54 protein-coding genes and 2 tRNA genes (2 of these 56 only partly in view) are annotated in these 57671 nt (G+C 33.3%); 38 read left to right on the top strand and 18 right to left on the bottom strand.

The window, feature by feature from the left end; genetic code table 11:
* The 4 genes in view from ACVC43_RS16205 to ACVC43_RS16190 are tightly spaced (at most 2 nt apart) and all read left to right on the top strand, a layout consistent with a single transcriptional unit that may run on beyond the window.
* Positions 1 to 135 carry the final stretch of a sensor histidine kinase gene (locus ACVC43_RS16205; protein WP_452225587.1) on the top strand. It extends 2202 nt beyond the left edge of the window, so 135 of the gene's 2337 nt are visible here — the last part of the coding sequence; its start codon lies off the left edge, out of view; its stop codon occupies positions 133 to 135.
* A 2-nt stretch (positions 136 to 137) separates the two neighbouring features.
* A complete protein-coding gene (locus tag ACVC43_RS16200) occupies positions 138 to 1253 on the top strand; it encodes a hypothetical protein (RefSeq protein WP_452225586.1) in 1116 nt (371 codons plus the stop codon).
* A complete protein-coding gene (locus ACVC43_RS16195) occupies positions 1246 to 2028 on the top strand; it encodes a hypothetical protein (protein WP_452225585.1) in 783 nt (260 codons plus the stop codon). Before ACVC43_RS16200 ends, ACVC43_RS16195 begins: the two co-directional genes overlap by 8 nt.
* Positions 2028 to 3929, top strand: a complete 1902-nt coding sequence (locus ACVC43_RS16190; RefSeq protein ID WP_452225584.1) for an HsdM family class I SAM-dependent methyltransferase — start codon at positions 2028 to 2030, stop codon at positions 3927 to 3929. Before ACVC43_RS16195 ends, ACVC43_RS16190 begins: the two co-directional genes overlap by 1 nt.
* 28 nt (positions 3930 to 3957) lie before the next feature.
* Here ACVC43_RS16190 and ACVC43_RS16185 read toward each other — a convergent pair whose 3' ends face one another.
* Positions 3958 to 4353, bottom strand: a complete 396-nt coding sequence (locus ACVC43_RS16185; RefSeq protein WP_452225583.1) for a helix-turn-helix domain-containing protein — start codon at positions 4351 to 4353, stop codon at positions 3958 to 3960.
* Positions 4354 to 4583: 230 nt separating this feature from the next.
* Here ACVC43_RS16185 and ACVC43_RS16180 point away from each other — a divergent pair, with 230 nt between their 5' ends.
* Positions 4584 to 5639: a recombinase family protein gene (locus ACVC43_RS16180; RefSeq protein WP_452225582.1), complete on the top strand. Its 1056-nt coding sequence runs from the start codon at positions 4584 to 4586 to the stop codon at positions 5637 to 5639.
* 82 nt (positions 5640 to 5721) lie between these two features.
* Entirely contained in the window at positions 5722 to 6138 is a 417-nt protein-coding gene (locus ACVC43_RS16175) for a hypothetical protein (RefSeq protein WP_452225581.1), read from the top strand.
* On the opposite strand, the gene ACVC43_RS16170 is transcribed toward ACVC43_RS16175, so the two are convergent.
* Positions 6104 to 6177, bottom strand: a tRNA-Asn gene (locus ACVC43_RS16170). The two genes, ACVC43_RS16175 and ACVC43_RS16170, sit on opposite strands and share 35 nt — an antisense overlap.
* 68 nt (positions 6178 to 6245) lie before the next feature.
* On the bottom strand, positions 6246 to 7589 hold the full coding sequence (gene rseP / locus ACVC43_RS16165) for an RIP metalloprotease RseP (RefSeq protein ID WP_452225580.1): 1344 nt from the start codon (positions 7587 to 7589) through the stop codon (positions 6246 to 6248).
* Positions 7590 to 7757: 168 nt separating this feature from the next.
* Here rseP and ACVC43_RS16160 point away from each other — a divergent pair, with 168 nt between their 5' ends.
* From ACVC43_RS16160 to ACVC43_RS16145, 4 genes are all read left to right on the top strand, one after another.
* The gene (locus ACVC43_RS16160) at positions 7758 to 8429 is read left to right on the top strand and encodes an SCO family protein (RefSeq protein WP_452225579.1); all 672 of its coding nucleotides are present in this window, start codon (positions 7758 to 7760) and stop codon (positions 8427 to 8429) included.
* Between the two features lie 76 nt (positions 8430 to 8505).
* On the top strand, positions 8506 to 8739 hold the full coding sequence (locus ACVC43_RS16155) for a FeoA family protein (RefSeq protein ID WP_452225578.1): 234 nt from the start codon (positions 8506 to 8508) through the stop codon (positions 8737 to 8739).
* Positions 8732 to 10834 (top strand): ferrous iron transport protein B, encoded by a 2103-nt coding sequence (gene feoB / locus ACVC43_RS16150; RefSeq protein WP_452225577.1) that lies wholly within the window; start codon positions 8732 to 8734, stop codon positions 10832 to 10834. Before ACVC43_RS16155 ends, feoB begins: the two co-directional genes overlap by 8 nt.
* Entirely contained in the window at positions 10756 to 10965 is a 210-nt protein-coding gene (locus tag ACVC43_RS16145) for a FeoB-associated Cys-rich membrane protein (protein ID WP_452225576.1), read from the top strand. Before feoB ends, ACVC43_RS16145 begins: the two co-directional genes overlap by 79 nt.
* A 3-nt stretch (positions 10966 to 10968) precedes the next feature.
* Here the strand turns inward: ACVC43_RS16145 and ACVC43_RS16140 are convergent, their stop codons facing one another.
* Positions 10969 to 11391, bottom strand: a complete 423-nt coding sequence (locus ACVC43_RS16140) for a hypothetical protein (RefSeq protein ID WP_452225575.1) — start codon at positions 11389 to 11391, stop codon at positions 10969 to 10971.
* Between the two features lie 128 nt (positions 11392 to 11519).
* Here ACVC43_RS16140 and ACVC43_RS16135 point away from each other — a divergent pair, with 128 nt between their 5' ends.
* From ACVC43_RS16135 to ACVC43_RS16110, 6 genes are all read left to right on the top strand, one after another.
* Positions 11520 to 12179, top strand: coding sequence for a metal-dependent transcriptional regulator (locus ACVC43_RS16135; protein WP_452225574.1), 660 nt, complete (start codon positions 11520 to 11522; stop codon positions 12177 to 12179).
* Positions 12166 to 12963: a transporter gene (locus tag ACVC43_RS16130; RefSeq protein WP_452225573.1), complete on the top strand. Its 798-nt coding sequence runs from the start codon at positions 12166 to 12168 to the stop codon at positions 12961 to 12963. The genes ACVC43_RS16135 and ACVC43_RS16130 overlap by 14 nt, the downstream gene beginning before the upstream one ends.
* Before the next feature lie 87 nt (positions 12964 to 13050).
* A complete protein-coding gene (locus tag ACVC43_RS16125; protein WP_452225572.1) occupies positions 13051 to 13965 on the top strand; it encodes a metal ABC transporter solute-binding protein, Zn/Mn family in 915 nt (304 codons plus the stop codon).
* A gap of 47 nt (positions 13966 to 14012) precedes the next feature.
* Positions 14013 to 14810 carry a metal ABC transporter ATP-binding protein gene (locus tag ACVC43_RS16120; RefSeq protein ID WP_452225571.1) on the top strand — a complete coding sequence of 266 codons (798 nt, stop codon included), beginning with the start codon at positions 14013 to 14015 and terminating at the stop codon, positions 14808 to 14810.
* A 92-nt stretch (positions 14811 to 14902) separates the two neighbouring features.
* Complete coding sequence (locus ACVC43_RS16115) at positions 14903 to 16030, top strand: metal ABC transporter permease (RefSeq protein WP_452225692.1); 1128 nt, start codon at positions 14903 to 14905, stop codon at positions 16028 to 16030.
* Complete coding sequence (locus ACVC43_RS16110; RefSeq protein WP_452225570.1) at positions 16023 to 17183, top strand: metal ABC transporter permease; 1161 nt, start codon at positions 16023 to 16025, stop codon at positions 17181 to 17183. Before ACVC43_RS16115 ends, ACVC43_RS16110 begins: the two co-directional genes overlap by 8 nt.
* Here ACVC43_RS16110 and ACVC43_RS16105 read toward each other — a convergent pair.
* Positions 17180 to 17977, bottom strand: coding sequence for a hypothetical protein (locus ACVC43_RS16105; RefSeq protein WP_452225569.1), 798 nt, complete (start codon positions 17975 to 17977; stop codon positions 17180 to 17182). The genes ACVC43_RS16110 and ACVC43_RS16105 overlap by 4 nt on opposite strands.
* Before the next feature lie 146 nt (positions 17978 to 18123).
* The gene (locus tag ACVC43_RS16100; RefSeq protein ID WP_452225568.1) at positions 18124 to 18927 is read right to left on the bottom strand and encodes a TerB family tellurite resistance protein; all 804 of its coding nucleotides are present in this window, start codon (positions 18925 to 18927) and stop codon (positions 18124 to 18126) included.
* A gap of 248 nt (positions 18928 to 19175) precedes the next feature.
* Between ACVC43_RS16100 and ACVC43_RS16095 the strand changes: the two genes are divergently transcribed.
* The 4 genes from ACVC43_RS16095 to ACVC43_RS16080 all read left to right on the top strand — a co-directional run bounded on the left by ACVC43_RS16095 (position 19176) and on the right by ACVC43_RS16080 (position 22088).
* The gene (locus tag ACVC43_RS16095; RefSeq protein WP_452225567.1) at positions 19176 to 19586 is read left to right on the top strand and encodes a BrxA/BrxB family bacilliredoxin; all 411 of its coding nucleotides are present in this window, start codon (positions 19176 to 19178) and stop codon (positions 19584 to 19586) included.
* A 115-nt stretch (positions 19587 to 19701) separates the two neighbouring features.
* On the top strand, positions 19702 to 20439 hold the full coding sequence (locus ACVC43_RS16090) for a lysophospholipid acyltransferase family protein (RefSeq protein ID WP_452225566.1): 738 nt from the start codon (positions 19702 to 19704) through the stop codon (positions 20437 to 20439).
* Positions 20440 to 20443: 4 nt separating this feature from the next.
* Positions 20444 to 21430, top strand: a complete 987-nt coding sequence (locus tag ACVC43_RS16085; protein ID WP_452225565.1) for an acyl-ACP desaturase — start codon at positions 20444 to 20446, stop codon at positions 21428 to 21430.
* 1 nt (position 21431) lies between these two features.
* Positions 21432 to 22088: an HD domain-containing protein gene (locus ACVC43_RS16080; protein WP_452225564.1), complete on the top strand. Its 657-nt coding sequence runs from the start codon at positions 21432 to 21434 to the stop codon at positions 22086 to 22088.
* A gap of 2 nt (positions 22089 to 22090) precedes the next feature.
* Here the strand turns inward: ACVC43_RS16080 and ACVC43_RS16075 are convergent, their stop codons facing one another.
* Entirely contained in the window at positions 22091 to 22960 is an 870-nt protein-coding gene (locus ACVC43_RS16075) for an AraC family transcriptional regulator (protein ID WP_452225563.1), read from the bottom strand.
* Positions 22961 to 23159: 199 nt separating this feature from the next.
* On the opposite strand from ACVC43_RS16075, the gene ACVC43_RS16070 reads away from it, so the two are divergent.
* The gene (locus tag ACVC43_RS16070; RefSeq protein ID WP_452225562.1) at positions 23160 to 23756 is read left to right on the top strand and encodes a hypothetical protein; all 597 of its coding nucleotides are present in this window, start codon (positions 23160 to 23162) and stop codon (positions 23754 to 23756) included.
* Between the two features lie 91 nt (positions 23757 to 23847).
* Here the strand turns inward: ACVC43_RS16070 and ACVC43_RS16065 are convergent, their stop codons facing one another.
* The 6 genes from ACVC43_RS16065 to hemH all read right to left on the bottom strand — a co-directional run bounded on the left by ACVC43_RS16065 (position 23848) and on the right by hemH (position 30338).
* Entirely contained in the window at positions 23848 to 24921 is a 1074-nt protein-coding gene (locus ACVC43_RS16065) for a PA0069 family radical SAM protein (RefSeq protein WP_452225561.1), read from the bottom strand.
* Positions 24922 to 25004: 83 nt separating this feature from the next.
* On the bottom strand, positions 25005 to 25787 hold the full coding sequence (locus tag ACVC43_RS16060) for an enoyl-CoA hydratase/isomerase family protein (protein ID WP_452225560.1): 783 nt from the start codon (positions 25785 to 25787) through the stop codon (positions 25005 to 25007).
* A 14-nt stretch (positions 25788 to 25801) separates the two neighbouring features.
* Entirely contained in the window at positions 25802 to 27253 is a 1452-nt protein-coding gene (locus ACVC43_RS16055; protein WP_452225559.1) for an ATP-binding protein, read from the bottom strand.
* A 109-nt stretch (positions 27254 to 27362) separates the two neighbouring features.
* Positions 27363 to 27911 carry a CopD family protein gene (locus tag ACVC43_RS16050; protein ID WP_452225558.1) on the bottom strand — a complete coding sequence of 183 codons (549 nt, stop codon included), beginning with the start codon at positions 27909 to 27911 and terminating at the stop codon, positions 27363 to 27365.
* A complete protein-coding gene (locus ACVC43_RS16045) occupies positions 27912 to 29267 on the bottom strand; it encodes an MATE family efflux transporter (RefSeq protein WP_452225557.1) in 1356 nt (451 codons plus the stop codon).
* Between the two features lie 42 nt (positions 29268 to 29309).
* Positions 29310 to 30338 (bottom strand): ferrochelatase, encoded by a 1029-nt coding sequence (gene hemH / locus ACVC43_RS16040; RefSeq protein WP_452225556.1) that lies wholly within the window; start codon positions 30336 to 30338, stop codon positions 29310 to 29312.
* A gap of 187 nt (positions 30339 to 30525) precedes the next feature.
* Here hemH and ACVC43_RS16035 point away from each other — a divergent pair, with 187 nt between their 5' ends.
* Positions 30526 to 34002, top strand: coding sequence for a TraB/GumN family protein (locus ACVC43_RS16035; protein WP_452225555.1), 3477 nt, complete (start codon positions 30526 to 30528; stop codon positions 34000 to 34002).
* Positions 34003 to 34005: 3 nt separating this feature from the next.
* Here the strand turns inward: ACVC43_RS16035 and ACVC43_RS16030 are convergent, their stop codons facing one another.
* Positions 34006 to 34905 carry a helix-turn-helix transcriptional regulator gene (locus ACVC43_RS16030; RefSeq protein ID WP_452225554.1) on the bottom strand — a complete coding sequence of 300 codons (900 nt, stop codon included), beginning with the start codon at positions 34903 to 34905 and terminating at the stop codon, positions 34006 to 34008.
* Positions 34906 to 35087: 182 nt separating this feature from the next.
* Here ACVC43_RS16030 and hemA point away from each other — a divergent pair, with 182 nt between their 5' ends.
* The 15 genes from hemA to ACVC43_RS15955 all read left to right on the top strand — a co-directional run bounded on the left by hemA (position 35088) and on the right by ACVC43_RS15955 (position 48623).
* Entirely contained in the window at positions 35088 to 36347 is a 1260-nt protein-coding gene (gene hemA / locus ACVC43_RS16025) for a glutamyl-tRNA reductase (protein WP_452225553.1), read from the top strand.
* Positions 36340 to 37929 carry a hydroxymethylbilane synthase gene (hemC, locus tag ACVC43_RS16020; RefSeq protein ID WP_452225552.1) on the top strand — a complete coding sequence of 530 codons (1590 nt, stop codon included), beginning with the start codon at positions 36340 to 36342 and terminating at the stop codon, positions 37927 to 37929. The genes hemA and hemC overlap by 8 nt, the downstream gene beginning before the upstream one ends.
* A gap of 71 nt (positions 37930 to 38000) precedes the next feature.
* Positions 38001 to 38087: transfer RNA gene (locus ACVC43_RS16015), tRNA-Ser, on the top strand.
* A 31-nt stretch (positions 38088 to 38118) separates the two neighbouring features.
* Positions 38119 to 38391, top strand: coding sequence for a four helix bundle protein (locus ACVC43_RS16010; protein WP_452225691.1), 273 nt, complete (start codon positions 38119 to 38121; stop codon positions 38389 to 38391).
* Between the two features lie 28 nt (positions 38392 to 38419).
* Complete coding sequence (hemE, locus tag ACVC43_RS16005; RefSeq protein ID WP_452225551.1) at positions 38420 to 39442, top strand: uroporphyrinogen decarboxylase; 1023 nt, start codon at positions 38420 to 38422, stop codon at positions 39440 to 39442.
* 94 nt (positions 39443 to 39536) lie between these two features.
* Entirely contained in the window at positions 39537 to 40301 is a 765-nt protein-coding gene (locus ACVC43_RS16000) for an EI24 domain-containing protein (RefSeq protein ID WP_452225550.1), read from the top strand.
* Between the two features lie 691 nt (positions 40302 to 40992).
* Positions 40993 to 41895, top strand: a complete 903-nt coding sequence (hemF, locus tag ACVC43_RS15995) for an oxygen-dependent coproporphyrinogen oxidase (protein ID WP_452225690.1) — start codon at positions 40993 to 40995, stop codon at positions 41893 to 41895.
* Between the two features lie 23 nt (positions 41896 to 41918).
* Positions 41919 to 43046, top strand: a complete 1128-nt coding sequence (locus tag ACVC43_RS15990; RefSeq protein ID WP_452225549.1) for an ImmA/IrrE family metallo-endopeptidase — start codon at positions 41919 to 41921, stop codon at positions 43044 to 43046.
* A 4-nt stretch (positions 43047 to 43050) separates the two neighbouring features.
* Positions 43051 to 43554 (top strand): DUF4411 family protein, encoded by a 504-nt coding sequence (locus ACVC43_RS15985; RefSeq protein ID WP_452225548.1) that lies wholly within the window; start codon positions 43051 to 43053, stop codon positions 43552 to 43554.
* A 9-nt stretch (positions 43555 to 43563) separates the two neighbouring features.
* Positions 43564 to 44553 carry a porphobilinogen synthase gene (gene hemB, locus ACVC43_RS15980; RefSeq protein ID WP_452225547.1) on the top strand — a complete coding sequence of 330 codons (990 nt, stop codon included), beginning with the start codon at positions 43564 to 43566 and terminating at the stop codon, positions 44551 to 44553.
* A 24-nt stretch (positions 44554 to 44577) separates the two neighbouring features.
* The gene (locus ACVC43_RS15975) at positions 44578 to 45654 is read left to right on the top strand and encodes a CNNM domain-containing protein (protein ID WP_452225546.1); all 1077 of its coding nucleotides are present in this window, start codon (positions 44578 to 44580) and stop codon (positions 45652 to 45654) included.
* On the top strand, positions 45654 to 46133 hold the full coding sequence (locus ACVC43_RS15970) for a methylated-DNA--[protein]-cysteine S-methyltransferase (protein WP_452225545.1): 480 nt from the start codon (positions 45654 to 45656) through the stop codon (positions 46131 to 46133). The genes ACVC43_RS15975 and ACVC43_RS15970 overlap by 1 nt, the downstream gene beginning before the upstream one ends.
* Positions 46134 to 46256: 123 nt before the next feature.
* Positions 46257 to 47411 (top strand): serine hydrolase domain-containing protein, encoded by a 1155-nt coding sequence (locus ACVC43_RS15965; RefSeq protein ID WP_452225544.1) that lies wholly within the window; start codon positions 46257 to 46259, stop codon positions 47409 to 47411.
* Between the two features lie 36 nt (positions 47412 to 47447).
* The gene (locus ACVC43_RS15960; protein ID WP_452225543.1) at positions 47448 to 48161 is read left to right on the top strand and encodes a 3'-5' exonuclease; all 714 of its coding nucleotides are present in this window, start codon (positions 47448 to 47450) and stop codon (positions 48159 to 48161) included.
* Positions 48162 to 48215: 54 nt separating this feature from the next.
* The gene (locus ACVC43_RS15955; protein ID WP_452225542.1) at positions 48216 to 48623 is read left to right on the top strand and encodes a DoxX family protein; all 408 of its coding nucleotides are present in this window, start codon (positions 48216 to 48218) and stop codon (positions 48621 to 48623) included.
* Positions 48624 to 48734: 111 nt separating this feature from the next.
* Here ACVC43_RS15955 and ACVC43_RS15950 read toward each other — a convergent pair whose 3' ends face one another.
* From ACVC43_RS15950 to ACVC43_RS15940, 3 genes are all read right to left on the bottom strand, one after another.
* Positions 48735 to 49178 carry a hypothetical protein gene (locus ACVC43_RS15950; RefSeq protein ID WP_452225541.1) on the bottom strand — a complete coding sequence of 148 codons (444 nt, stop codon included), beginning with the start codon at positions 49176 to 49178 and terminating at the stop codon, positions 48735 to 48737.
* Positions 49179 to 49259: 81 nt separating this feature from the next.
* Entirely contained in the window at positions 49260 to 52721 is a 3462-nt protein-coding gene (locus ACVC43_RS15945) for a M4 family metallopeptidase (protein ID WP_452225540.1), read from the bottom strand.
* A gap of 244 nt (positions 52722 to 52965) precedes the next feature.
* A complete protein-coding gene (locus ACVC43_RS15940) occupies positions 52966 to 55374 on the bottom strand; it encodes a GEVED domain-containing protein (protein ID WP_452225539.1) in 2409 nt (802 codons plus the stop codon).
* 182 nt (positions 55375 to 55556) lie between these two features.
* Between ACVC43_RS15940 and ACVC43_RS15935 the strand changes: the two genes are divergently transcribed.
* The gene (locus ACVC43_RS15935; RefSeq protein WP_452225538.1) at positions 55557 to 57242 is read left to right on the top strand and encodes an ABC transporter ATP-binding protein; all 1686 of its coding nucleotides are present in this window, start codon (positions 55557 to 55559) and stop codon (positions 57240 to 57242) included.
* Positions 57243 to 57546: 304 nt separating this feature from the next.
* Here ACVC43_RS15935 and ACVC43_RS15930 read toward each other — a convergent pair whose 3' ends face one another.
* Positions 57547 to 57671 carry the end of a hypothetical protein gene (locus tag ACVC43_RS15930; protein ID WP_452225537.1) on the bottom strand. Its footprint extends 502 nt past the window's final position, so 125 of the gene's 627 nt are visible here — the last part of the coding sequence; its start codon lies beyond the right edge, outside the window; the stop codon is at positions 57547 to 57549.

The following is a 57671-nucleotide window of genomic DNA, read 5'->3' as shown; positions in this document are numbered from 1 at the left end:
GGATTGAAAATTGTAAAAGATATAATTGATGCTTATGGAGGTAATATTGAAGTAATTGACCCACAAAAAGGTTTTATGACTTGTATTAGAATTGAAATTCCACAAGCATCAGACGAAGATATTGAAAACTTATAAAGATGAAGTATTTATACCTAGATGATGAAGAAATCAAAATTACTCAAGACATAGTTGAATTACTAATGTCAGAAGATGAAAATTTAGAAATAGTATGGGATAAGCCAAAGTCTTTTGGTGAAGAGATTAGGAGGTTAAAAGCAGAAGAGTATGACGGATTGATTTTTGATTTACGTTTAGACCAAAAATCTGAAGCAGAATATAGAGCTCTTACATTAGCTCAAGAAGTAAGAACTAGAGCAACAGAAGGTTCTATGAAGAACATCCCTATAGTAGTTTGTTCTACCGATAGAAGACTTAAAGCATCATATAATAAAGACAGTTCTGGACATGATCTTTTCGACAGGAAGTATTTAAAAACAGATGATTTAGTAAATGATTCCGAAAGAGTTGCTAAAGAATTAATGTCATTAGCAAAAGGCTACCAAGTGGTATCAGAGATAAGATCAACACTTAAGGGTAATAATGTTCAACTTGATAAGTTTGTATTGTTAAAAGAGCAAGAGATTGTGTTTATTGATAAAAGGTTCTTTGAATATTTTGGAAATTTAAAAGGACGATTACCTGTTCATGAATATGCTATATTTATCTTTAAAGAACTAGTTTTAAAACCAGGATTACTTGTAGATAAAAATATTTTATCGGCTCGTTTAGGTGTAGCTCAAGATTCAACAGAATTTAATGCGTTAATTGACAAATTAAGTCCATTTAAATATAAAGGTCCTTTTAATGACAATTGGGAAAGATGGTGGTGGCCATTAATCAATAATTGGTTTAAGGAAAAAGGAAAAGAAAGCATTGCATTCCTTAATGCAAGTGAAAGAGTTGATCTAATAAAAAAAATAACAAAAATAGCTGGTTTAAATCCTGCATCACCTATAGAAACTTCTTATAGTTCAAAATTTTGGTGTATATGTGAATTCTACAATGCACCTTTAGACCCGTATTCTGAAGGAGTAATGTTAGAGCATAATGAAGAACTTCTTCCATGGCAAGAAAATAAATATATTTCATTAAAAGCTGCATTTAATATTGAAAGTAAAGCTGAAGGCTTAATTCCTCACTCTTCGGAAAAAGACAGATTAAAACTACTCTCTAAACTTCTAAAAAATGAATAAAACACAGAGAGAAAAAATGCGCTTGGATATCTCAAGAAAACTAAAAAGTTTTGGTAAAACTCTTTTAGATGGTGGTTTAATTAGAGATGTTAAAAAGTTTGATGAAGCAGCAAATAATTGCTTATCCACACTTCCAATAGTAAAAGGTATCGATGTAAATTATGCCAATTCTTGGGGTTATGAAATTTCTGATTTACAAATTCTATTTTCACCAGAAGATATTGAAGCTCAAATATTTCCATTAAAATCTAGTTTAACTTCAATAAGTATTACTTCAAAAGTTATAGGTAAGTTTTTAAGAGAAGATTATGCGGAAGATCCTTTAATACATGTTGAGTTCAATCTAGTGGTTAAAGGGGTAAGTAATGAAAGAGTTCCTTTGATTGCAAGTTGGCATCTAGATAGACATCCTGATAATAGCAAATCAAAGTCTGCTCATCCAGTTTATCATTTTCAGTATGGAGGTCATAAGTTAGTTGTACCTAACGATAATTTTGGAAGTCAATTTGTTTTAGACATGCCACGGATTATGCATCCGCCATTAGAAATAATTTTAGGTGTAGATTTTGTACTCTCTAATTTTTTTGGAGAAAAAAGGGAACTGTTATGTTGTGATAATAGACCTTATGTTTTATCTGTCTCAAAGTTACAAGATTTAATTTGGCGGCCATATGTTTATTCAGTAGCAAGACATTGGCAACCCTATCAAAACGAGGATTCAAGATTTAGTTGGAATTGTAATGAAATTTATCCTCAATTATTGAAATCTAATTAATGTCTAATATACATATTTTTAATTTTTTGAAAAGCTATTCGTCTATCCCTTTTGAGATAGACAGGCTTATTGTTTCTAGTTTTTTAAGAATTAATGAGATACATATTGAAAATAATTTGCTCTTAAAGAAGTATAATATTGAAAATGATGATTTAGATTTTAAAAGACTAAATGCATTTATTAATTTAATTAAAAAAGAAAAGAAAACAGTTTCCTTTGAAGATTTAATTCTCTTGTTTGAGTTTGTCGTTTCACCTGCCGATAAAGAAGTAAATGGAGCTGTGTATACACCGAAAAATATTAGAGAATTTATTATTAATGACAGCACTAAAAATAATAATTTAGATAATACTGTATGTGATGTAGCATGCGGTTGTGGGGGATTTTTATATGAATATGCAATATATTTAAATAAAAAGGGAAAAAAAATAAAAGACATTATTGAACAAAATTTGTTTGGGATTGATATAGCAGATTATAGCATAGAAAGAACTAAATTATTATTATCTCTTTTAGCTATTACTAATAATGAAGATGAAATAGAATTTAAATTCAATTTGTTTCTTGGCAACTCATTAGATTTTGATTGGTTCGACAAATCTAGTATAATAAAAAATAATGGAGGTTTTGATTATATATATAGTAATCCACCATATGTAGGCTCTACAAATCTAGATTTGGAAACGAAAGAACTTATAAAAAATTGGTACGTGTCGTCGTCTGGTAAATTGGACTTATACATTCCTTTTTTTGAAATAGGTCTAAAATGGTTGAAAACAGGTGGAGTATTGGGTTATATTACAGTAAATAATTTTTATAGAAGTTTAAATGGTAGAGCATTAAGACGGTATTTTTCTAAAAATAAATTCAAATTCAAGTTTATTGATTTTGGAGGTGAGCAAATTTTTAAAGGACGAAACACCTATACTTGTATATGCGAAATAACTAAAGAGTCTGGTAATATACATTATACCAATTCTACTAGTAAAAATTTAAATAATATAGTAGAATCAGATTTTGTTAATATAGACTATAGTTCTTTAGATGATTTTAATGGCTGGCAACTCGATGATGTTAGTAGTCAATTAAATATTCTGCGTTTAGAAAATAGTGGTTCAAAATTGATAGATCTATTTGAAATTAGAAATGGCTTTGCTACTTTAAGGAATAAGATATATTTATTCAATCCTACTGATGAAGATGATGAGTTCTATTATTTTATTAGTAATTCAAAAACTATACAGATTGAAAGGGATATTTGTAGAGATGCTATTAAACCGAACATAATTAAAATAGAATCAGATGTGATAGATTTTAATGAAAAACTTATTTTTCCTTACAAAGTAATTAATGAAAATCAAGATGATTTATTTCAAAATAATCATAGACGACTAGTTAGACTTATTCCTGAAAAAGAGTTTAGGGCTAATTACCCATTTGCATATTCTTATCTTGAATCACAAAAGACTGAACTTTCAAAACGGGACAAAGGAAATAGAACTTATGAAAAATGGTATGCTTTTGGTCGCAGTCAAGCTTTAAGTATTAGAGGCAAAAAGTTACTTTTTCCTTACATTTCTAATAACCCATATTTTGTTTATACTTCTAATGAGGATTTATTATTTTATAATGGCTATGCTTTAGTTTCTGATTCTGAAGATGATTTAAAATTTATTCAGAAAATATTAAAAACTGATGTTTTTTGGTATTACATTAAACACACTAGTAAACCATATTCGGGTAATTACTTTGCATTAGCAAAAAATTACGTAAAAAATTTTAGTATACCTCCATTTTCTAATTCTGAAAGGAGATCCTTTATGAATCTAAAAAGAAAAAGCTCTATAAACAAGATGTTACTTAATAAATATAATATTACTGATATTGAGTTAAATGACTAGCTCAATTATTAAAATAAAGTTTATAAAATTAGCTCTTTTCTTTTCTTATTGAATCTAATTCTTCTAGTCGAATCTTCATTTTAACTTCTTGCTTTTTTTCAAGCTTATCCTTATCAATAATTGAATCTAAGACTATTTCAACTACACTCCTATTATATTCAGATAACCCATTTATCATTTCTAACTTCTGGGCTATTGATTTATCTGATACTTCTCTTGACTGAAACAGATCGACAAAATCAACTCCAATTGCGGAGGCTATTCTCTCTACTGTATCAATAGATGGAGTCACTTTCATATTCTCTATTCTATTGTAAGTAGAAGCCATCATACCGCTCCCATCTGCAACTGCTTGCTGACTAAGACTCTTTTCTTTTCGCAAAGACTTGAGGTTTTTCGAAAATTGTTTTTGTATTTCGCTCATCTTCTATAGATTTAATTCAAATCTAATCAATTTATACATTATTTAGCAATAAACACACTAATAAATTTGTTTTATTGTGTTATTTAGCATATTTTTAAATATAATTATGCTTAATAAATCAAATAACATACAATCGGAGCTTATAAGGTCTTCAGAACTAAAAAAAGTTCTAAAGTCAAAACTACTCTTTTTTGCATTAATTGAATATGAACGCTACCTAATATCTTCAAATGTTAAACGCAGTAATATATACTAGAGTATCTACAGATGAGCAAGCCAACAAAGGCTTTAGTTTGCCTCATCAAAAAAGTGTATTGGAATTATATTGCCAACATAAAGAAATCAATATATTACGTCATTTTAAAGAAGACTTCTCTGCAAAGAATTTTGACCGTCCAGCTTTTAATGAATTAACTTCTTATATTAAAGCCAATAGAAAAACTGTCGATTGTCTTCTATTCACTCGTTGGGATCGATTTAGTAGAAATCAAGAAGAAGCCTACCGTGTTATTCGTGAATTTAAAAACTTAGGTATTGACGTCAACGCTATTGAACAGCCTTTAGATTTATCTCAACCTGATTCTAAGGTCATGCTTGCTGTATATTTGGTTATACCTGAAGTTGAAAATGACAAGAATAGTATTAGAACAAAGGAAGGCTTGCGTAGAGCGATGAAAGAAGGTTGCTTTGTAGGATATGCACCATTTGGATACATAAACCATAGAAATGCAGAAGGGAAGGCTACGTTAGCTTTTAATGACGATGTTGCTCCAATTATTAGAAAGGCGATTTTAGATTACTCGAAAGGAGTACTTTCCGCCGAAGAAGTAAGGAGGAAATATTACAACAGAGGTTTAAAAATCACGAAACAGACGATGCTTAATCTTTTAAAAAATCCTGTATACTGCGGAAAAATATTAATCAAAGAATGGAAAAAGGAAGACGCTATTATCGTTAACGGACTCCATCCACCTATTATTGATGAAGATACTTTTAATAAAGTACAGCATATTATAACAGGAAAGCATAAATCTAAGATTCATAAATTTTCTGAAATTGATGAAAGATTACCTCTTAGAGGGTATTTAAAATGTAAAAAATGTGGAAGAGCAATGACAGGCAGTGCTTCAAGAGGTGGAAGCGGTACTCGTCACTTCTATTACCATTGCCACCCAAAATGTAAGGAACGCTTTAGGGCTGATGATGCAAATATTCTTTTTGAAAAAGTTTTAGCAGAATTTGTTATCAAGCAAGATGTCTTAGAACTATATAATAAAGATACTTGATGAGACTTTTAGTGGAGAACAAAAATCCAGAAATCTACGTATTAGACAAATAAAGATAGATCTAAACAAGTTGAACACTCGAATGGAATCTATTGAAGATAAATTTTTCGACGATGTGATAGATGCTTCTACTTATAATAATATGAAAGGGAAGACTCAGAAAAAAATCAATAACCTCAACCTTGAATTACAGAACATCAAAAGCTTAAAAAAAGATATTGAGGAATATTTGAAGCTCGGTATATCATTCCTTCATGGCATTGATAAACTCTATAAAACTTCGCCAGCCAACATCAAAAAAAAGATTATTGGTTCGATATTCCCTGAAAAACTCGTTTTTTTTAAAAACAGTTATCGAACGGAATATTTGGATTCCTTCATAGCTCTAATCCTTAGTAAACATAAGCCTTTCAAGAGATTGAAAATAAAAACTCCCCATCAAAATGATGGGGAGTCAAAGAAAGCTCCTCCTCTTAGGCTCGAACTAAGGACCCTCTGATTAACAGTCAGATGCTCTAACCAACTGAGCTAAGGAGGAGTGTTTTTCGCTGTTGCGAGCGCAAATATAATTTGTTTTTTATATTCTGCAAAACAATTTTTAATTTTTTAATTAAAAATCGCTTTAAAAATATCGTTTCCGTTGGCGAACAGCACTAATGCAATTAAAATAAAGAATCCTACAGTTTGTGCATACTCCATAAATTTATCGCTTGGCTTACGTCCAGAAACCATTTCGTATAGTAAAAACATAACGTGTCCTCCATCTAAAGCAGGAATTGGTAATAAGTTTAATACGCCTAACATAATAGATAAAAATGCTGTAATGCCCCAAAAAGCTTGCCAGCTCCAGGTATCTGGAAAGATATCGAAAATAGCTTTAAATCCTCCAACTCCTTTATATGCACCTGTACTTGGACTAAAAATTAATTTTAACTGCCCAAAATAAGAGCCTATTTGGGTTGTAAATTTGTTGTACCCAACACCAAAACTTTCTCCAAAAGTGTATTCTTTCCTAACAATATCAAAATAGCCCATTGCAGCGATATCATTCATAGACACACCACCCTGATAAATGCCTAAACTTCCGTCTTTACTTATTTTTAAACTTCTAACAATTGTATCATTGTCTCTAATAAATTTAGCGGTAGCGGTTTCTCCTTTTAATGTGCTTGCTATAGTTGTAACTTGATCTATATACTTTACATCCTGTCCGTTTATTGAAGTTAAAAAATCGCCTCTCTTTAAATCTACAGATTTGTTTAGCGAGGTGTCTGTAACTTGAGCGACAATAAAAGGTCTTCTTAACTCGAATAAGCTTCTGTTTTTACTAGAAGACAATTGCCCTAAAAAATCTTCTGGCAGCTCAATCGTTTTCTCTACACCATCTCTGGAAATTGTTACCGTTTCTGCACCAATTATGTTCGCTCTTATATCAGATTCGTTTATAATTTTAGCATCACCAACTTTTACAATATCATCTCCCGTTCTAAAACCTAAATCGGTTAATAATGGGTTTTCAATAAGGTATCCATCTTTAATGCTTTTTGCAGAAATATCAGCATCTCCATATGCAAAAGAAGCCAGAATGTAAATGACTAAAGCCAACACGAAATTAACAAAAACACCACCAAGCATAATAATTAAACGCTGCCATGCTGGTTTCGACCTAAATTCCCATGGCTTAGGCTCTTCGGCCATGGCTTCGGTATCCATGCTTTCATCAATCATTCCAGCAATTTTTACGTAACCACCAAGTGGTAACCAACCAATACCGTAAACTGTTTCGCCTATTTTCTTTTTAAAGAGCGAAAATTTTACATCAAAGAATAAGTAAAACTTCTCTACTCTCGTTTTAAATAGTTTTGCCGGAATAAAATGTCCAAGCTCGTGAAGTATAATTAATAGTGAAAGACTCAGTAAAAACTGAGATATTTTTATAATAAATTCCATTTATTTTATCTGTTCAATTTTATAACGCCCAAAAGTAAGTATTTAGACTTAGTTTAAAAAGCTAATATTACATTGCTTTGGCTTTTAACAGCAATTTATGAGCCAAAAAAATGGTTTAGCAACCGTTTGCATTGTATTTTTGCAAAATTAAATCTCAAATCCTCTATTATGCTTTCGTTTTTTAAAGATTATAAAAAATTTGCCATAGGGTTTTTTATCCTCTCAGCAGTTATAATTGTAATAATCTATAATATTTTAAACGTCGAAAAACCCTTACCAATCTGGAATCCGGAAAGTATCGATACAAGCTTGGTAGACAGTACGATTCAGCATGTAAGGAAATACCATAAAATTGCAGATTTTAGCTTAACCAACCAAAACGGAAAAACCATTACCCAAAACGATTATAAGAACAAAATCTATGTGGCAGATTTCTTTTTTACAACGTGCCAGACTATATGTCCGATTATGACGGACCATATGCGCGAGATACAAAAAGAAATTATTAATGATGACGACATTATGTTACTGTCTCACTCGGTAACACCTGAAATAGATAGTGTGGCACAGCTAAAAAAATATGCCAGATTAAAAGGTGTAAATGATACAAAATGGAACTTAGTTACAGGTGATAAAAAACAAATTTACGAGTTGGCAAGAAAAAGCTATTTAGCTGTTAAAACCACTGGGAATGGTGACCAATACGACATGATTCACACAGAAAATTTTATGCTCATAGATAAGAAACGGCAAATTCGCGGTTATTACGATGGTACAGATCCTGAAGCTATTTCTCAGCTTCTTGACGACATAAAAAAATTAAAAAGAATGGAAAAATAAACCTTTATTGGACTACAATTTTTTAGGCTTATATTTTTCTCTTACTTTTGCTTCTTTAAAATCAATCTAAATAAGCTTGCAACATACAATAGCACATTTAAAACGCGGTGAAAAAGCTGTAATTACTGATGTTTCTTCAGAATTAATCCCATTAAAACTTTTAGAAATGGGTTGCCTTCCTGGTAATTTTGTAGAATTACTTCAAGTTGCACCATTTTCAGATCCTATGTATTTAAATATTAATGGCTCCCATTTAGCCATTAGAAAAGAAACAGCTATTCATATTTTAATTAATAAAATAGATGAGTAAGCAAATTAACGTTGCATTAATAGGAAATCCCAACACAGGAAAAACCTCTGTCTTTAATGCCCTAACAGGTTTAAATCAGCAGGTTGGTAATTACCCAGGAATTACGGTTGAGAAAAAAGAAGGCATCTGTAAATTACCCAGAGGCGTTAAAGCCCATATTATAGATTTGCCTGGTACGTATAGCTTAAACGCATCATCGTTAGATGAAAACGTGGTTATAGAACTCCTGCTAAACCGAAATGATAAAGATTTCCCAGATGTTGCTGTTGTTGTTAGTGATGTCGAAAACCTAAAACGCAACCTTTTACTTTTTACACAAATTAAAGACCTTGAAATCCCGTGTTTGTTAGTTATTAATATGGCAGACAGAATGCGTAGAAAAGGGATTTCGTTAGATATTGAATATTTAGAACAGCAATTAGAAACTAAAATCGCTGTTATTAGTACGCGTAAAAATGAAGGTATAGACAATCTAAAACACCAAATTACTAATTACAAAGAGCTGTCTGTTAAACCGTGTTTAAATGCATCAGAAATTGATGTTGAATATTTTAACCGCCTTCGCAAGGCATTTCCAAATCAGTTATTATATAAGCTGTGGCTTGTAATTACGCAAGATGTTAACTTTGGTAAAACAGACAGAAAGGAACTTGATGCCATTACCAGTTTTAAAACAAAATCTAAAAGCGACCTTAAAAGACTTCAGCAAAAAGAAACCATAAAGCGCTATCAGTTTATTAATAATGTCCTTAAAATAGGGCAAACTATAGATGTGTCTCAAGCTAAAGATTTACGCACAAAACTCGACCGTATATTAACGCACAAGGTTTGGGGATATCTTATCTTTTTTCTTATCCTTTTAACCATTTTCCAGGCTATTTACGATTGGTCAAGTGTACCCATGGACTGGATAGACTCTGCTTTTGCATCGCTAAGCAATTGGGTTAAAGCAACATTTCCAGGAGGAGGGAAAGTAACCGATTTAATTGCTGAAGGAATTATTTCCGGGTTGGGTGGTATTGTTATTTTTATTCCACAAATTGCCTTCTTATTCCTATTTATAGCAGTGCTTGAGGAAAGTGGTTACATGAGTCGTGTTGTATTTTTAATGGACAGAGTGATGCGTCGTTTTGGCTTGAGTGGTAAAAGTATTGTGCCTTTAATTTCTGGAACCGCTTGTGCTATTCCGGCAATAATGGCGACACGAAACATTGAAAGTTGGAAAGAGCGGTTAATCACGATTTTAGTGACACCTTTTACCACCTGCTCTGCACGATTACCTGTGTATTTAATTATTATTTCCCTGGTTATTCCAGAAGGTCGAATATTTGGTTTAAGCTATCAGGCACTAACATTAATGTTGCTTTACTTAATTGGTTTTGGCGCCGCAGTTGGCTCTGCCTGGTTATTAAATAAAATTCTAAACATTAAAAGCAGAACCTTTTTTGTAGTAGAAATGCCTAACTATAAAGTGCCTCTTCTTAAAAATGTTGCTTTAACTGTTTTAGAAAAAACGAAAGCCTTTGTTTTTGGTGCAGGTAAGATTATTTTAGCTATTTCGATTGTACTTTGGGTATTGGCATCGTATGGTCCTGGTGAACAGTTTAACAATGCCGAAAGTATTGTTACAGAACAATTTGCCAACGATAATTTAAATAGCGATGAATTAGAACAAAAAATAGCATCACATAAATTAGAACATTCCTTTATTGGTATAACAGGAAGAGCTATAGAACCTGCTATTAGACCTTTGGGTTACGACTGGAAAATTGGCATCGCCATTGTAAGTTCTTTCGCTGCTCGAGAGGTCTTTGTGGGCACGCTTGCAACAATTTATAGTGTTGGTAGTGATGACGAAGAAACCATTAAAAACCGAATGGCTGGTGAGGTTAACCCAATTCTTGGTGGTCCATTATTTAATTTTGCTTCGGGTATATCGTTGTTATTGTTTTATGCTTTTGCAATGCAGTGTATGAGTACTTTAGCCATTGTAAAAAAGGAAACTAATAGCTGGAAATGGCCCGTATATCAATTCGTTATTATGACGGCAATTGCGTATATTGTAGCATTATTAGCCTATCAATTTTTAAAGTAATGAATAGCATATTTCAAAATATAATTGTCTTTACAATCTTAGGGTTTGCTCTGTTTTATTTGGCTAAAAAATTCTTTTGGAAAAAGAAATCGGATAAAGCATGTGGTACAGACGATTGTGGTTGTCATTAAATATCACTCTCTAACATCTAACATGATGTAATAATCTTCGGCTTTAATTTTATTTCTATACTCTGGATATGGTGCTATATTAATACCTGAAATTTTAAGTGATTCTGAAGTAAATAAATTTCCTATTAAATTTTGAAGCTTACTTGTAGGCGAAAAAGTAATGCGTTTCTGTTCTAACTTTGTACCATTTTTAAATACATCTACTAAAACAACGGCTTCACCAGCCCAAACACATTGTACGCCTTTTGGACAACGAGAATCAGACTCTACGGCTACAAATTTAAATTCTAAATCCTCTACTTGTATTGCCTTACCATACATTAATTTTGAAATAATCTTTGGAGTTTCAGCTTTAACGTTAGTAGAATCTTGGGCTAAGCCACTTATTGCAAATAATAAAGTAACTGCTATTAATACGTGTTTCATTTTTTAAATAAATTAAATCTTAGACTTTAAATATAACTTAAATCGTACCAAAATCAATTTTTTTAAAAATTTTAGTTACATTTGATTGTATTTTAAGCATACTTAAATATTAATTAAAGTAATTCTAAATGTCTGTAGCTATAGAGAATTTTGTAAAAGCCATTTACAAAAATGATAATAACAGTGCGAATGATACCAAACCTGGTAACATTGCAAAAAAATTAGGTATTTCTAATGCGGCAGCAACAGATATGGCTAAAAAACTGGCTGCAAAAGATTTGCTCAATTACGAAAAATACCAAGCCTTACAACTCACAGAAAAAGGAGAGAAAATGGCTTTAAATGTTATTAGAAAACATAGGCTTTGGGAAGCATTTTTGTACAAAACGTTTAACATGTCATTACATGAAATTCATCGTGAGGCAGAGTTTTTAGAACATGAAACTTCAGATTTTTTAGCCGAAAAAATAAGTGAGTATTTGGGAAACCCAAAGTTCGATCCTCATGGTGATCCTATTCCAAATATGAATGGAGAAATTACAACTGTAGACACTTCAATTTCATTATTTAATGCTGTTGAAGGCAAAAAATATGTTATTTCAAGACTTATGAGTGATGAAGAAGAATTCTTCGATTTTTGTGCGCAAAACGGCTTAAAATATGGAAATACGGTCTTGATAACCAAGCAATTTAGTAAAAACGAAATGACTCAAATTTTAATTAATAACAACACCATTCTTTTGAATAAAGATTTTACAAACATCATTTATGTTAATGACCTCAACTAAACATTTTAAAGCGATTACCGCTCCATTTTTATTTTTCGCTGCCTTTTTGTGCGGTGCTCAAGAGAACACTACTTTGGATGCCTTAGTTACAGACAGACCAGATGCAACCGAATCGCCAACAGCTATGCCAAATGGATTTTTGCAAGTAGAAACTGGTGCTTTTTACGAAAGTTTTGAAGACAACAATTTTAAAACTGAAGATTTTACCTATAACACAATGCTTGTTCGATATGGATTATTAAACAACTTAGAATTACGTCTTGGATATAATTATACAAATAGTAAAACAAAATTTAATGGCAACGAAATTACATCTTTTAATAGTTTTTCGCCATTGCTCTTAGGTTTTAAAACAACTATAGCTCAAGAAAATGGCGCTATGCCAGAAATTGGTTTTTTAGGACATTTAAATTTACCATTCTCGGTAAAAAAAGAAATAAGACCCGAAACCACAGGTGTTGATTTTAGGTTCTCATTTGCACATACGCTTAGTGAAAAATCAAGTTTATCCTATAATTTAGGGGCTATTTGGGAAAACGACAATCCGGAAGCTGCCTACCTCTACACTATTGCATATGGGTATAGTATAAACCAGAAGTTTGGAGCATATTTAGAATTGTATGGTGATTTTCCAGAAAACAACAAAGCAAACCATCTTTGGGATGCTGGCCTTACTTATTTACTAACTAATAATTTTCAACTAGATGCTACTGTAGGTTCGAGCATAACAGATGGTCAGGACATTTTAATAAGTGCGGGATTTAGTTTTAGAATCCCTAAATAGAAAAGCATTTGTATAACTCATTAAACGAAAGTTGAAAGATTTTGAGAAATAAATAATTAAAAAACACCCTATTGCGGATTAAATAAAATGAAAAAAACACTACTCCTATTAGCCATTATAACCTCATCATTAAGTTGTAAAGACGACGCAAAACCGGATAATAATAAATTAAATATTGTCACCACTACTACCATGATAACCGACTTGGTAGAAAACATTGGTGGTGGTTTAGTCAATGTGCAAGGTTTAATGGGAAGCGGTGTCGATCCGCATTTATATAAAGCCAGCGAAGGTGATGTAACCAAGTTGGTAAATGCAGATGTTATTTTTTATAACGGACTCCATTTAGAAGGAAAACTTGTAGAAGTTTTTGAAAAAATGGGTAGTAAAACAAAGACACCAATAGAGCTTGGTGCGAGTTTAGATAAATCACAATTAATAGGCTCAGATTATTTTGCTTCTAATTACGATCCGCACGTGTGGTTTAACATCGCATTTTTTAAGGCATTTGCCAATAAAGTAACCAAAGTATTATCTGAAAAAAATCCAGAAAACGCAATGGCATTTCGTGAAAACGAAAAACTATACCTTAAAAAATTAAGCGATTTACAAACTAAAATAGAAGAAACTATAGAGACACTTCCAAAGGAGAAAAGAATACTCGTTACTGCTCACGATGCCTTTAACTACTTTGGCAAAAATTACGGTTTTAATGTTGTTGGGTTACAAGGCTTAAGTACTGCTACAGAAGCTGGTGTGCAAGATGTACAAAAATTAGCTACTTTTATTATCGATAACAAAGTAAAAGCCATTTTTGTAGAAAGTTCTGTACCAAAACGTACCATTGAAGCATTGCAAGCTGCAGTAAAATCCAAAGGTCATGATGTAATTATTGGTGGTACTTTATATTCCGATGCTTTAGGAAACAAGGGAACTCTTGAAGGCACTTACATTGGAATGTTTGAATATAATGTGAACACTATTGTAAATGCGCTTAAGTAAGTTACATTCCTGCGAGGTCAGGAATCTCATGATTTTTTAGATATGAAATGAAAAATAAAAAAGACGAAAATATAAAAAACAGTAATTCTAATAACGAGACTTCTGCCGTAGAAAGGGTGCTGGCCGTAAAAGTAGACGATTTAACCGTTGCTTACAATTACAAACCTGTGCTATGGGATATCGATTTAGAAATTCCGGAAGGTGTTTTAATGGCTATTGTTGGTCCTAATGGTGCAGGAAAATCGACGCTTATAAAATCTATTTTAGGCATATTAAAACCTATTGCAGGAAGTGTGGCCATCTATGGCAAACCATATACTAAACAGCGTCAATTAGTAGCTTATGTTCCGCAAAAAGGAAGTGTGGATTGGGATTTCCCAACCACAGCTTTAGATGTTGTAATGATGGGAACTTACGGAAGTTTAGGCTGGATTAAAAGACCAAGGCAAAAAGAGAAAAAAGCAGCTTTAGAGGCTTTAGAAAAAGTTGGTATGCTGGCCTTTAAAGGAAGACAAATTAGTCAGCTCTCTGGCGGACAGCAACAACGTATTTTCTTAGCACGCGCGTTAGTACAAAACGCCTCCATATATTTTATGGATGAACCTTTTCAAGGTGTTGATGCTACCACCGAAATTGCCATTATTAACATATTGAAAGAATTACGTAAGGCAGGCAAAACGTTAGTTGTCGTGCATCATGATTTACAAACCGTACCAGAATATTTTGATTGGGTAACCTTTTTAAATGTAAAGAAAATTGCTACAGGTCCAGTTAAAGATATTTTTAATGATGATAATTTAACAAAGACTTACGGTATTAATTACAAAGTAAGTATACAGGAATAATCAATTCCTGCGAAGGCAGGAATCTCATGAATTGAAATTATAAATAACAAATATTGCGAAAACAGGATGAGATTCCTGCCTTCGCAGGAATTATGGACATAACAGAATATTTTCAACTAGTCTTTACAGACTACACACTAAGAACCATAACGTTGGGAACAGCTATTTTAGGAGCTGTAACAGGAATGTTGGGTAGTTTTGCTGTGCTTAGAAAACAAAGCTTGTTAGGTGATGCTATTTCTCACGCAGCCTTACCAGGCATAGCGATTGCCTTTTTAATTACAGGTACAAAAGATACCAACATTTTACTTTTAGGTGCTTTAGTAAGTGGCTTAATTGGTACCTTTTGGATTCGTGGTATTGTGAGAAAAACGCATTTAAAAAGTGACACGGCTTTAGGTTTAATTTTGTCCTTATTTTTTGGTTTTGGTATGCTTTTGTTAACCTTTATACAAAAACAACCTAAAGCTAACCAAGCAGGATTAGACAAGTATTTATTTGGGCAAGCAGCAACATTGGTAGAAAGCGATGTATGGTTGATGGCAACGGTTACAGGTTTATGCTTATTGGTTTTATTATTGTTCTGGAAAGAATTTAAAATTTTATTATTTGATGCCGACTATACCAAAACGTTAGGTTTTAATACTAATATTATTGATATTTTAATTACAAGTTTTATAGTTTTAGCCATTGTTTTAGGACTTCAAACGGTTGGCGTGGTCTTAATGAGTGCCATGCTTTTAGCACCAGCTGCTGCTGCAAGACAATGGACTAACAGTTTAGCTACCATGGTATTTTTGGCTGCTGTTTTTGGAGCGTTTTCGGGCGTTTTTGGCACAGCAATCAGTGCAAGCCAGACCAATTTATCTACAGGACCAGTTATTGTGTTGGTGGCTTCGGTTTTTGTTTTCTTTTCATTTGTGTTTTCTCCAAGTCGAGGTTTGCTGTTTAAACAAATACGGTTTATAAAAAACAGACGCGATTTAGAACTTCACAAGACCTTAGCATTTATGCATCATATTGCTGAAACGCACGACAATATTTCGCATCCTCATTCCATTAAATTATTAAATAATTTTCAAGGTTATACGCGATCAACGCTTCAAAAATTAGTAGAGAAAGATTACGTAAAACTTGAAGGCAACCTATGGAGTTTAACCGAAACTGGGTTTAATACTGCTGCCAATTTATACAACAAACAATCTACAAAAGATGAATAGCGCTCAAATTGAAATACAGCTTATTGCCAGTTTAGTAGCCATTGCTTGTGCTATTCCAGGCACATTTTTAGTACTCAGGAAAATGGCTATGATTAGTGATGCCATTAGCCATTCTATTTTACCAGGAATAGTTATTGGTTTTTTTATAACACAAGACCTCAACTCACCTTTACTTATTCTGTTAGCGGCATTTACAGGTATAATAACTGTGGTTTTAGTAGAATACATACAAAAAACCGGACTTGTAAAGGAGGATACAGCTATTGGTTTAGTGTTCCCTGCACTATTTAGTATTGGAGTTATTTTAATCGCTAAAAATGCTAATGACGTTCATTTAGACGTAGATGCTGTGTTGTTGGGTGAATTAGCCTTTGCTCCTTTCGACAGATTATTAATCTCTGGAATTGATATTGGTCCAAAATCATTATGGATTATTGGTATTATCGTACTAATAACCATCTCGCTGTTAATTGCTTTTTTTAAGGAATTAAAAGTTAGCACCTTTGATGCAGAATTAGCAGCTTCGCTTGGTTTTTCACCGGCAATTATTCATTATGGATTAATGAGTGTGGCTTCAGTAACAACCGTTGGTGCTTTTGATGCTGTAGGAGCAATTTTAGTGGTTGCTTTAATGATTGCACCTGCGGCAACTGCCTATTTATTAACAACCAATTTAAAGAAAATGTTAGCTTTAGCTATTGGTTTTGGTGTGTTAAGCGCTATTTCCGGGTATTGGTTTGCGCACTGGCTCGACGCCTCTATTGCTGGTTCTATTACGACCATGCTTGGTTTATTGTTTTTAATCGTGTATTTATTTGCACCAAGTAAAGGGGTAATTGCAGTATTGTATAGAGAAAAACAACAGCGCACCGAAGTATCATTAATTACGTTTTTACTGCATTTAAAAAATCATACTGAAGAAAATGAACGCCATGTTAACCATTTACGCGAGCACATAAACTGGCAAAAAATAAGAGCTAAAACGGTTTTAGAATTGGCACTGAAAAATAACATGATTGAGGTGAATAATAACATTGTTTCTTTAACCAAAAAAGGTGATACTTTTACCATTAAAGCCATTGATTATATAATTACTAATCGCGATGCACAGATAGAAGACATGAAAGATGATTTCTTTTTGTTTCGTGGTTAATTTTTAACATATTTATTATAGAATTCTGTCAAAACTTTTTCTAAACCTTCACCATAATTAAATCCTATAGACTCTTTTGAAACGACATCTTTTTCTCTTAATTTTCCTTCACAGATAAAATCATCTATATCTTTTTCGTATACTGTTTCACCTCTTTGGTAAATGTGTCTTATTACTACATCTATGCGATAGTCTGTAATTCTATTTTCTCCTTGAATATACAAATAGCCCATTTGCTTTTCATGTGGAAATCCATAGGTTTCTACTATAGTAACAAATTCTTTTGAAATTTCTGAAGCCTCTGCGATAAGTTCTTCTAAAGTAGTTTTAATTCTTGCTTCTCTGTGTGCATGATATCTATTTAAATTAAAATCTTTGTCCTTTAAAATTAATGCAATCCATTTTTCTCTAAGCTCTATATTATAATTTACGTTATGATAAGATGAAAAACTTTTAAAATTAGTTTTAAAATCTTTATACCAACTCATTTTATAAAGTTTTGTAAAATATCTTATTGGCACACCTCCTTTTGCAAGTTTAATAGAAATTTCTTTAGCCCAAATTTCATCATTGGTTTTTTGCGCAACTAACAAGGCATTACCTAAATCTTGACCTAGAGGAAAGTCTACTCCAGAAAAAGCATTCTTGAAAGTCGAATTTGCTAATTTATATTCTTTTTTCTCAGATTGTTTTTTTGCTAATTTTATTAAACCATAATATTCTTCATAATTACATTCTTGTGCAGAAACATTAAAAGTGAATGAAATAAATAAAAAATATAAAATGGTTTTCATGATAAATTTATTTCTGATTTATAGAATTGCCACTTCCGAAATTTCGGAAGAAAAAAAAGCGCCTCGCAATGACGTATTCGAATGTGTAACTGCTTCAGATAACTAATTGGACTGCCAACTGAAGACTGATTACTGCTAACTAAAATTTAAAACCCACGTTCCTTCTGCAACTGCTCGTAAGCTTTTTGTACTTGTTTAAACTTATCTTCTGCTCCTTTTTTATGTTCGTCACCTAAGTGTTCAACTTTATCTGGATGGTATTTTTTAGCCATATTACGATAAGCTTTCTTAATCTCATCTACAGTTGCAGATTTGTTAATTTCTAAAATTTTATAGGCATTATCACGACTGTTATAAAACATAGCTTTTATACTATTATAATCGCGAGAGCTTATACCAAGATAACCAGCAATGGTGTATATCTGGCGTTCTTCGTCTTCGGTTACCATGTTGTCTGCTTTGGCAATACCAAAAAGAAAATGCATGAGTTGTAAACGCGATGCGTGATCCATCATTTGCTGAATTTGCATACATACACGGCGTAATGGTACAGTTTGCTGGCTCACCTTTTTAAATAATGCAAAAGCTTTATTGGCTCTGTCTTTACCATACATGCTTACAAATTGCTGGCGTACATAATCAAGTTCTCGCTGGTCTTGCTTACCATCGGCTTTTATTACTACAGATGCTAATATGAGTAAACTCACCTCAAAATCGCCCGAGGTGGTTTGCGCACGACGTTGCTGTTGTGTTCTGTAATCTGGTCGTGTTCTATAATTAGGTTGACGTTGTCTGCCTTGTGTTTTTGGCTCGCCTTGTCCTAAGAAAAAATCGCCTTTTCCAGAGGCAAAAACATCGCCTAAACTCCCTAATGCTAAACCTATTATTGCGCCAATTGGTCCGCCAAAAGACCATCCTAATGTAGCACCAATCCATTTTAATCCGCTCATGTATTTCTTTTGTTTTTAAGAATTGTAAATATAATACTTTGTTAGTTGTTATTTGGTGTGTTTTGTTACGACGCTTAACTGTAAGTGCGTTAAGGATGGAACGAGATGTTTGAGCTCCTCACAGAGAGCGAGTAGTGACAGCCTGACCTTATGGCACTCAAATGACATAAGGTAACGCCCAAAACAACTTTAGCACAAAAATTGATTAACTTTGCATAAGCGAAATAATAATATAAAATTTAGAAGATATGTATCCAGCAGAATTAGTAAAACCTATGAGCGAAGATTTAACAAACGCAGGTTTTGAGGCCTTACATACTGCAGAGGCAGTTGATGAGGCTATAAAAAAAGAAGGTACAACGTTAGTAGTTGTAAACTCTGTATGTGGTTGTGCAGCGGCAAACGCGCGTCCAGGTGCAAAAATGAGTTTAAAGAATGATAAAAAACCAAGCAATATCGTTACTGTTTTTGCTGGTGTAGATAAAGAAGCAACTGATAGAGCTCGTGCTCATATGGTGCCTTTTCCTCCAAGTTCGCCAAGTATGGCATTATTTAAAAATGGAGAACTAGTACACATGTTAGAGCGCCATCATATTGAAGGTCGTCCAGCAGAATTAATTGCAGAAAATTTAGTAGACGCCTATAACGAGCATTGTTAGTAAAATTTAGGATTAATTATATAAAATTTATCCTGTACCAATACTAAGTATTATTAAAAAAACCACGTTTTTAAACGTGGTTTTTTTATTTTTGAAGTTATAGATTCTTGAAAAAATGAGAAAACTTTTAGCCTATCCTTTAACCTGTATTTATTTCCTGTTTTTTGGCTTAACACTACTTATCTTTCATCCTATACAATGGGTTTGTTTAAATGTATTTGGATATGAAACACATAAAAAAAGTGTGGATGCATTACAGTTTTGTTTAATGCGATGTATTAACATTTTAGCGTCCTGGCATACCTTTTACAATCCATATAAATTAGATACTTCGCAACCTGTAATAATTGTGTCTAATCACCAAAGTATGGCAGATATTCCACCGCTTATATGGTATTTTAGAAAACATCATGTAAAATTTATTAGCAAAAAAGAGTTAGGAAAAGGCATACCGAGTGTGTCTTACAATTTACGTCATGGAGGTTCTGCTTTAATAGATAGAAAAAACCCAAGACAAGCCATTGTTGCTATTAGGAAATTTGCAGATTATATAGAAACAACCAACCGTGCAGCTGTTATTTTTCCTGAAGGCACAAGAAGTCGTGATGGCAAACCAAAGCCGTTTAGAACTAAAGGGTTGGAAACATTAGTAAAATATGTGCCAAGTGCGGTTATCGTACCTGTAACAATTAACAATTCCTGGAAGACTTTACGCTATGGTAAATTCCCTATGGGCATAGGAAACCACTTAACGTTTACTGCCCATAAACCTGTTAAATTAAGCGATTTTGACACAAAAGAGTTATTATTTGATTATCTTGAAAGTACAATTAAAAATAGTGTAAAAATTTAAGATTATGTCGTTAAAAAATGTGAGATTGGAAGTCATGTCGTTTTTAGAAAAAGACATCGATTCTTTAATACAAAAATATCTAATTCCTGTAGAAACCATATGGCAACCATCGGACTTTTTACCAAATTCTGAAGGCCCTAAGTTTTTTGACGAAGTACAGGAAATTAGAGAACTCTCTAAAGAATTACCGTACGACTTTTGGGTCGTTTTGGTTGGTGATATGATTACAGAGGAGGCGCTACCAACCTACGAATCCTGGTTAATGGACGTTGAAGGTGTTGATCAAGTAGGGCAAAATGGCTGGTCTAAGTGGGTTAAACACTGGACTGCCGAAGAAAACCGTCATGGCGATGTACTTAATAAGTACCTATACCTTTCTGGTAGAGTAAACATGAAAGAAATAGAAAAAACCACACAATATCTTATTGCAGATGGTTTTGATATTGGTACAGATAGAGATCCTTATAAAAATTTCCTATATACCAGTTTTCAGGAATTAGCGACCTATGTTTCCCACAATCGTGTCGCAAAAATTGCAAAAGAAAAAGGAAATAAACAGTTGGCTAAAATGTGTAAAATTATTTCTGGAGACGAAATGCGCCATCATCATGCGTATTGCGAGTTTGTAGAACGTATTTTTAAGGTAGATCCAAGCCAGATGATGTTGGCGTTTCAATACATGATGAAACAAAAAATAACCATGCCTGCACATTTTTTAAGAGAGTCTGGAAACCAAATTAGTACTGCTTTCGAGGAATTCTCTAACACAGCACAACGTATAGGTGTTTATACTTCCTTAGATTATATAGACATCCTTGAAAAATTAATTAAACGCTGGGAGATTGAAAAAATAACTGATTTAACAGATGAAGCTGAAAAAGCGCGTGATTATTTAGTTAAATTGCCTTCAAGAATGTTACGCTTGGCAGAAAGAATGAAAATTCCTGAAAATTCATTTCAATTTAAATGGGTTGAACCTGCAAGGTTGTAAGATGAACAACATCAATTTAATTGAAGCTACAAAACAATTTGTAAAACAGGAATTAACTAATGCTGAAGGTGGCCACGATTGGTTTCACATATTACGGGTTTATAATAATACTTTACTCATTGCCAAAAACGAAGATGTAGATACCCTTGTTGTAAGTTTAGGCGCCCTGTTGCATGATATTGCCGATAGTAAATTTCATGATGGCGACGACTCTATTGGTCCAAAAAAAGCCAGAAATTTTTTATTTGAGCATAATGTAGATTCTGTGATTATTGAACATGTTGTAAAAATTATTGAAAATATTTCATTTAGTTCTAACATTGGTTCCTCTAATAGTTTTAATTCTAAAGAATTGCAGGTTGTTCAAGATGCCGACCGCTTAGACGCCCTTGGCGCAATAGGTATTGCACGTACCTTTAATTATGGCGGCTTTAAAAACAGACCGCTTTACAATCCGGATATTGCACCAAATCTTAACCTTACAAAAGCAGAATATAAAGCTTCTACTGCGCCAACAATTAATCATTTTTATGAAAAATTACTGCTTCTAAAAGATAACATGAATACTAAAACTGGTAGAAAAATTGCTGAAGAACGCCATAATTATATGGTTGGGTTTTTAAAACAGTTCTATGCCGAGTGGCATGGTGAAAAATAATTTTATTTAATAAGTAAACTGGACTCACTTCTATACTTTGAAGGACTTTTACCTGTTATTTCTTTAAAAGATTTACTAAAGTGAGAGAAGTTATTAAACCCACACTCAAAGCAAATATCGGTTATACTGCTTTTACTTTCTAATAACAGTTTGGTAGCATATACAACACGATACTCATTTACCAGTTGCGTAAATGTTTTTCCTGTTACTTTTTTAAAATAGCGACAAAAAGCAGGCACTGTCATGCTTACTTTCTCTGATATTTCGTCTAAACTAATGTGACTTTGATAGTTACTGTTTACATGCTTAAATATAATATCTATTTTAGAGCTGTCCTGAGGTTGTGTTTCGAACATAAAACCGTCTGCATGCAATAATGTGTAATCTTTAGTAACGGCAAGTAATTCTAAAATCTCCAAAAGTTTCGTGACACGTTTTAGGCCTTCATATTTTGGTAATTTTTCAATTTTAGGACCAACTATTTTTTTTATGTCTGGTTTATAGAGTATGCCTTTTTTAGCTCTTTCCAATAATTGCTTTATATTTTTCATTTCAGGCAGATCATGAAACGTATCGCCTAAAAATTCTGCTTTAAACTGGACTAAAGTCTCTTTGCCTTTAGAAGTTAATCTGTCTACAAAACCATTGTGTGGTAAATTAGAGCCAATTAAAATAAGCTGGCTATTATTAAAGTAAGATAAGTGATTACCTATATGCCTCCTTCCTTTTCCTTTATTAACATAAACCAGTTCTATTTCAGGATGAAAGTGCCAAAAAGCCTGACTACGCTTTCTTTTTTTTGTTTTTTGTACCACAAAAATAGAGCTGCCAAAGCCAGGTGTGATTTTCTCGTAAGTAGGTTTTATATTCAAGACGTGATAATTTATTATAAAACTACGATTTAAACGTTAAAATAGTTATGTTAGTTTATCTTAATTATGTGCTAAATTAACCTTTAACATTTTTTAACATATTAATATTGGTAATTTAGCGCATAAATTAGCTAAATCTGTTGTTTTCTACATGAGCCTTGTATACTAATTTTGTCCTGTAACATTAAAGCAATTAGTTATGAAAAACCCAATTAGAAACAGTATAGTATTAGTAATGTTATTTACTATGCTTACAAGCAACGCAACAGAAATTTCTTCATTAAAAAATATTGAAGATGGAAAAACAACATTGGTTTTAAACAATGTTAAGGCAGGAGAAGAATTAATTATTAAAGACTTATTTGGAGTTGTTCTCTATAGAGAATCTATTAAAGATAACGGTATCTATTCCAAATCTTTTGACTTAACAGAATTACCAGATGGAAACTACAATTTTGAATTAGATAGAGCCGTTAAAATCGAAATTATACCTTTTAAAGTAAGCTCTAAAACGGTAACATTTAATAAAGAAAGTGAAATTGTTATTTACAAACCTTTCGTTAGATTAAAGGATAATTTTATTTATATCTCTCAATTGAGCTTAAATAAAAAGCCTTTACATATTACTCTGTATTATAATGAATCCAATCAGATTTTTAATTCAATTTATACTGAAACAATAACAGATACCACGCAAATTAAAAGAATTTTAAAACTTTTGGAAGATAAAAGAGGTGCTTACAAAGTAATCTTAAAATGCGAAGGAAGAACATTCGAAAACGTAATCAGGTATTAACCATTATCTATCATGTACTAAACAAGGTAAGCAATCCTTGTTTAGTAAAAATGGGAGTATTTAAATACTCCCATTTTTTTGATTAACAACATTAAAACAATTTAAATTGTCCATTTTTATATGTTTCGTGAAGCGATGTATTTAATTGAGGCATTGCTTTATCCTTAAAATATTTATGTCTCGCAAGTTTAACCAAATCGTTAATTTGCTTGGCAATATTACCTTCTCCTCGCATTCGTGTTCCATATCTGGAGTCATTTAAACTTCCGCCATGGCAACTTTCTATCTGATGCAACACTTTTTCTGCTCTTTCTGGTAGTGTTTTTTCTATCCAATCTTTAAAAATTTCTCCAATTGCACCGTTTAATCTTACAATAGTATGCGCAATACTTAATGCTCCAGCATCAGACGCTGCCTTAGCTAATGGTAAAATCTCATGACAGTTTATTGCTGGAATAATTGGTGCTAACATAACATTTACAGGAATGTTGTTTTCGCTAAGAGCTTTCACTGTCTCTAAACGTTTTTGTATGGTTGCCGTTCTTGGCTCTAAAATACGTCTGGTTGTTTCAGATAAAGAGGTAATAGAAACATTTACACCTATTAAATTATCTTTTTGCAATGCTTTTAATAATTCTAAATCCCTAAGAATTAATGCGTTTTTAGTAATAATTGCAACTGGATGTTTATATTTTAAAAAGATTTCTAAACACTGTTTAGTAATTTCAAATTGCTTTTCGGCAGGTTGATAACAGTCTGTATTACCAGACATAACTATTGGGTGTGCCTTCCAACTTTTTTTCTTAAGCAACTGCTCAAGCAACTCTGGAGCGTTTTTTTTAATTAAAATGCGACGTTCAAAATCCAAACCAGCACTAAATCCCCAAAACTCATGACTATTTCTGGCATAACAATAAATACAACCATGTTCGCAACCTTGATACGCATTCATGGAATACGCCATACCTATATCTGGACTGGTTACTTTATTAACAATAGTTTTTGGAAATGTTTCGAGATATAAGGTTTTGTTTTTGTCTGCTTCTTCACCTTCTTTTTCACAAAACTCCAGAAAATCATTACGAATTTCATGGGATAATTCGAAAAAACGATTATTAGGGTTGCTTTGTGCACCTCGTCCTTTTATAGCTTCTTTCTTAAACATATTTGATAATATTTTGTAAAAATACAAAATATTATCATGCGTTTAATGCTATAGCAGATTTCATTATTAACAAAAAAATGAGGTTATTTACCAGGGAATTCGGCCTTACGTTTTTCTAAAAAAGCTGTTGTACCCTCTTTAAAATCCTGGGTGCCAAAGCAATTACCAAACTGTTCTATTTCACTTTTAAAACCATTAACACCGTCTTTATAGTTTGCGTTAACAGCTATTATGGCTTTACTAATTGCTATCGATGAGTTTCTCATTATTTTACTCGCAATTTTTTCGGCTAAAGGCATTAGCTCCTCTGGCGCAACGACATGGTTTACCAAACCATATGCTTTTGCTGTGTCTGCATCTATCATGCCTGCAGTCATAATCATTTCCATGGCACGACCTTTACCAACTAATTGTGGTAAACGCTGTGTGCCACCATAGCCAGGAATAACACCTAAAGATACTTCCGGCAATCCCATTTTAGCAGTTTCACTTGCCAGTCTAAAATGTGTTGCCATGGCTAATTCTAATCCACCACCAAGAGCAAAACCATTTACAGCTGCTATAACTGGAGTGCTTAGGTTTTCTACAAAATCAAATAATATTTCCTGACCTTTTGCAGCCAATTTGCCGCCATTTTCAATATTAAAATCTGCAAATTCACTAATGTCTGCGCCTGCAACAAAAGCTTTATCTCCTGTTCCTGTAATGATAATTACTTTAACATTTTTGTCTTCATCTGCTGCTTTAAAGGCTTGATGAAGCTCTTCAATAGTAGCACTATTTAAAGCATTCAATTTTGAAGGTCTATTTATGGTAATGGTTGAAATTCCATTTTGGTTGTTAGAGATAATATTTTGGTAAGTCATAAAAAACGTTTTTATTAATCTTTAGGAAAAGTTACCGTAAAGGTTGTGCCTTTATCCTTTTGTGACACAAAGGTAATTGTTCCGTTGTAAGTTTCCACAATATTTTTAACCATTCCTAAACCTAAGCCCATTCCACTGGATTTGGTGGTGAATTTTGGTTCGAAAATTTTATCGGCATTGTTTTCTAATATCCCTATTCCGTTATCTGAAACTGTGATTTTTACTGTATTATTTACTTCTGAAACATTAACAATTATTCTTGGTACCCTATCTTCTGGAATGGCCTGAATGCCATTTTTAATTAAATTTGTTACCACTCGAATTAATTGTGTCCGGTCGAATTTTGCAATAATTTTTTCTTTTTCAGTTTGAAAAGTAATATAGTCTTCGTTAAAAATATCGAGTGTTAAATCAACAATTTCAACTACGTTTAACATTTCGTTTTTTTGCGCTGGCATTTTTGCGAAATTAGAAAAGGCACTCGCAATAGAACTCATGGTATCTATTTGTTGAATGAGCGTTTTAGAATATTCATCGACTTTTTGAAGGATGTTTTCGTCTTCAGGATTGAATTTACGCTGAAAACTTTGCACACTCAATCGCATAGGCGTTAACGGATTTTTAATCTCGTGAGCAACCTGTTTTGCCATTTCTCTCCATGCTTGTTCTCGTTCGCTCGTTGCTAATTGTACTGCACTTGCTTCTAACTCATCAATCATGCTGTTGTAAGAGTCTACAAGACTTGAAATTTCTTCACTGGTATCTGAAATTACAATCTTTTCATTACGTTTTTCCAAACGCGTGGTACTCATTTTCTCACTAATGGCTTTTATAGGCTTTGTAATATATCTTGATAAGAAAAAGGCTATTGCAACTGCCATTAACATCACTATAATAGAAGCATAGCTTAGTCGAGCTAAAAGCTCGTTTAGTTCTTTAGCTAAGAAATCGTCATTTTCTAAATAAGGCAGATTGATGATTGCTAAATCCTTATATTTTGGATCTGTAATATAGCGGTAAGAGGACCTAAAGGTTTCCTCGTTTTCTTCTCGTCGCTCTTCATAACGATGTTCTGCGGTATTAGATAAGGTGTTTAAAACAACAGGATCTAAGCACTTCTCTGTAACTTCTTTTTTTAAATCCGCTTTTGATGAGATGAGCAAAGAACCTTCTAAATCGTATAAGTTTATTTGAATATTATGTACTTCTGAAACCTCATAAATTTTAGTTTTAAATATTAGCGGAACGTTTTCAGTAGTAACGGGAAATGTGGTTTCTCTAATAACAAAATCAAGGCTTCTTATAATGGCTGTTTCTTTTCTATCTAAACGCTCTCTGTGATAATCTTGGGTTTCTTCATTATACTGATAAATAGCAACAATTGCTATTAATGCCGATGATAATAACACCAGCAAAATCATAGAAATGAAGATTCTGGTTCGTAAAGACAGTTTTTTTAATTTCATAGAGATTTTAGTAAAAACAGATACCTTATTGTTAAGAATTTGAGTTTTATAAATATAGCAATAATCAAACCAAAATACTGGAAGTGCGTATTAGGATTAAACATAAACGTTATGCTTCCGGATTTCTATCCCGAAAACGCTTATATAGTTTAAATCCTAACATTAAAAGTAATCCTAAAGCAAATATTCCAACTATACCAAAAATCCAATTAAAAGCACTTTTTACTAACACTAAAAAGATTACCGAAAAAAGAATAAAGGTTGCGCCTTCATTCCATAAGCGCATAAAATTAGATGATTTGTTAACCACATCTTTCTGTAACTGTTTAAAATAAGAGTGCGTTTGTAGATGGTAGAGAATGAGTACAATAACAAATCCTAGTTTTACCTGCATCCAGTCATTTTTAATAAGAAATGGGTTTAAGTAAAACAAAATTAACCCAAAAAAAACTGCTAATATTGCCGAAGGCCATGCTATTATAGTCCATAAGCGCTTTGCCATTAACTTTAATTGTTTTCCTAAAATTTCTCTTTCAGGTGAAGGTTTTTGGGAAGCTTCAATTTGATAGACAAATAATCTTGGAATATAAAATAACCCGGCAAACCAAGTAATTACGAAAATAAGGTGTAATGCTTTAATGTAATTGTAGTATTCCATTTATATGCTTTTTTCTGGTACTAAATTAGTTTTTACTTCACGATTTAAAAAATATGCAGTTATTATTGTGGATAGAACATCCGAAATCGGGAATGCCAACCACACACCTAATTCGCCATAAATTGGCATTAAAATGTATAATAACGGAATGTATATTAATCCTTGCCTTGTTAAGGTTAATAACAACGCTGGCAAGGCTTTACCTATAGCTTGAAAATAGGCAGAACCTATTAATTGAATCGCTACAATTGGTGTGGCTGCAAATACTAAACGCATTGCTCTTGGTGTTTGCGCTATAACGTCTTGATTGGTTGTAAATAATTTGGCAATACTTTCTGGAAAAACCATTAATATAATAAAAACTAAAAACCCTAATCCTACTGCAAATTTCATGGCTGTAGCAATACTTTCCTTAACACGTTGGTATTGGTTTGAGCCATAATTATATCCTGCAATAGGCAAAAAACCTTGCGTAATACCAAATACTGGAAATAAGGCAAACATGAGCATTCTGCCAACTATGGCATACACTGTAACAGATGTTTCTCCTCCCAAACTAAACAAGGCATTATTAATTAATAGAAAGCTAATACTTGCCATGGCTTGTCTTGCCAGTGTTACGGCTCCTAAACTACTAATCTCTGCTACTATAGGAAAGTCTAATCCAAAATGTGAAAAATCGATTTTTAACTCAGAATGTTTTGAGAAAAAAAACCATAATATAAATAGAAAACACAAGAGATAAGAACCTGTAGTTGCCCAGGCAGCTCCTGCCATTCCTAAATCTAAGACATTAATAAACAGATAGTCTAAAATTAAGTTACCTATCGAGGGAAACAGCATCGCATACATGGCAAATTTAGGCTTACCAATGGCACGAATTACAGTGTTTCCCATCATGCACAATGCTAAAAACGGAACACCATACAGTATAATATTATAATAGATTTTAGCTGAATCGAAAATATTCCCCTTCCCTCCAAATAACGGAATTAAAAAATCTACAAAGTATAAACCCGTAGCAACAAAACCTATTGTTAGAAGTAGGGTTAATGTAATTTGATTACCAAATACCTTAAGCGCTTTTTCATGATTATTTGCACCTAATGCACGAGATATAATAGACGATCCTCCAACTCCAATAGACATCCCAAGTGCTGCGATAAAAAAAGATACCGGAAGCACAACGTTTATTGCTGCTATCGCTGTAGAGCCAATCCATTGTCCTACAAAAATAGTATCTACCAGAATATTTAAAGACATAACTAATATGCCAATAGATGCTGGTACAGCTTGTTTTATAAGTAGTTCTCCAATAGGTGCTTTACCTAAAACTTCTGAGTTGTTTTTTTGCATGGTATTTTCCAGATAAACGGAACTTTTTTAAGCATTAAGATGCTATACAGTTACTGCTGGGTGAGACCATTCGTTAATCCACTTAGCTAGTAAAGCAACCCAGTTCTTATCTGTATTTAAACAGGGTACTGTTGTAAATTCCTTACCTCCCATTTCATGAAAGATTTCTTCGCCTTCCATGGCTATTTCTTCTAAAGTTTCTAAACAATCACTCACAAAGGCTGGCGTGGCAATGGCCATTTTTTTTATGCCTTTTTTACCTAAACGCTCTATGGTTCTATCTGTATAAGGTAATAACCATGGGTCGAAACCTAAACGAGACTGAAACGATGTGGAAAAGGCACCTTCTTCTAAATTGAGTTTCTCGGCTACCAAACGTGTAACTTCAAGACATTGGTGTCTGTAACAAAATTCGTGTGCCTTACTTGGTGTTATACAACAATTATTATCTATTTTACAGTGCGATTTAGTAACATCACTTTTTCGTATATGTCGCTCTGGAACGCCATGGTAAGAGAATAATAAATGTTCGTAATCTTTATCTTTTAAAGCTATCTGTATAGAATTAGAAAGTACTTCAATATATTCTGGATTGTTATAAAATGCTGGAAGGGATTCTATTTTTACATCTGGAAAATGTTTTTGTCTTATGTCTTCGGCTAAAACCAGAATTGTTTCGGTAGTTGCCATAGCAAATTGCGGGTACAATGGTATTAAAAAAATGTCATCACAACCTTTATCTACCAATTCTTGTATTCCTTTTTTTATGGTCATACTTCCATAGCGCATAGCCAATGCAATTGGTGATTTAGTATGTGCTTGAACTTCTTTTTTCAGGTTTTCAGAAAGCACAATTAATGGCGATCCCTCTTCCCACCAAATTTTTTTATACGCTGCAGCAGAGGCTTTCGGGCGTGTGTTTAAAACAATACCTTTAACAATTAATGTTCTTGCCCACAGTGGTACATCGATGACACGTTCGTCCATTAAAAATTCCCCTAAATATTTCTTTACATCTTTGGGCTCTGGACTGTCTGGCGAGCCTAAATTTACAAGTAGTACTCCTTTCATAGAAAAATTTGCGACTTTTTAATTCCCACGACAATGAGAAAATAATTCTTTTTGCAAAAATACAACTCTAAATTGTATTAATCATTAGATTAAAAGCGTTGAACATGTTATAAACACGTTAAATTTATATATTTTACTTAAAGTTTCCGTTAAATAAATATATTTATAGTTCATTTTGCTTTTAACTATGCATAAACATCTTTTTTTATCCGCTTTACTTTTATGTTTTTTGGGTTTTTCACAAGAAAAAAAACAAAGTTTACTTTGGGAAATTTCTGGTAATGGCCTAGAAAAATCGTCTTACATCTATGGCACCATGCATGTAAGTAAAAAGGTGGCTTTTAGGTTAGATGACGTGTTTTTCGATGCCTTATCGAAAAGCGATGCCATTGCTTTAGAAAGTGATCCCTCTACCTGGTTAGAGCATAGTTACGAAGCAACTACTATAGCACCTCAAAATTATAGCAACTCATACAGAGATGGTTTCTACACGGCTCTTTTTAGCTTAAAACATCCAGACGAATTATTAATTAGAAGCGCCATTCGTCAAGACAACCGCATGCTTAACGGCTATTTGTATAGAAAAAATTCTTATTCAGATAATTTTGAAGAAGAAACCTATCTCGATATGTTTATCTATCAAGCAGGTAAAAAGAAAAACAAACCAATTATTAGTCTTGAAAATTTAGATGAAGCCGAATACCTTACCACGAAAGCTAGTAAAAATGCTTACAAAAAGAAAATCGATCCTTGGTTAACAGAAATTTACGAAAAGGAAAGCCCTTATTTACTGCAGGAAAATACATATCGTGAGCGTAATTTAGCACTTTTAGACTCTATTGGCGAAGCCTCTAATACAGAGTATTTTAGGGAAAACATGTTATTTATTCGTAACGATAATATGGTAAAAGTGCTTGATAGTATTATTCGCGAACAATCGGTATTTGCTGGTGTGGGTGCTGCACATTTACCTGGTGAACGCGGTATGCTCGAGTCGCTTAGAGAAAAGGGTTATACTGTGAAAGCACTACTCTCTAAACAAACCGAAACAGGACAACATGCAAAAGAAGAACTCGAGGAGCTTATTACACCGCCTGTTTTAAAACAGTACACCACTGCAGATGGTTTTATTACTATGAATAGCTTTAGTGATTTAAAAGAATTTTTCTACGACGGACAAAAATTTTCTGTTTCTCCAGATATGACTAATGGCGCTTTTTTAACCATTAGCAGGTTTAATTTACTGGAATATTTGCCTCATGAAAAAGCGTTGTCTTTAGAACGCTTAGAAAATTTTCTATTTGAAGATATTCCAGGCGATATTATCTTAAAAGAAAAGATAACCACTCCTTTTCCAGGCTTAAGTATTTTAAATAAAACAAAAAAAGGCGACTATCAAAAATACCATATTTATAAAACGCCTTTAGAAATTATTGTTATAAAATTTGGCGGACCTAAACGCTATGCCTTGGATTACGAAAAGGATATTTTTGATTCGATACAGTTTAAAATGCCTTCAAAAACTATAGAAACATTTTCATCTCCTTACCGAAAATATCAAGTAGATATTCCACAATTTAATATACAAGATAATCTCGAAAATGCTGGCAATAAACTTATTCAAGCAAATATTGGTGACGATTTTTATTTTATAAAAGAAGCTGTAAACCAAGACACTTATTACATTGAAGAGGATGCTTTTGAAGCCAAATACATTATTGAAAATAGCTTTAAAGAATTAAAAATTGAAGATAAGATTTCTGGAGATTTTAAAAATGAAAAGTATAAAAGTTACGAAGCTGCTGCACAATTCGATTCGGTTTTAAACAAAGCACTTTATTTAAAATCTGTTGTAAAAGATGGCAGTTATTATTTGCTGGGATATTCTGGAAGCAATAAAGATAAAGCAGATGCCTTTTTTAAATCGTTTAAGTTTAATAATACAAAATACAGTGGATTTGAAACAAAAATCGACACATCACTTCATTTTACTGTACTTACAAACACAAAGCCCATAACGTCTTCACATAACAATTACAACAGTAAAAATCAAAAAGATTACGACGCCATAACAAAACAAGCCAGTTATTATTCTAAAGCTAATGAACAGATCTTTGTCACGAGAACAAAATTTCACGATCTCCAAATGTATAAAAACATAGATAGCTTATGGAAGGAATTAGATGATGCAAAATTAGTGAGATTAAACATTGAGGATGCAAGACCACTTCATATTGGGAATACAAAAAAAACAAAAAAAGAGGACACTTACACTTATAGTTACACGCTTACCGATTCACTTAGTGCAAAAAAAATAAAGGTGAAACACATTTTAAAAAAAGGAGTGCTTTTTACTATAAAATCTTTAAACGACTCCATAAGTGAACCTTCGGCATTTATTAGCAATTTTTACAATACTTTTAAACCTATCGATACCCTAATGGGAGAAACTGTTTTTAAAGATAAGACTGAACGTTTTTTTGAAGCTTTAAAACAAGACGATAGTATTGTAATGAATACGTTTAATATGATTAAATTCGATAAATCTCACACTAATAAAATAATAAATGTGGTTAAAAATTTCGATTTTCCAGAAAATAAAGAAAGTATAAAAACAAATTTAATAGGAGAACTTATTCGGCTGGACGAACCTAAAACATTACCTTTTTTAAAGAAATTGTATGACGTTTCTTATTCAAATCCTAAAATACAAACCACTATTTTAAAAGCGCTTTTAGATAAAAAAGAGAAAAAAGCCTATAAAGATTTTTTAGAACTACTACGTAAAGACCTACCGTTAGAACAATACGCAGTACGCTCACTCTTTTACACGCATAACGATTCTTTGGAGCTTAAAAAAGACTTATTTCCAGAGCTATTAGATTATGCAAGTGTACAAGAATATAAAGAACCTATCTACCACCTTTTGGCGCGACTAAAAGACAGCAGCATTATTAAATACAAAGACTATAAAAAATATAAAAACACAATTATTAACGATGGTAAAATTGAAATTAAACGAAGCTTGAGTAATACCTCTGGAAATTTTTCAAAAAATAGCGCGCTTTACAGTTACGTAAAACTTATTTTCCCTTTTAGACATGAAACTGAAGCAGAAGGCTTTTTTAATAAGCTTTTAGATAGTGAAAATCCCGAAGCGTTAACAACCTATTACGTTTTATTAGAAAAAGTAAACGAGCCAATTCCTGCAAAGCTTAGAAATAAAACCATAGAAGACTACAAGAATCAAGCGCTATTAGTTGACAAATTATATGCTTTAAATTTAAAAAAACCTTATTTAACTAAAGAAATTTCGCAATTAAAGTATGCGAAGTCATTTTTATTTAGCGACGTCACTATTGAGAATGGTCGAGACTCCATTTCTTTTTTAGCCGAAAAGCATTTTGAAACAGACAAAGGGAAAGAGGGAACAATGTTCTTCTTTAAACTAAAGAGAAAAAACGATTACGGCGATACTAATAAATTATACTATGTCGCTTTTTTAAATTCCGAAAAAGATAATGAATTGGTAACAGATGTTTACTTTCAATCTGGTTATAGTGGTAATTATATAGACGAAAGCGATAAGGACGAAGAACTTATACAAGAGGCTTTAGACTTGGTTAAATATAAAACCAGAAAGCGTATTAACAGGAAATATTAATCGCTAACCAACCGACTGTACATATTTTTTAGGCGTTGTTCCATATTTCTTTTTAAAAGCAGCGATAAAATGGCTAGACGTACTATAACCCACTTTTAATCCAACCTCATTAACATTATGCGCACCAGATTCTAATAATTTACGTGCCACTTCCATTTTATAATCAAACAAAAAACTAAATACCGAATCACCATAAATTTGTTTAAACCCTTCTTTAAGTTTTTTAAGAGTTAAACCTATTTCGTCTGCCAATTCTTGTAAACTTGGAGGTTCTGCCATTCTGGAGATAACAATATCTTTTGCCTTTCTAATTTTTAATACGTTAGATTCATCCACCAAAAAAGGACATTGCTCAATATCTGCGTCTTCGCTTCTATTAAAATACAAGCTCATTATTTCGTAAGCTTTAGCTTTAAAATAGATGCTTTTAATAGTTTGGTTCAAGTTATAATTTACCAATTGGTTTAAGGCAATAGCCATTGAGGGAGAGATTTTTCCATCTTTATAATATTTTTTATCTCTGTTGTCCTCACTTAAAAATGTTATATAATCTGCTTCCTGCGAAAACAACCCATGAAATTTTTTAATTGAGATAAGAACCGAAACCAACCACGTATTTGGTTGCACCTCTAAGTGAATGGGTAAATTGCGTTGTGGATTGTATAATAATAAAGACGTTTCAGAAGCCACATTTAACGTATAATTTCCGTTATTAAATAGAAAAAGACTCTCTCCTTTTAAACAAAAATGAAACTGTATAAAAGTGCTATCTATCTCACGCTCAATCACCTTAACTTCTTGTGTATCATTTTGATGCGTTAAAATAAAAACACCATCGTCTGCACGTGTTTCAATAAAAAAACCTTTAGCGATACTTTTTTCAATTTTATTTTGTGAACTCATTGTTGTATTATTTAGATTTGTTCTAAACTGCAATTCTTAAAACGACGTTACTGTTAGCAAAAATAGGACTTTTACGCTCTTAAATCAAAAAACCACGATAAAAAACTCTAAACGATATTAATTGTTCTTACAGCGTTACTTTTTACATTATGCTCCTCTTATTTTTGCTCTTGAAACATTTTATGAAACAATATCACATTTCCAAAGGCTCAACGTTCTACGCGATTGGCTTAAGCTATAAAAAAGCTGATGCCGAAATTCGTGGGCATTTTAGTTTGAGTGAAGAGGCAAAAATTAATTTGCTAATTCAAGCTAAAACCAATGGTATTGAAAGTTTAATCGTGACTTCTACTTGTAATAGGACAGAAATTTTTGGGTTTGCCGAGCATCCGTTTCAACTCATTCAATTACTTTGCGATAACACGAAAGGTACTGTAGAAGAGTTTCAAAAAGTAGCTTACATTTATAAAAATAAAGAGGCAATTTCTCATATTTTTCGTGTAGGATCTGGTTTAGATAGTCAGATTTTAGGTGATTTCGAAATTATTAGCCAGTTAAAAACAGCCGCTCGTATCTCAAAAAAACATCAATTACTTAATCACTTTATCGAGCGTCTCATTAATGCCGTTATTCAAGCGAGTAAACGTATTAAAACAGAAACCGATATTTCTTCTGGAGCAACCTCAGTATCTTTTGCCTCTGTGCAATACATAATGAAACATGTTGAAAACGTCACCGAAAAAAACATTCTACTCTTCGGAACAGGAAAAATAGGCAGAAATACTTGCGAGAATTTGGTGAAACATACTAAAAACGAGCATATTACTTTAATTAATAGAACTAAAGATAAAGCGGAAGCCATAGCAGGAAAATTTAACCTAATTGTTAAAGACTATGCAAATCTTCAAGAGGAAATTAATGCTTCAGATGTTTTAATTGTTGCTACAGGAGCTCAAAACCCAACAATAGACAAGCATATTATCCAATCTAAAAAAGAATTACTCATTTTAGATTTATCAATTCCGAAGAACGTTAACGAAAATGTTCGTGAATTAAGTAATGTAAAACTTATTCATTTAGACGATTTATCTCAAATTACAGATGAAACTTTAGAAAATAGAAAGCAACATATTCCGTTAGCCGAGAAGATTATTGAAGAAGTAAAAACCGAATTTAATAGCTGGCTGGAAACCAGAAAATTTGCACCAACAATTAAAGCTTTAAAAACAAAACTGCAAGATTTTAAAAATGCCGAATTAGACTCGCAACGAAAAAAACTTACAGATTTTAACGAAGAACAAGCCGAGTTAATTAGCAATAAACTCATTCAAAAAATAACAAATCACTTCGCACATCATTTAAAGGATGAAGCGGTTTCTACAAACGATAGTCTGGAACTTATTCAAAAAGTGTTTCAGTTAGAACCAACAAAGCATGTCTAAAATAATAAGAATTGGTACACGCGACAGTGAATTAGCGCTATACCAAGCCAATGCTGTAAAAAATCAACTGGAACATTTAGGCCATAAAACCGTATTGGTACCTGTAAAATCTACTGGCGATATTGTTTTAGATAAGCCATTATACGAAATGGGAATCACTGGTATTTTTACGCGCACTTTAGACATTGCTATGCTTAATGGTGACATTGATATCGCTGTGCATTCTCTTAAAGATGTGCCAACTGTTTTACCAAAAGGTATTGTACAAGCAGCCGTATTAAAGCGTGGAAACGTACGTGATACGTTGGTGTATAAAATTACCGAAGAATTTTTAGGCGCACGTGATGCTATAGTAGCAACAAGTAGTTTACGCCGTAAAGCGCAATGGTTAAACCGCTATCCTACTCATACTATAGAAGATATTCGTGGTAACGTAAATACGAGACTTCAAAAATTAGAAAATACCGAGCATTGGAATGGAGCCATTTTCGCCGCTGCTGGAATTGGCAGATTAGATGTTAGACCAGAAGAGGCCGTAAATTTAGAATGGATGATTCCTGCTCCAGGTCAAGGTGCGATAATGATTGTCGCCTTAGAAGAGGACGAAGAAACCCGTGAGATTTTAAAAGAAATAAACCACGAGGAAACCGAAATTTGCACTCAAATTGAACGCGAATTCTTAAATCGATTAGAAGGTGGTTGTTCGGCACCAATTGGTGCATTAGCATATATTAAGGATGAAGAAATAAATTTTGAAGCCGTTTTATTAAGCCCAAACGGAAGTAAAAAAATAACAGTACAACGTGTAAAACCACTTGGCGAACATAACGATATCGCAGAGTGGAGTGCTAATTATGTAATTGAAAAAGGTGGCAAACGTTTAATGGACAAGATTAAACAGTCCAGCAAAAAAACAAACGTTTACTCGACCAAATCTTTAACAGAAGACCAAAAAGGATTATTTCACGAAAAGGTAGTTGCAGATAGTAGTGATTTTGTTAAAATAAGTTTAAATCGTATTGCACCAAGATTACTTAAAAATGAAATAGAAAACGTGGTCATTACCAGCAAAAATGCTGTTGAAGCGTTATTGACTAATTTTTCGGCAATAGAATTACAATTTAAAAATATTTACTGTGTTGGGCGTCGTACCAAGCGTTTAGTAGAAAACAGAATAGGAAAGGTTAAGCACAGCGAAAAAAATGCTAAAAAATTAGCAGAGTATTTGGTGGAATTTATGGATGGTACTGAAGTTACTTATTTTTGTAGTGATATACGTTTAGACGAATTGCCAACCATATTAACTGAGAATAACATTAAAGTTAACGAAATTGAGGCTTACCAAACAAAATTAGATAGCCTTAAAGTTGATGATTCTGTTGAAGGTATTATGTTTTACAGTCCGTCGACAGTGCAAAGTTTTAAACAAGAAAACACAGTTGAAGATAAAACTATTGCCTTTTGCATTGGTGAAACAACAGCAAAGGAAGCGAGTAAGCATTTTAAAGAGGTAAGAATTGCAAAAGTGCCAACAGTTGAAAGTGTGATTGAACTGGTAAATGAGCATTTTATTCCTGCATAGGCAGGAATCTCATTGTTTGACGATTAAATTTTCAAAATATTTGCTTATTAATATTGTAAAAATAAATAAAAAGAGAGTTGACAGAGCGGCCGATCGTGCTACCTTGGAAAGGTAGTGTACCTGCAAAGGTACCAAGGGTTCGAATCCCTTACTCTCTGCTACGATTAAAACTATGTTAATAGCCTTTGGCTGACTGAAAAATTTGGTTTAAAATCTCTAATTACAAGAGCAGCGGTTTCAATTCCTTCAAATATAGCCGAAGGTTGCAGTAGAAATAGTGAAATTGAATTTAAACGTTTTCTTGAGATTGCAATGGGTTCTCTTTTTGAAGTTGAAACACAGTTCCTGATTATTAAAGAATTAAATTTTATTAAATCAGAAGAATTAAAATCAATCTTTGAACTTATTGAAACGCAAGGCAAAATGATGAATGGATTAATAAACACAATTAAAAAAAGCTAACAGCCAATAGCTAAAAGCTAAACGCAATATGAAAAACGATTTATTTTTAAGAGCATTGAAAGGAGAAACTGTAGATCGTCCACCAGTTTGGATGATGCGTCAAGCAGGTCGTTACCTTCCAGAATTTATGGAAATAAAAGCGAAGTACGATTTCTTTACTCGCTGCCAAACACCAGAATTGGCAAGTGAAATTACGGTGCAACCTATTCGTCGCTACGGTATGGATGCTGCAATATTATTTTGTGATATTTTAGTCATCCCACAAGCCATGAATATCGAGGTGCAAATGAAACCAAACTTTGGTCCATATTTACCAAATCCGGTACGAACGCAAAAAGATGTGGATAATGTTATTGTACCAGATGTAAAAGAAAGCCTAAGTTACGTTTACGAGGCTATAAAAATGACTAAAGAAAAGCTTAATGACGAAATTCCGTTAATAGGTTTTGCGGGTTCACCATGGACTATTTTATGTTACTGCGTACAAGGTCAAGGCTCTAAAAACTTTGACAAAGCCAAAGAATTTTGCTTTACTAATCCAGTTGCTGCGCACCAATTATTGCAAAAAATAACAGATACCACCATTGCTTATTTAAAAGAAAAAGTAAAAGCTGGCGTTAACGCAGTTCAGGTTTTCGATTCTTGGGGAGGTATGTTATCTCCAGTTGATTATCAAGAGTTTTCTTGGCAATACATTCAACAAATAATAAATGCTTTAAAAGACGAAACACCTGTAATTGCCTTTGGAAAAGGGTGTTGGTTTGCGCTTAACGAGATGTCTAAATCCGGAGCTTCGGCTTTAGGTGTAGATTGGACGTGTTCTGCAAGAAATGCACGTTACTTAACTGGTGGCAACATTACGTTACAAGGTAATTTTGATCCTACACGATTATTTTCTCCACCAAGTGAAATCAAGAAAATGGTTACGCAAATGATTAATGAGTTTGGTAAAGACAAATACATTGTGAATTTAGGTCATGGTATTTTACCTAACATTCCGTTAGAGAATGCTAAAGCTTTTATTGATGCTGTAAAAGAATATAAAGCATAGTTTTCTTAAATAAAACTGTGTAACTTATTATAACTTTTCAAGTCGTTTAAATATGTTTAATTAAAAAAGATTCCCGTTTTCATGGGAAGCAAACATGATAAAAAACATACTAAAAGGTATTAAAGCCTATACAGGAACTTTCGCTTTAATTTCCAAATTAAAACTTTGGAAATACTTCTTCGTTCCAATAATTATTAGCATTGTTACAGCAACCATAATTGGTTTTACTGCGTATGGATTATCTGATAATATTGGAAGATTTATAGCCAAAATCTGGATTTGGGATTGGGGAAAACAAACCTTTACTTCCTTTTCAAGCATTATTGGCGCCATAGCTATTTTAGCTATTGGCTTAATTTTGTACAAACACATTATAATGGCATTATCTGCGCCATTTATGAGTCCGGTTTCAGAGAAAATTGAATCGCATCTTACAGGAAAACACAAACACGAGCACCGAATTACATCTTTTAAAGAACAATTGTGGCGAGGTATTAGAATTAACGTAAGAAACTTAATTAAAGAACTTTTAATCAGCATTCCGTTATTACTTTTAAAATTTATTCCAGGAGTTAATATTATCTCAACCATCCTACTCTTTTTAACGCAAGCTTATTACGCAGGTTTTGGTAATATAGATTATACTTTAGAGCGTCATTTTAAATATAGAGAAAGCGTTCAATTTGTAAAAAAACATAGAGGTTTGGCGATTGGTAATGGTATTGTGTTTATGTTATTTTTATTAATTCCTATTATAGGAATTATTATTGTTTTACCACTTTCAGTAACAGCTGCAACCACAAAAACTGTAGAATTACTAAGGTCTGAAAATGAATTAATTGCGCAAAAAACATCATGATGAACTTGCGAGGTTTTTAAAACCTTGTAGGTTTACTCTCAAATTATAATTAATGAAATTAGAAACTTTAGAGAAAGGGAATTATTATCATATTTTTAATCGCGGTGTAAATGGTGAAACTATTTTTAAAAACGACAGAAATAAATCCTACTTTTTAAACCTAATTAATAAACATCTCTCAGGCAATATCGCTGTGGTGTCTTATTGTTTAATGGATAATCATTTTCATTTTTTAATTGAAATACTTTCAGATGGTAGAATAGCCAATCAAAAGCTTTCTAATCTTTTTAATGCTTATGCTAAAGCATTTAATAAACAAGAGGAAAGAACAGGAAGTTTATTTGAAAAACATTTCCGAAGAAAAAAAATTACAACTGAAACTTATTTTAAAAACGTAATACTTTACATTCATACTAATCCTCAAACTCATAAAATTTATCAGGATTTCAAAAATTATGATTTTTCTTCATTCAATTTCTATGTTTCAGAATCTTCAAAATCGGTAGTTAATATAAATAAAACATATGCTGTAACACTTTTTGAAGACATAGAAAATTTTACATTTGTTCATAATCAATTTGCAGAAACCTTTATCGAGGATTTGGGTGCAGACCTACAAGGTTTTAAAAACCTCGCAGGTCTTGATGAGAGAGATAAGAACACAAGTTTAGTAAATAAATTTGATAACAAAATGAAAGATAAATTCTTCAACTACATACACGAATTACAAGACACCATTACTACAGCTTTTGAAACTATTGATGGCAAAGCCAAATTTCAAGAAGATCTTTGGGAAAGACCTGAAGGCGGTGGCGGAAGAACTCGCATAATAGAAAACGGAAACGTAATAGAAAAAGGCGGTGTTAATATTTCTGGAGTACACGGCAAATTGCCAGATACCATGCAAAAATATTTTGGAGTTGAGGATGCCGATTTCTTTGCTTGCGGTTTAAGTTTGGTTATTCACCCAAAAAATCCAATGGTGCCAACAGTTCACGCTAACTGGCGTTATTTCGAAATGTATGATAAGGATGGTAATATTGTAGATCAATGGTTTGGTGGCGGACAAGACCTCACACCATATTATCTGTTTGATGAAGATGCTACACATTTTCATAAAACATGTAAAACAGCTTGCGACAAACACAATCCAGAATTTTATTCAAAATATAAAGCCCGTTGCGACGAGTATTTTTATAATTCACATAGAAATGAAGGTCGTGGTGTTGGTGGATTATTTTTTGATTATTGTAAAGCTTCAGAAGATATGACTATGCAAAACTGGTACGATTTTGTAACCGAAGTTGGCAATAGTTTTACCTCAGCTTATCTTCCTATAATGGAAAAAAGAAAAGATTTAAATTATACCGAAGCGCAACGAAAATGGCAAGAAATACGTCGTGGTCGTTATGTAGAATTTAATTTGGTTCATGATAAAGGCACGCTTTTCGGACTTAAAACAAACGGAAGAATAGAGAGTATTTTAATGAGTTTGCCACCGCATGTTCAATGGGTTTACGATCATCATCCTAAAGCTGGAAGCGAAGAAGAACGATTAATTGAAGTCTTAAAAAATCCTATAGATTGGGTTTAAGTTTATTTGACTAAATTTGGATTATGACAACGAGAGTAAAAATATCACCTGAAACTTTGGTTTGGGCTACTGAAAGAAGTGGTTTAAACACAGATAGCTTAGTAGATATATACCCTAAAGCTCTTGATTGGATTAAAGAGGAATCTGAACCAACTGTTAAGCAATTGGAAAGTTTTGCTAAAAAAATTCATGTCCCATTTGGTTATTTGTTTCTAAAAAAACCACCAATTGAAAAAATACCAATAACTTTTTATAGAAGTAATGGAAGAGTAGTTGAAAATCCACCATTAGTCATTAAAGATTTAGTCAATAAAATAAAATCAAAACAAGAATGGCTCAAAGATTTTTTAATAGAAAACAACTATGATTCATTAGATTTTATTGGATCACTTAGAGATTTTAAGAAAATAAATCCTACAGAAGCCGCAAATAAGATTCGTAAAGCTTTAAACCTTGACAAAACTTGGTACGAAGAAACTAAAACCGACAAATCTTTTCGATACTGGATTGATAAATTAGAAAAAAATAGAATCTTTGTAATTTCTACTGGTTATGTTGGTCATAATAGGAGAACAGTAGAGGTTGATGTCTGTAAAGGATTTACATTAGTAGATGACATGTGTCCTTTTATTTACATCAATACAAATAATTTAGGTGGAGGAAGAATATTTACTTTATTACATGAGCTTATACATGTTTTTGTAGGTAACAGTATTGGAGTAGCATATAATCCAATTCATCCATCTTCACAACCTCTAGAAAAATTTTGTGACGCTGTAGCTTCGGAAATACTAGTGCCGAATTCTTTCTTTAAAATGAGCTGGAAATCAACATCTAGTACTTTACAAGAAAAATATGACGCACTTTCTAAGATGTATCATGTAAGCAAATTAGTAATTGCAAAAAAGGCTATGGACAACAATTTTATTCAGATATCTGACTTTTGGGATTTCTATAATTACTATACAAATATTCCATATAAGAAAAACTCTGGAGGTGATTTTTGGAATTCTAAACCCTACGAAGTTAGCCGTAAATTTTACTCATTTGTAGATTTAGCATTAAAACAAGGTGCTATACTACCTTCAAATGCATATAAACTTACCAACATGAAAGGCAACACTTACGAAAACTTTAAAAAGAACTCATAAGTGAATGCTATATATATTAGACACTAACATATTAATTTATCCTAATAGAATAAGTCATCCTATTGATATTCATCCTACTTATTGGTCTAAAATATCTGATATATTAAAAAGACAATATGTAATATCAATAGATAAAGTAAAAGATGAAATATATAACCACGAAGACAATTTAACAGATTGGTGTAAGATAAATATACCAAGAAATTTTTGGGCATCTACTGCAAATAGCATTTCCGAATATGCTGTAATTCAAAACTGGGCTCAATCAAAGAAATATAACGAAAGAGCATTGTCAGAATTTGCTGAATCAAAAAATGCAGATCCTTTTTTGGTTGCTTTTGCTAAGAAAACTATGATGAATAATGATTTCGATGTTACAATCGTCACACTAGAATTAAGTAGGCCTGATAGTATCAAATCCATAAAAATCCCTGATGTATGTATTGCTTTTAATATTCGTTACATAAACATCAATGATTTTTTTAGAGAAATAAAAGTAAGTTTTTAAAAAATTAAAATGTTCCCACTTAAAAGAAACCGAAGATTAAGAACCAACGAAGCTATTCGCTCATTAGTTCGTGAAACCATAATTTCACCAAACGACTTTTTAGTGCCTTTGTTTATAGTGGAAGGCAAAGGCGTTAAGCAAGAAATTGAATCGATGCCTAATTACTACCGTTTTAGTTTAGATTTGCTGGAAGCGGAAGTAAAAGCACTTTGGAAATTAGGTTTAAAATCGGTTTTATTGTTTGTAAAAGTACCAGATAATTTAAAAGATAATAAAGGCACAGAAGCCTTAAATCCAGACGGATTAATGCAACGTGCTATTAACACGGTAAAAAATGTTTGTCCGGAAATGTTAGTGATGACGGACGTTGCACTCGATCCATACTCATCTTACGGACATGATGGTATTATAGAAAACGGAATAATTGTAAACGACAGTACTGTTGAAGTACTTGCAGCAATGAGTGTCTCTCATGCCAAAGCTGGAGCAAATTTTGTTGCACCAAGTGACATGATGGATGGTCGTATTTTAGCCATTCGTGAAGCTTTAGAAAACGATGGTTTTACAGATACAGGAATTATGAGCTACTCGGCAAAATATGCCTCTTCCTTTTATGGACCTTTTCGTGATGCTTTAGATTCTGCTCCTGCAGATGTAAAAGACATTCCAAAGGATAAAAAAACCTACCAAATGGATTATGCTAACCGTTTCGAAGCGATTAAAGAAACCCAAATGGATATCGACGAAGGTGCAGATATCGTCATGGTAAAACCAGGTTTATGTTATTTAGATATTGTTCGCGAAATTAAAAATACTGTCGATGTTCCTGTTGCTGTATACCAAGTGTCTGGCGAATATGCGATGTTAAAAGCTGCTGCCGAAAAAGGCTGGCTGGATCATGATGCAGTAATGCTGGAGCAAGTAACAGCCATTAAACGTGCTGGAGCCGATGTCATTGCAAGTTATTTTGCTAAGGATGTAGTAAAATTATTGTCGTAAATTAGCAAAAACTAAAATCAACTTATGGGATTATTAATTTTTTACGGAGTTATCTCCATCTTTTTTTCATTTTTATGCTCCATTTTAGAAGCCGTGCTTTTAAGTGTAACACCAACTTTTATAAATGTAAAAAAACAAGAAGGTAAGCATTACGCAACGGCATTAGAGGCGCTTAAAAAGGATGTAGACAGACCGCTTATTGCTATATTAACATTAAATACTATTGCGCATACTGTTGGTGCTATTTTAGTGGGTAAACAAGCCGAACAACTTTACGGAAATGGCGATGGCTATGGTGTGTTTATTGTTTCGGCAGTGATGACAATTTTAATTTTAGTGGCTTCAGAAATCATCCCGAAAACCATTGGTGCCACGTTTTGGAAATCGCTTGCTAATTTTACTACAAAGGCTTTAAGAGTTTTAATTTTTCCTTTAAAATACACTGGTTTGTTATGGTTAATGCAATTGACTACCAAATTAATTGGTGGCAAAGGTCATGGTAGTGTGTTAAGTCGTGAAGGTTTTTTAGTTATGGCAGATATGGCACACGAAGAAGGTGTTTTTGTGGAAAACGAAAGTAAAATAATTAAAAACCTGCTTAATTTTAAACAGGTGCTTGCAAAAGATATTATGACACCTCGAACGGTAATGAAAACCGAAAATGAAACCACCACAGTCGAGGATTTTTTTAATAAAAATATGAATTTAAGATTCTCCAGAATCCCAGTGTATTCAGACTCTGAAGACAATATAAAAGGTCTCGTTTTAAAAGATGAAATCTTTAAAGAAATGGCACTTGGTAATGGTACTAAAAAACTATCAGAATTAAGACGTGATATTATTGTTGTAGATCGCGATACACCTATTCCTGCTTTATTTGAAAGATTAGTAGAAAGCCGAAACCATCTTGCTTCTGTAATGGACGAATATGGTACTGTAAGCGGTTTGGTTACTATGGAAGATGTTATTGAAACCTTACTTGGTTTAGAGATTATGGACGAAAGTGATAATGTTAGCGATTTACAGCATCAAGCAAGAAAAAACTGGGAAGCAAGAGCTAAAAAATTAGGGCTCATAGAAAATATAGAAGAAAACCAGTAATGGAACCCGAAACCTGCTACATCAACTCACCTTTAGGGATTACCAAAATTGTTGGTGATGCGGACGGTATTGCTTCTGTTTCAGTATTAAATACCAACGAAAAACTTTCAGATGTTATTCCAGAAGTTCTTGAAGATTGTGTGCTTCAGCTCAACGAATATTTTCAAGGCGAGCGTGAGCAATTCAGCTTAAAATTAAATCCTAAAGGTACTGTTTTTCAAGAGCGTGTTTGGGAGGCTTTGCTAACCATTCCGTATGGGAAAACCACTTCATATTTACAATTATCAAGACAATTAGGTGACGAGAAAGCCATTCGTGCTGTTGCCAATGCTAATGGTAAAAATCCGCTTTGGATTATTGTGCCTTGCCATCGTGTTATTGGTAGCGATGGTAGCCTAACAGGTTATGCAGGTGGATTGCATAGAAAACAATGGCTGCTGGAACACGAAAGCCCTTATAAGCAGCAACGTTTGTTTTAAAAATTTTAAATGGCACATAAAATGGCAAATACCAATCCATTTCAAATACGGTTAATGTAAACTCAATTCTCAGCCTTACATCATTTTATTTTCCTATATTTAATTTCAAATTAAAATTAATCAATGAAATTTATTAAGAATTTATTAAAAGTACTCGTCGTGCTTTTCGGTTTAGCTATTGCAATCCTTTACATTACAGATACAGATTATTTAATAAAAGCAGTACGCACTATTTACATGCGAGGTTATACTACAGCCTTTTTAGACGATTATAAAAAGTTCGATACAAGAACAATAGATATTGACACACCGCAACCTTGGCCAAATCATAAAAACTATAATGTTGCAACCGAAACTGAAACACTTAAAAAAGCCAACGAAGATTGGGGAACCGTAGCTTATGTTATTATTAAAAACGATAGCATCTGGTTTGAAAACTACTACGATGGTTATAATGCCAATTCAAAATCGAATTCTTTTTCAATGGCAAAAAGTTATGTTTCTGGTTTATTAGGTAAAGCACTTATGGAAGGTCATATTAAAAGTTTAGACCAACCGGTTTGCGATTTTCTTCCTGCATTTTGCGATGGAAAAGCTGCAAAAATGACCGTTGGTGATTTATCAACCATGAGTTCAGGAACCAATTGGGACGAAGCCTACTATTCTCCACTATCTATTACTACACGTGCTTATTTTGATGATGATTTAGCCAAGGTAATGAATGGCTTAAAAGTAGTCGATGAACCAGGACAAGCGTTTAAATACTCCAGCGGAGACACGCAAATGTTAGCCATGGTTATTGAAAAAGCAACAGGTAAAAAATTGTATAATTATTTGGAAGAAAGCTTCTGGAAACCCTTAGGCAGTGAAAACCAAACGCTTTGGCAGGTAGATAGCGACGGCCACGATTTAGTAAAAGCCTATTGTTGTATTGCAAGTAACGCCAAAGACTTTGCGCGATTTGGAAAACTATACAAAGACCACGGAAAGTGGAATGGCAAGCAGGTTTTAGATTCGGCTTTTGTAGCAAAATCGTTAACACCAAAATTCGCTCCTGTTTACGGTTATGGTTGGTGGCTTAAAGAACATAATGGTAAAGATTTTAAAATGATGCGTGGACACTTAGGTCAGTATGTTATTGTACAGCCCGAAGATAATGTTATTATTGTACGATTAGGACACCAAAAATCGCCAGATGCTGGTATTGGCTCGTACACTAAAGACATTTCACTTTATATTGATGAGGCTTATAAGATGTTAAATTCAGCTAAAAAATAACTCTTAGACTGGTTCTCTTTATTATACAAAACAAACATGATTAGTAAACTCCATCTTGAAAATATCCTTTTTTTAGACATTGAAACCGTTCCAGAAACAGAACATTTTAATGAGCTCGATAAAACCAAACAAGACCTTTGGGAAGCAAAATCGCGTTACCAGAGAAAGGAAGAGTTTTCTGCCGAAGAATTTTACGATCGTGCTGGTATTTGGGCAGAGTTTGGAAAAATTATTTGTATTTCGGTTGGGTATTTTACAATTCAAGGCGATACACGGTTGTTTCGTACGACCTCTTTTTATGGTGAAGAACCCACACTTTTAAAGGAATTTAAAAACTTACTAATTTCTCATTTTAGCCAGGCAAAACACTTACTCTGTGCACATAATGGTAAGGAATTCGATTTCCCATACATAGCCAGACGTATGATTATTCATGATATTGCCTTACCCTACAAACTTAATCTCTTTGGTAAAAAACCATGGGAAGTACCACATTTAGATACTTTAGAATTGTGGAAGTTTGGTGATTATAAAACGTACACGTCTCTAAAACTTATGACCAATGTTTTAGGCATTCCATCACCTAAAGACGATATCGATGGTAGTGAAGTCTATAAAACCTATTATAAGGATAACGATATTGACCGTATTATTACTTATTGCGAGAAGGACACGATTGCAGTGGCTCAAATCTTTCTAAGGCTGCGTGGCGATAGCATTTTAACTGATGATGAAATTATACATGTGTAAGCATATTAAACCATTAGTCCTCTAATGAGTCAAATTACTTTTTAAACAATAAATATGAAAAATAAAAAACAAGCTTATGCTCTAACCCGAATTATTGTAGGTGTTAGTATGTTTGGTCACGGATTAGTGAGACTTCCTAAAATAACTGAATTCAGTAATGGTATGGTTAAAAAATTTAGCGACTCCATGGTACCAGAACTTTTGGTTAGTCCGTTTGGCTATGCGCTAACAATAGCTGAGTTTGCCTTAGGTATTTTGCTAATAATTGGACTATTTTCAAAACAAACACTATTGGCAAGTATTATTACAATGATACTTTTAGTCTTTGGAAGTACGATGATTGAAAACTGGTCTGTAATAAACTCACAGTTAATTCATGCCACTATTTTTGCCTTTCTTCTCTGGTTTTTAGATTACAATTATTGGGCATTAGATAATGTAATTAAAAAGAGCAAATCGTAGTACATATTACGGTTTCTTCTTATTAAATTAAAGATCTGTTTTTTACCATTTACAGATGAATTTATCCGAAAAATGAAATTGTACTAACGAGATTTATGTCTAATTAAATAATTAATATGCTATTCTCGACTCAAAGGGTTCAGACCATTTAGAAGCCCTACCTACAGCTGGAGCTATAGTAGCAAAAACTTTTAATTTTTTTGAAAAATGTGAACTTGTATGGCTTAGCTTCCCTAATTTTAAACGCATAGGAACACTTAACATAATTTCTTTTTTTTCGGCAAATAGTTTTTTCGTAGCAAAACCAAGATACTCATCTTTACGATCTAAAGAGATTGAGAGTACTTCACTTTCATCCCAATTAGGCAAAACCAAAGGCGCATCGACTTCTCCATGAATGTCATACACAAATAAATGTAAACAATATTCCATTTTCAATTGAATATCTAATGGATGAAATTCTATTTCAACATTTACTGTAAAGTCATTATCATTATCGTTAACGATAATAATCTCTGGAATAAATTCTAGTGCTACTGATATAATTTTCGACATATTTAAAGATAGTAAATTATTTAAATAAAAAAGCCCAAACTTTCATTTGGGCTTTTTAAATAATGGTTGGCTAATTAATTGTTATTGTTTTATAAATTTCCTTGAGATAATTTCATTATCAACATTAAACTGCATCAAGTACAGTCCAGATTCAAGCTCTGATACATCCACACCACGTGTTGTAGAGGTGCCCTTCGCCACTACTTGCCCGACCATATTTATTACAGTGTAAGACAAGCTCTCGTTAGCTCTTACGTAAATTGTATTTCCTTTTACAGGGTTAGGATATAGTGAGATTTCTACCGCAGTTGGAGGATAGTTTATATCTTCAGTCACCAATGCAATCGTTGCGCCACAAGGTCCTAAATTGGTCCAACCAGAGGCTGTGCGTTCAAACAAATTGCCTTGATAGGTCACTAAATCTCCAGTTGAATAAGATTGGGAGCTACTCCATGGAGAAACACCTGCACAAGGATCCGTACTTGGTGCATTAGTAGTAAATTGCGCATCTTCTACAGCCATATCGCCTTGCCATGTTGTACCTGTAACACCATTAAATCTTAACTGTACAGAACTTCCGGTGTAAGTGCCTAAATCTACAGAAGCCGATTGCCAAGCATTGCCTTGATTTCCAGATCTGCTCCAAACACTCGTCCAGCTTGTTCCATTATCTGCACTTGCTTCCAATGCTAAACTTCCCATGGCAGCAGCACCATACATATGGTATTTAAATGTGAAAAACGCTTGAGACTGACTTGTTAAATCGAAGCAAGGAGAATTTAAAATCGCTCTTTTAGTTGAATAATTAGGTGCCGAAGATTCCATGTACACATATTGAGATCCTGCTGCTGCACTTGACGGTCCTGTGTTACTAGACGGCGTTGTTCCGCTACGTCTTGTCCAGTTGAAATCGTCTCCAGAACCTTGAGTCCATGCTCCAAAGTTACTTTCGAAACTTTCACTGTACGGAAAAGAAGTTATACCTCCTGTACAACCTCCTGTCGAGGCTTCTGGCAAGGTGGTACCAGATGCCGTATTACTGAATCCAGATTCGTTTCCTTCGGCATCTACTGCTTTTACTCTAAAAGAGAATGCAGTATTTGCAGTTAATCCAGTAATATTTGCTGTTGTTCCTGTTACAGTTCCAATGTTTGTTGCACCACTGTAAACATCGTAGCCTGTTACGCCAACATTATCTGTAGAAGCCGTCCAGCTTAAATCTACCGTTGTTTGCGTTATATTTGAAACCGATAAATTTGCAGGATTACTTGGTGCTTCAGTATCTGTGGTACTGCTTCCAATATTAATTGTATAATCTTCTACTTCACCATAAGTAAAAGATTGGCATGCCGTTGGCACTGCGTTATACTGCATCGACACACGCATTCTTGTTGCTGTTGCACTCGCACTGTTTGGCACAGTAAAGGTAATACTTGATGTTGCATTTTGGTTTGCTGCAACGGTACCAACTTGTTCTCCAGAATCACTAAAATCCTTATCGTCGTTATAATCTATCCATACAGAAAAGGCTTCATTGTATTTAGTACCTGTCCAAGTTGGCGTAATTGTTACTGTATAAGTTGTTCCTTTTGCTAATGTCGTAGCTATTGATGTAAAATCTGAATAGTTTTGAGCACCAGACGTATTATTAATTGTGTTTAATTGTACACGAGAAATATACTCGTCATTTGTATTAGAACTCGTAGATGCACAATACGTAGCACCTCCTCCTCCAGTTGAATAAGCTGCTCCAACTCCTACTGCGTGCCAAGCATTAGTTACCGTTATTTCTTCTGCTCCACCTGCACCGTATAAATCTATTGCAGACTGAATAGCTCCTGCTCTTGCATTTGCAAATGTTGAATTAGCAGATAAGTATTGTGTTAATGTTCTGTAAGCAATTTTCGCAGATTTAGTCATTCCAATACCAGAAACGTTAAACGCATTTCCAATATCGTTAGTACCACTACCTCCTGTTACCGATAAGTAAAACCAGTAGTTTAAAACACCAGAGTTAGTATGTACTCCACAATAATCGTTATTTTGAGTTGGTGTACCACAATTAGGGTTTTGCCAAAATGAACCACCATAAGTATCTGGTTGGTTACGAGAATTTGGATTACTCATAGAACGTAATGCAGAAGAGCCGTTTCTTCTGTCTATTTCATCACCAATTAACCATATGGCCGAAGATGGAGACGCATCGTTACCGTTACCTTTAGCAAAATGCTCCACTGCTGCACCCCAAATATCCGAAAAACCCTCGTTTAATCCTCCAGATTCTCTCTGGTAAGCTAAGTTAGCTGTACTGCTTGTTACGGCATGACCTATTTCGTGTGCTGCTACATCGATAGATGTTAAAGCATCAAAATTTCCATTACCTTCTGCTCCGTTTGAAGAACCATCGCCATACGTCATCACACTTCCATTCCAGAATGCATTATCATAGCCTAATCCTCCTGGTTGGTTGTCGTAATGCACCCAGCTGTTAATTGCTGCTCCAGAGCCATTGTAACTGTTTCTGTTGTGTACAGATGATAAATAATCATATGTCTTTTCTGCTCCCCAATGTGCATCTAGAGCTGCATTGTCTTTATTGCCGTTATCAAATTCGGCAGCAGTCCAATTATTATCGGCATCTGTAAAATTAGTAGATGGATAACTGTTTTGTCCGCCACTATTGTAGGTGTTTACACCATTACCACGAGTATTATCTCTTAACGCATAGCTTGAACCAATTACCCGAGTTGTAATGGTTCTTGTACCACTATATCTTGTTGCTGCATTGCCAGTGGCAAAAAACGCTAATGCTTCTTTTGAATCATGGTGGTCATTGGCTGCTATTACATTTTTAGAAGAATTTGCATGCTCATCTAAATGCTTAATAATACTATTGTAAAAAAGAACTTCTCCTGTGGTAGCGTCTATATAAATTTCACCTCTACTAATAGGTTGGGTAGCATAAATATCATACTTATAAGCTAACTGTGCGTTTTTTGATAACTCTTTTCCTTGCGCCTCAAAATTTGGTAATAATACCAATTCTCCTTCAGGTTTAGTGTAACCCATTTGGCTTGCCGCAGTTATATTTTGCCACAAATAACTTTGAGCACCAATATGATTTATAGCAGACTGAAAGCCTTGCATTTTATTTAAAGTTGGTGTGGTATTAATACCATCTAACTCATAATATTCTCCACTAATGGAAACGACCTTTCCGTTTTTACCATGAAAGGTATACGTTGCGAACTCTACAGGAATACCATTATAGTGTTGTTGGTATTTTTGGTGTACAAATCCAATGTTATCTGTTTCAGATTTAATTTGTGTAAAGCTATCACTGTTTCTTGTCTTTAACTGTTCGGCTAGAACACTATTAACATCTTGCATAGAATAAGATGCCTCTTTGCTAAAAACAATTAAACTTGGTTGCCCATTGTCTCCATTTACTTGTTGAGCTACTTTATTTTGTCCAAAACTGGCAACGCTGATCAAGGCAGCTAAAAAAATAAAGAGTACTTTTTTAAAGGAATTTTTTTTCATAATAAATAATGAGATAAAGTAAAAATTAGTCAAAAAATTTTGAATATAATTAAATGATTCACATTGAAATTATTAAAACAATACTAAAAACCGAATAATCAATAACTGTTTTCGATGAAATACGTAAGCAAAAAAAATAATTCGGGAAATAGTACGGTTTTAACCGTAAAGACACAACATAAAGAAGCCCAAACTTTCGTTTGGGCTTCTTAGCAAATAAGTTTTAGTTAAAGGGATAAATTACTTACTGCTTAATGAATTTTCTGGTTTCCAGTGTATTATTCACATTAAACTGAATCATATACATACCAGTTTTTAAGTTGCTTACATTTACTCCATTTGTAGAAGTTCCTTTTGCTACTTGTTGTCCTAACATATTTACTACTGTAAATGGTAGGTTTTCTATACTAGACTTAACATATAACATATTACCTTTTACAGGATTAGGATATACAGAAATAGCAACATCTAGATACTGTACAAAGCCTTCGTCTGCGATTCTTGCTGTTCCACAAGTACCTAAATTTGTCCAGCCGCTCGATGTTCTTTCGTATAAGCTACCTTGATACGTAACTCTATCTCCAACAGCATAAGATTGCCCACTAACGTATGGTGAAACTCCAGCGCATTTATCTGCAGCACCATTAGTTAGACTAATAGCATCTATTGCCATATCTCCTTGCCATGTTGTACCTGTTGTACCATCAAATCGTAAGCTTATATTGCTTCCTGCATAAGAAGATAAATCTACACTTGCATCTTGCCAAGCGTTACCTTGGTTTCCAGATCTTGTCCAGATTGTAGACCATGATGAACCGTTGTTTGTACTCACTGCTAATTTTAAGTTACCCATTGCTGCAGCACCATACATATGGTATTTAAAGCTAACGGTTGCTTGGTTTTGTCCTGCCAAATTAAAACAAGGTGATACTAAAATTGCACGTTTAGTAGAATAGTTTGGTGCCGAAGACTCCATATAAATATATTGAGATCCTGCTGCTGCACTTGATGGTCCAGTATTACTTGATGGTGTGGAACCAGAACGTCTTGTCCAGTTAAAATCGTCTCCACTACCTTGTGTCCATGCTCCAAAATTAGATTCGAAACCTTCATTGTAAGGGAAAGATGAAATTGCTCCAGAACATCCTGTTGGAGGATTCGTAGTACCTGTTTTAATATTTACCGTATAATCTTCCACTTCGCCATAAGAGAATGTTTCGCAAGATGTTGGTATACCATTATATTTCATAGACACACGTAAACGCTTATCGCCATTTGCAGTACCTGCAGGCACTGTAAATGTACCACTCACTGGTGTTGTTGTCGATGCTGCTTTAGAGAAAATTTGTTCTCCGGCATCTGTAAAATCACCATCGTCGTTATAATCTATCCAAGCAGCATAACCTTCGCTGTATGTTGTACCTGTCCATGTTGGGGTTACCGTTAACGTGTAACTTGATCCTTTGTTTAAGTCTGTTGAAGTACTTGTAAAATCTGAATACAACTGTGCTCCAGATGATTTGTTAATACTTCCTACTTGTACTCTTGAAATATACTCATCGTTTACACTGTTACCTTGTGATGCGCAATACTGAGTTCCAGTTTGACATGGTGTACAAGAACCTCCACAGTCTACTCCTGTTTCGTTTCCGTTTTGAATACCATCTGTACATGTTGGTTGTGCTACTGCTCCACATTTATCTGACAATGCTAAAGTGCGTCTTGCACCACCAGCCGCTAAAACAGCACGCATTCTGTTTTTTTGTCCCGTAGTAAATAAATTCATACAAGAATCGTTAGTATAATCCATATAGTTTTGCACCATATCTGTAGAGCCACAAGATACTTGCCCAACAGGACAACCTCCATTAGAGGTTTGGTGTGTTGGTGTGTCGCTTACAAAATCGTTTCCACAATTACTATCTCCCCAAATATGGCGTAGATTTAAAAAGTGTCCTACTTCATGTGTTGTGGTTCTACCTCCATCAAAAGGTGCTGTTACCGCTCCTGTTCGACCAAAATAATTATAACCCATTACGACACCATCTGTAGCTGCACTTCCTCCTGGAAATTGAGCATACCCTAAAATCGTTCCGCCATTACTTAACATTTGTGGAACAATCCACATGTTTAAATATTCGCTTGTATTCCATGGGTTTATTCCACCAGTTGAGGAACGCTTCATATCATCAGAAGTTCCCCAGTCTCGTCTAGTCGTAGATTTTCTTGTAATTCCTGTAGTTGCATTTCCACTCGGATCTACAGTGGCAAGACAGAATTCAATTTGAGTATCTGCAGCTTGAGACCAAGTATTATCTGCATCTGGATTTGTACGTCTAAAATCTTCATTTAATACATCTAATTGGGATTGAATTTGGGCAACACTAATGTTTTCTGTTGCATTTCTGTACAATACATGCACTACAACTGGTAAGGTAATAATGTCTCCTACAATTTTATTTTGAGAGGATTCTATTTCGTTAACTTTCTGCTGTGTAAAAGCTTCAATTTGTGCCATTTTAGATTCCAAAGTTGGATCTAATTGTTTTCTGTACTCTAAATTCTCCATAGAGCCACAATTTCTTTCCTGCTGTGCAAAGAGAGAAAATGTAAATAGAAAACTCAATACTGTTAAAGTAATTGTTTTTTTCATAAGGATAATGTAATAATTTGTTTATATTTTTATTATATCGCTATTGAATGTATTAAAATTGTACAGAACAGTCATTCGATTTTTTATTTTTTTCGATGAAACTACTGTTAAAATTTTAATGTTCGGGTTTCAGTACGGTTTTTACCGTACTTCTTTAGTCTATAATTCCTATTTTTACGGATATGAGTGCATTATTAACTATAAAAAACCTTTCTATTTCTTTCTTTTCTAATAAAGAGGAAAATGAAATTATCCATAATATCTCGTATGTTTTAAACGCTAATGAAATTCTTGGTATTGTAGGCGAATCTGGTTCGGGAAAATCGGTATCTACGTTGTCTATTTTAGGCTTACTACCAAAGAAAATAGCCAAAGTAACCTCGGGATCAATTATCTTTAAAGATATAGATTTAACGCAATTACTCCCAAAAGCCTTTCAACAAATAAGAGGAAATAAAATAGCCATGATTTTTCAAGAACCTATGAGTTCTTTAAACCCATCGCTAACCTGCGGAAAACAAGTGGAAGAAATATTATTTCAGCATACAAAATTATCTAAAAAAGAAGTTAAGGCTGAAACTATTGCGCTTTTTGAAAAAGTTAAATTACCAGCACCTTATCGTATTTACTCATCTTATCCTCATGAAATTTCTGGCGGACAAAAACAGCGTGTAATGATTGCTATGGCAATTGCTTGCAAACCTCAACTATTAATTGCCGATGAGCCTACAACAGCTTTAGATGTAACGGTACAAAACGATATAATAGCTTTGCTTAAAGAGCTACAAGCCGAAACTAAAATGAGTATTATATTTATTACTCACGATTTGTCATTAATTTCTCAAATCGCAAATCGTGTTATTGTCATGTATCAAGGCCATATTGTGGAGCAAAATACAGTAGAGGCTATTTTTAAAGCACCAAAACACGACTATACAAAGGCTCTTATAAATGCCAGACCATCGCTAACCACCAGATTAAAAAAATTACCAACTATTGAAGATGTAATGAATGATAGTGTATCTAATGAGGTTATTACTTCAAAAATGAGAACTATCAAGCATAATACGTTATATAATAAACCACCATTATTAGAAGTCATTAACTTAGAAAAAGAATATATTTCTAAAGCCGGATTGTTTTCTAAAGCTGAAAGTTTTAAAGCTGTTAATAAGGTTAGTTTTAAGCTTTACGAAGGTGAAACACTTGGCTTAGTAGGTGAATCTGGTTGCGGAAAATCGACTTTAGGAAATGCTATTTTGTTGCTTGACAGGCCAACCGCTGGAACTATACTTTTTAAAGGGAAAGACATTACCAAACTTGGGACTGCAGCTATTAAAACATTAAGAAAAGATATACAAATAATATTTCAGGATCCTTATTCTTCTTTAAATCCAAGATTAACAGTTGGGCAGGCAATTATTGAACCCATGAAGGTACATAAGCTATGTAAGAACGCTACTGAAAGGCGTGAAAAGGCTCTCCATATTCTAAATAGTGTAGGTTTAGGCGATGCACATTTTAATAGATATCCACACGAGTTTTCTGGTGGACAACGCCAACGTATTGGTATTGCAAGAACCATTGCTTTACAACCTAAGTTAGTTGTTTGCGACGAATCGGTTTCGGCCTTGGATATCTCTGTGCAAGCTCAAGTATTGAATTTATTAAATGAACTAAAAGAAGAATTTGGTTTTACCTATATTTTTATTTCTCACGATTTAGCTGTTGTTAAATATATGAGCGACCAATTACTGGTGATGAATAAAGGAAAAATTGAAGAATTGGATGATGCCGATGTTATTTATGCCGCTCCAAAAAGCGAGTACACAAAAAAATTAATTAATGCTATCCCTAAGGGATTATAGCATAAATACTTTTTTAGTAAGGTACATTACGTTTCCAACAAGTTTGAATGTCTTTTTTACTTTTTTGTATTGTCTTAAAAGAAATAAATCTGAATTCATAGGTAGGTGGTTTATGGTAGTTTTGGGTTAATGTATTTTAATTAGTAAACTTGGGATATAACATTAAAGAGGTTAAGCTTTTGGTACATTTGGGTCTATTAATTTTTGATAGGTTTGGGACTGCTAATATATACGAGTTTTTAATATTATCAGTTTAAAAGCAATAAAAATCGATAAAATGCATAAAACTTTAACATTTTAAGACTTATTTAACCTTTTTAGCGGGTTTAGTGGTGAGTACAGATTGAGTAGGATAATAACTTCTACCATAATTACTACGTTTATCTTCGCCTAAACGTTTTGCTATTTGATTCGTCATTTTAATAACAA

The sequence above is a fragment of the Lacinutrix chionoecetis genome (assembly GCF_053604665.1).
This window is presented reverse-complemented; position numbering and strand designations above follow the sequence as displayed.

What these genes read in the sequence shown, in the direction of transcription:
- ACVC43_RS16065 (WP_452225561.1), bottom strand. Translation starts at nt 24,921, where the DNA reads ATGTTTAAGAAAGAAGCTATAAAAGGACGAGGTGCACAAAGCAACCCT.
- ACVC43_RS16140 (WP_452225575.1), bottom strand. Translation starts at nt 11,391, where the DNA reads ATGAAACACGTATTAATAGCAGTTACTTTATTATTTGCAATAAGTGGC.
- ACVC43_RS16080 (WP_452225564.1), top strand. Translation starts at nt 21,432, where the DNA reads ATGAACAACATCAATTTAATTGAAGCTACAAAACAATTTGTAAAACAG.
- ACVC43_RS16200 (WP_452225586.1), top strand. Translation starts at nt 138, where the DNA reads ATGAAGTATTTATACCTAGATGATGAAGAAATCAAAATTACTCAAGAC.
- ACVC43_RS16000 (WP_452225550.1), top strand. Translation starts at nt 39,537, where the DNA reads ATGATAAAAAACATACTAAAAGGTATTAAAGCCTATACAGGAACTTTC.
- ACVC43_RS16145 (WP_452225576.1), top strand. Translation starts at nt 10,756, where the DNA reads ATGGCCCGTATATCAATTCGTTATTATGACGGCAATTGCGTATATTGT.
- ACVC43_RS15965 (WP_452225544.1), top strand. Translation starts at nt 46,257, where the DNA reads ATGAAATTTATTAAGAATTTATTAAAAGTACTCGTCGTGCTTTTCGGT.
- hemF (WP_452225690.1), top strand. Translation starts at nt 40,993, where the DNA reads ATGAAAGATAAATTCTTCAACTACATACACGAATTACAAGACACCATT.
- ACVC43_RS16090 (WP_452225566.1), top strand. Translation starts at nt 19,702, where the DNA reads ATGAGAAAACTTTTAGCCTATCCTTTAACCTGTATTTATTTCCTGTTT.
- ACVC43_RS16175 (WP_452225581.1), top strand. Translation starts at nt 5,722, where the DNA reads ATGGAATCTATTGAAGATAAATTTTTCGACGATGTGATAGATGCTTCT.
- ACVC43_RS15990 (WP_452225549.1), top strand. Translation starts at nt 41,919, where the DNA reads ATGACAACGAGAGTAAAAATATCACCTGAAACTTTGGTTTGGGCTACT.
- ACVC43_RS16125 (WP_452225572.1), top strand. Translation starts at nt 13,051, where the DNA reads ATGAAAAAAACACTACTCCTATTAGCCATTATAACCTCATCATTAAGT.
- ACVC43_RS16055 (WP_452225559.1), bottom strand. Translation starts at nt 27,253, where the DNA reads ATGAAATTAAAAAAACTGTCTTTACGAACCAGAATCTTCATTTCTATG.
- ACVC43_RS15960 (WP_452225543.1), top strand. Translation starts at nt 47,448, where the DNA reads ATGATTAGTAAACTCCATCTTGAAAATATCCTTTTTTTAGACATTGAA.
- hemB (WP_452225547.1), top strand. Translation starts at nt 43,564, where the DNA reads ATGTTCCCACTTAAAAGAAACCGAAGATTAAGAACCAACGAAGCTATT.
- ACVC43_RS15955 (WP_452225542.1), top strand. Translation starts at nt 48,216, where the DNA reads ATGAAAAATAAAAAACAAGCTTATGCTCTAACCCGAATTATTGTAGGT.
- ACVC43_RS16100 (WP_452225568.1), bottom strand. Translation starts at nt 18,927, where the DNA reads ATGAGCGGATTAAAATGGATTGGTGCTACATTAGGATGGTCTTTTGGC.
- ACVC43_RS16050 (WP_452225558.1), bottom strand. Translation starts at nt 27,911, where the DNA reads ATGGAATACTACAATTACATTAAAGCATTACACCTTATTTTCGTAATT.
- hemH (WP_452225556.1), bottom strand. Translation starts at nt 30,338, where the DNA reads ATGAAAGGAGTACTACTTGTAAATTTAGGCTCGCCAGACAGTCCAGAG.
- ACVC43_RS15935 (WP_452225538.1), top strand. Translation starts at nt 55,557, where the DNA reads ATGAGTGCATTATTAACTATAAAAAACCTTTCTATTTCTTTCTTTTCT.
- ACVC43_RS15975 (WP_452225546.1), top strand. Translation starts at nt 44,578, where the DNA reads ATGGGATTATTAATTTTTTACGGAGTTATCTCCATCTTTTTTTCATTT.
- rseP (WP_452225580.1), bottom strand. Translation starts at nt 7,589, where the DNA reads ATGGAATTTATTATAAAAATATCTCAGTTTTTACTGAGTCTTTCACTA.
- ACVC43_RS15970 (WP_452225545.1), top strand. Translation starts at nt 45,654, where the DNA reads ATGGAACCCGAAACCTGCTACATCAACTCACCTTTAGGGATTACCAAA.
- ACVC43_RS16120 (WP_452225571.1), top strand. Translation starts at nt 14,013, where the DNA reads ATGAAAAATAAAAAAGACGAAAATATAAAAAACAGTAATTCTAATAAC.
- hemE (WP_452225551.1), top strand. Translation starts at nt 38,420, where the DNA reads ATGAAAAACGATTTATTTTTAAGAGCATTGAAAGGAGAAACTGTAGAT.
- ACVC43_RS16085 (WP_452225565.1), top strand. Translation starts at nt 20,444, where the DNA reads ATGTCGTTAAAAAATGTGAGATTGGAAGTCATGTCGTTTTTAGAAAAA.
- ACVC43_RS16180 (WP_452225582.1), top strand. Translation starts at nt 4,584, where the DNA reads ATGTTAAACGCAGTAATATATACTAGAGTATCTACAGATGAGCAAGCC.
- ACVC43_RS16160 (WP_452225579.1), top strand. Translation starts at nt 7,758, where the DNA reads ATGCTTTCGTTTTTTAAAGATTATAAAAAATTTGCCATAGGGTTTTTT.
- feoB (WP_452225577.1), top strand. Translation starts at nt 8,732, where the DNA reads ATGAGTAAGCAAATTAACGTTGCATTAATAGGAAATCCCAACACAGGA.
- hemC (WP_452225552.1), top strand. Translation starts at nt 36,340, where the DNA reads ATGTCTAAAATAATAAGAATTGGTACACGCGACAGTGAATTAGCGCTA.
- ACVC43_RS16130 (WP_452225573.1), top strand. Translation starts at nt 12,166, where the DNA reads ATGACCTCAACTAAACATTTTAAAGCGATTACCGCTCCATTTTTATTT.
- ACVC43_RS16185 (WP_452225583.1), bottom strand. Translation starts at nt 4,353, where the DNA reads ATGAGCGAAATACAAAAACAATTTTCGAAAAACCTCAAGTCTTTGCGA.
- ACVC43_RS16105 (WP_452225569.1), bottom strand. Translation starts at nt 17,977, where the DNA reads ATGAAAACCATTTTATATTTTTTATTTATTTCATTCACTTTTAATGTT.
- ACVC43_RS16195 (WP_452225585.1), top strand. Translation starts at nt 1,246, where the DNA reads ATGAATAAAACACAGAGAGAAAAAATGCGCTTGGATATCTCAAGAAAA.
- ACVC43_RS16190 (WP_452225584.1), top strand. Translation starts at nt 2,028, where the DNA reads ATGTCTAATATACATATTTTTAATTTTTTGAAAAGCTATTCGTCTATC.
- ACVC43_RS16135 (WP_452225574.1), top strand. Translation starts at nt 11,520, where the DNA reads ATGTCTGTAGCTATAGAGAATTTTGTAAAAGCCATTTACAAAAATGAT.
- ACVC43_RS16115 (WP_452225692.1), top strand. Translation starts at nt 14,903, where the DNA reads ATGGACATAACAGAATATTTTCAACTAGTCTTTACAGACTACACACTA.
- ACVC43_RS15950 (WP_452225541.1), bottom strand. Translation starts at nt 49,178, where the DNA reads ATGTCGAAAATTATATCAGTAGCACTAGAATTTATTCCAGAGATTATT.
- ACVC43_RS16095 (WP_452225567.1), top strand. Translation starts at nt 19,176, where the DNA reads ATGTATCCAGCAGAATTAGTAAAACCTATGAGCGAAGATTTAACAAAC.
- ACVC43_RS16030 (WP_452225554.1), bottom strand. Translation starts at nt 34,905, where the DNA reads ATGAGTTCACAAAATAAAATTGAAAAAAGTATCGCTAAAGGTTTTTTT.
- ACVC43_RS16070 (WP_452225562.1), top strand. Translation starts at nt 23,160, where the DNA reads ATGAAAAACCCAATTAGAAACAGTATAGTATTAGTAATGTTATTTACT.
- ACVC43_RS15940 (WP_452225539.1), bottom strand. Translation starts at nt 55,374, where the DNA reads ATGAAAAAAACAATTACTTTAACAGTATTGAGTTTTCTATTTACATTT.
- hemA (WP_452225553.1), top strand. Translation starts at nt 35,088, where the DNA reads ATGAAACAATATCACATTTCCAAAGGCTCAACGTTCTACGCGATTGGC.
- ACVC43_RS16035 (WP_452225555.1), top strand. Translation starts at nt 30,526, where the DNA reads ATGCATAAACATCTTTTTTTATCCGCTTTACTTTTATGTTTTTTGGGT.
- ACVC43_RS16060 (WP_452225560.1), bottom strand. Translation starts at nt 25,787, where the DNA reads ATGACTTACCAAAATATTATCTCTAACAACCAAAATGGAATTTCAACC.
- ACVC43_RS15945 (WP_452225540.1), bottom strand. Translation starts at nt 52,721, where the DNA reads ATGAAAAAAAATTCCTTTAAAAAAGTACTCTTTATTTTTTTAGCTGCC.
- ACVC43_RS16045 (WP_452225557.1), bottom strand. Translation starts at nt 29,267, where the DNA reads ATGCAAAAAAACAACTCAGAAGTTTTAGGTAAAGCACCTATTGGAGAA.
- ACVC43_RS16110 (WP_452225570.1), top strand. Translation starts at nt 16,023, where the DNA reads ATGAATAGCGCTCAAATTGAAATACAGCTTATTGCCAGTTTAGTAGCC.
- ACVC43_RS15985 (WP_452225548.1), top strand. Translation starts at nt 43,051, where the DNA reads ATGCTATATATATTAGACACTAACATATTAATTTATCCTAATAGAATA.